The organism is Nisaea sp. (assembly GCF_034670185.1).
Taxonomy (GTDB): domain Bacteria; phylum Pseudomonadota; class Alphaproteobacteria; order Thalassobaculales; family Thalassobaculaceae; genus Nisaea.
Genome location: NZ_JAXMNY010000001.1, coordinates 1,822,173 through 1,879,843 on the forward strand (window position 1 = coordinate 1,822,173; position 57,671 = coordinate 1,879,843).

General features: G+C 59.9%; 49 protein-coding genes (2 of these 49 cut by a window edge). 26 read left to right on the forward strand and 23 right to left on the reverse strand.

Features of this window, described 5'->3' with window-relative positions:
* The 3 genes in view from VOI22_RS08665 to VOI22_RS08675 are tightly spaced (each overlapping or abutting the next) and all read left to right on the forward strand, a layout consistent with a single transcriptional unit that may run on beyond the window.
* Window positions 1-320 carry the 3' portion of a methyl-accepting chemotaxis protein gene (locus VOI22_RS08665; protein ID WP_323796107.1) on the forward strand. Its footprint begins 1,372 nt before the window's first position, so only the last 320 of its 1,692 coding nucleotides appear in the window; its start codon lies off the left edge, out of view; its stop codon occupies window positions 318-320.
* Complete coding sequence (locus VOI22_RS08670) at window positions 301-1,143, forward strand: protein-glutamate O-methyltransferase CheR (protein ID WP_323796108.1); 843 nt, start codon at window positions 301-303, stop codon at window positions 1,141-1,143. The genes VOI22_RS08665 and VOI22_RS08670 overlap by 20 nt, the downstream gene beginning before the upstream one ends.
* Window positions 1,140-2,225, forward strand: a complete 1,086-nt coding sequence (locus VOI22_RS08675) for a CheB methylesterase domain-containing protein (protein WP_323796109.1) — start codon at window positions 1,140-1,142, stop codon at window positions 2,223-2,225. The genes VOI22_RS08670 and VOI22_RS08675 overlap by 4 nt, the downstream gene beginning before the upstream one ends.
* 27 nt (window positions 2,226-2,252) lie before the next feature.
* Here the strand turns inward: VOI22_RS08675 and VOI22_RS08680 are convergent, their stop codons facing one another.
* From VOI22_RS08680 to VOI22_RS08690, 3 genes are read right to left on the reverse strand one after another with little or no spacing between them, the layout of a single operon-like run.
* Entirely contained in the window at window positions 2,253-5,468 is a 3,216-nt protein-coding gene (locus tag VOI22_RS08680; RefSeq protein ID WP_323796110.1) for a chemotaxis protein CheA, read from the reverse strand.
* 4 nt (window positions 5,469-5,472) lie between these two features.
* A complete protein-coding gene (locus tag VOI22_RS08685) occupies window positions 5,473-6,393 on the reverse strand; it encodes a chemotaxis protein CheW (RefSeq protein WP_028464473.1) in 921 nt (306 codons plus the stop codon).
* On the reverse strand, window positions 6,390-6,815 hold the full coding sequence (locus VOI22_RS08690) for a response regulator (RefSeq protein WP_036553042.1): 426 nt from the start codon (window positions 6,813-6,815) through the stop codon (window positions 6,390-6,392). The genes VOI22_RS08685 and VOI22_RS08690 overlap by 4 nt, the downstream gene beginning before the upstream one ends.
* A gap of 295 nt (window positions 6,816-7,110) precedes the next feature.
* Here VOI22_RS08690 and VOI22_RS08695 point away from each other — a divergent pair, with 295 nt between their 5' ends.
* A complete protein-coding gene (locus VOI22_RS08695) occupies window positions 7,111-7,815 on the forward strand; it encodes a hypothetical protein (RefSeq protein ID WP_323796111.1) in 705 nt (234 codons plus the stop codon).
* Between the two features lie 14 nt (window positions 7,816-7,829).
* Here the strand turns inward: VOI22_RS08695 and VOI22_RS08700 are convergent, their stop codons facing one another.
* The 9 genes from VOI22_RS08700 to VOI22_RS08740 form a co-directional block, all read right to left on the reverse strand.
* Window positions 7,830-9,500, reverse strand: a complete 1,671-nt coding sequence (locus VOI22_RS08700; protein WP_323796112.1) for a hypothetical protein — start codon at window positions 9,498-9,500, stop codon at window positions 7,830-7,832.
* Between the two features lie 341 nt (window positions 9,501-9,841).
* Window positions 9,842-10,828 carry an oligopeptide/dipeptide ABC transporter ATP-binding protein gene (locus VOI22_RS08705; protein WP_323796113.1) on the reverse strand — a complete coding sequence of 329 codons (987 nt, stop codon included), beginning with the start codon at window positions 10,826-10,828 and terminating at the stop codon, window positions 9,842-9,844.
* Window positions 10,825-11,835 (reverse strand): ABC transporter ATP-binding protein, encoded by a 1,011-nt coding sequence (locus VOI22_RS08710; RefSeq protein WP_323796114.1) that lies wholly within the window; start codon window positions 11,833-11,835, stop codon window positions 10,825-10,827. Before VOI22_RS08710 ends, VOI22_RS08705 begins: the two co-directional genes overlap by 4 nt.
* Window positions 11,832-13,028 (reverse strand): ABC transporter permease, encoded by a 1,197-nt coding sequence (locus VOI22_RS08715; protein ID WP_323796115.1) that lies wholly within the window; start codon window positions 13,026-13,028, stop codon window positions 11,832-11,834. Before VOI22_RS08715 ends, VOI22_RS08710 begins: the two co-directional genes overlap by 4 nt.
* A 4-nt stretch (window positions 13,029-13,032) precedes the next feature.
* Window positions 13,033-14,043 (reverse strand): ABC transporter permease, encoded by a 1,011-nt coding sequence (locus VOI22_RS08720; RefSeq protein WP_028464467.1) that lies wholly within the window; start codon window positions 14,041-14,043, stop codon window positions 13,033-13,035.
* 106 nt (window positions 14,044-14,149) lie between these two features.
* Window positions 14,150-16,198 carry an ABC transporter substrate-binding protein gene (locus tag VOI22_RS08725; RefSeq protein ID WP_323796116.1) on the reverse strand — a complete coding sequence of 683 codons (2,049 nt, stop codon included), beginning with the start codon at window positions 16,196-16,198 and terminating at the stop codon, window positions 14,150-14,152.
* Between the two features lie 332 nt (window positions 16,199-16,530).
* Window positions 16,531-19,122: a response regulator gene (locus tag VOI22_RS08730; RefSeq protein WP_323796117.1), complete on the reverse strand. Its 2,592-nt coding sequence runs from the start codon at window positions 19,120-19,122 to the stop codon at window positions 16,531-16,533.
* Window positions 19,123-19,294: 172 nt separating this feature from the next.
* The gene (locus VOI22_RS08735; protein WP_323796118.1) at window positions 19,295-19,780 is read right to left on the reverse strand and encodes a bacterioferritin; all 486 of its coding nucleotides are present in this window, start codon (window positions 19,778-19,780) and stop codon (window positions 19,295-19,297) included.
* Between the two features lie 123 nt (window positions 19,781-19,903).
* Window positions 19,904-20,521 (reverse strand): HD domain-containing protein, encoded by a 618-nt coding sequence (locus VOI22_RS08740; RefSeq protein WP_323796119.1) that lies wholly within the window; start codon window positions 20,519-20,521, stop codon window positions 19,904-19,906.
* 182 nt (window positions 20,522-20,703) lie between these two features.
* Between VOI22_RS08740 and VOI22_RS08745 the strand changes: the two genes are divergently transcribed.
* The 5 genes from VOI22_RS08745 (at window position 20,704) to VOI22_RS08765 (ending at window position 25,134) form a co-directional block, all read left to right on the forward strand.
* Window positions 20,704-21,570, forward strand: coding sequence for a 5'-nucleotidase, lipoprotein e(P4) family (locus VOI22_RS08745; protein ID WP_323796120.1), 867 nt, complete (start codon window positions 20,704-20,706; stop codon window positions 21,568-21,570).
* Window positions 21,571-21,735: 165 nt separating this feature from the next.
* The gene (locus VOI22_RS08750; protein WP_323796121.1) at window positions 21,736-22,407 is read left to right on the forward strand and encodes a haloacid dehalogenase type II; all 672 of its coding nucleotides are present in this window, start codon (window positions 21,736-21,738) and stop codon (window positions 22,405-22,407) included.
* Window positions 22,408-22,419: 12 nt separating this feature from the next.
* Window positions 22,420-23,091: a GntR family transcriptional regulator gene (locus VOI22_RS08755; RefSeq protein WP_323796122.1), complete on the forward strand. Its 672-nt coding sequence runs from the start codon at window positions 22,420-22,422 to the stop codon at window positions 23,089-23,091.
* 24 nt (window positions 23,092-23,115) lie between these two features.
* Window positions 23,116-23,943: a GNAT family N-acetyltransferase gene (locus VOI22_RS08760; protein ID WP_323796123.1), complete on the forward strand. Its 828-nt coding sequence runs from the start codon at window positions 23,116-23,118 to the stop codon at window positions 23,941-23,943.
* 12 nt (window positions 23,944-23,955) lie between these two features.
* Window positions 23,956-25,134 carry an FAD-dependent oxidoreductase gene (locus VOI22_RS08765; RefSeq protein ID WP_323796124.1) on the forward strand — a complete coding sequence of 393 codons (1,179 nt, stop codon included), beginning with the start codon at window positions 23,956-23,958 and terminating at the stop codon, window positions 25,132-25,134.
* A gap of 45 nt (window positions 25,135-25,179) precedes the next feature.
* Here VOI22_RS08765 and VOI22_RS08770 read toward each other — a convergent pair whose 3' ends face one another.
* Window positions 25,180-25,839: a PAS domain-containing protein gene (locus VOI22_RS08770; protein WP_323796125.1), complete on the reverse strand. Its 660-nt coding sequence runs from the start codon at window positions 25,837-25,839 to the stop codon at window positions 25,180-25,182.
* Window positions 25,840-26,036: 197 nt separating this feature from the next.
* Here VOI22_RS08770 and VOI22_RS08775 point away from each other — a divergent pair, with 197 nt between their 5' ends.
* From VOI22_RS08775 to VOI22_RS08790, 4 genes are all read left to right on the forward strand, one after another.
* Complete coding sequence (locus VOI22_RS08775) at window positions 26,037-26,645, forward strand: TetR/AcrR family transcriptional regulator (RefSeq protein ID WP_323796126.1); 609 nt, start codon at window positions 26,037-26,039, stop codon at window positions 26,643-26,645.
* 92 nt (window positions 26,646-26,737) lie between these two features.
* On the forward strand, window positions 26,738-27,916 hold the full coding sequence (locus VOI22_RS08780; RefSeq protein WP_323796127.1) for an efflux RND transporter periplasmic adaptor subunit: 1,179 nt from the start codon (window positions 26,738-26,740) through the stop codon (window positions 27,914-27,916).
* 12 nt (window positions 27,917-27,928) lie between these two features.
* The gene (locus VOI22_RS08785; protein ID WP_323796128.1) at window positions 27,929-31,054 is read left to right on the forward strand and encodes an efflux RND transporter permease subunit; all 3,126 of its coding nucleotides are present in this window, start codon (window positions 27,929-27,931) and stop codon (window positions 31,052-31,054) included.
* A gap of 130 nt (window positions 31,055-31,184) precedes the next feature.
* Window positions 31,185-31,781 carry a hypothetical protein gene (locus VOI22_RS08790; RefSeq protein ID WP_323796129.1) on the forward strand — a complete coding sequence of 199 codons (597 nt, stop codon included), beginning with the start codon at window positions 31,185-31,187 and terminating at the stop codon, window positions 31,779-31,781.
* Window positions 31,782-31,805: 24 nt separating this feature from the next.
* On the opposite strand, the gene VOI22_RS08795 is transcribed toward VOI22_RS08790, so the two are convergent.
* Window positions 31,806-32,207, reverse strand: coding sequence for a GFA family protein (locus tag VOI22_RS08795; RefSeq protein ID WP_323796130.1), 402 nt, complete (start codon window positions 32,205-32,207; stop codon window positions 31,806-31,808).
* A 154-nt stretch (window positions 32,208-32,361) separates the two neighbouring features.
* Here VOI22_RS08795 and VOI22_RS08800 point away from each other — a divergent pair, with 154 nt between their 5' ends.
* The 4 genes from VOI22_RS08800 to VOI22_RS08815 all read left to right on the forward strand — a co-directional run bounded on the left by VOI22_RS08800 (window position 32,362) and on the right by VOI22_RS08815 (window position 37,079).
* On the forward strand, window positions 32,362-33,387 hold the full coding sequence (locus tag VOI22_RS08800; RefSeq protein ID WP_323796131.1) for a DUF2817 domain-containing protein: 1,026 nt from the start codon (window positions 32,362-32,364) through the stop codon (window positions 33,385-33,387).
* Window positions 33,388-33,439: 52 nt separating this feature from the next.
* Window positions 33,440-34,087 carry a polysaccharide deacetylase family protein gene (locus VOI22_RS08805; protein WP_323796132.1) on the forward strand — a complete coding sequence of 216 codons (648 nt, stop codon included), beginning with the start codon at window positions 33,440-33,442 and terminating at the stop codon, window positions 34,085-34,087.
* A gap of 313 nt (window positions 34,088-34,400) precedes the next feature.
* Window positions 34,401-36,074 (forward strand): formate--tetrahydrofolate ligase, encoded by a 1,674-nt coding sequence (locus VOI22_RS08810; RefSeq protein ID WP_323796133.1) that lies wholly within the window; start codon window positions 34,401-34,403, stop codon window positions 36,072-36,074.
* 87 nt (window positions 36,075-36,161) lie between these two features.
* Window positions 36,162-37,079: a methionyl-tRNA formyltransferase gene (locus VOI22_RS08815; RefSeq protein ID WP_323796134.1), complete on the forward strand. Its 918-nt coding sequence runs from the start codon at window positions 36,162-36,164 to the stop codon at window positions 37,077-37,079.
* A 96-nt stretch (window positions 37,080-37,175) separates the two neighbouring features.
* Here VOI22_RS08815 and ggt read toward each other — a convergent pair whose 3' ends face one another.
* Complete coding sequence (ggt, locus tag VOI22_RS08820; protein WP_323796135.1) at window positions 37,176-38,885, reverse strand: gamma-glutamyltransferase; 1,710 nt, start codon at window positions 38,883-38,885, stop codon at window positions 37,176-37,178.
* A gap of 207 nt (window positions 38,886-39,092) precedes the next feature.
* Between ggt and pncA the strand changes: the two genes are divergently transcribed.
* From pncA to VOI22_RS08845, 5 genes are all read left to right on the forward strand, one after another.
* Window positions 39,093-39,716, forward strand: a complete 624-nt coding sequence (gene pncA / locus VOI22_RS08825; protein ID WP_323796136.1) for a bifunctional nicotinamidase/pyrazinamidase — start codon at window positions 39,093-39,095, stop codon at window positions 39,714-39,716.
* Entirely contained in the window at window positions 39,706-40,446 is a 741-nt protein-coding gene (locus VOI22_RS08830) for a type 1 glutamine amidotransferase (protein ID WP_323796137.1), read from the forward strand. Before pncA ends, VOI22_RS08830 begins: the two co-directional genes overlap by 11 nt.
* Before the next feature lie 79 nt (window positions 40,447-40,525).
* A complete protein-coding gene (locus VOI22_RS08835; protein WP_323796138.1) occupies window positions 40,526-41,266 on the forward strand; it encodes an SDR family oxidoreductase in 741 nt (246 codons plus the stop codon).
* 89 nt (window positions 41,267-41,355) lie between these two features.
* Complete coding sequence (locus VOI22_RS08840) at window positions 41,356-42,294, forward strand: SPFH domain-containing protein (protein ID WP_323796139.1); 939 nt, start codon at window positions 41,356-41,358, stop codon at window positions 42,292-42,294.
* The gene (locus VOI22_RS08845; RefSeq protein ID WP_323796140.1) at window positions 42,291-42,602 is read left to right on the forward strand and encodes a hypothetical protein; all 312 of its coding nucleotides are present in this window, start codon (window positions 42,291-42,293) and stop codon (window positions 42,600-42,602) included. The genes VOI22_RS08840 and VOI22_RS08845 overlap by 4 nt, the downstream gene beginning before the upstream one ends.
* A gap of 78 nt (window positions 42,603-42,680) precedes the next feature.
* On the opposite strand, the gene VOI22_RS08850 is transcribed toward VOI22_RS08845, so the two are convergent.
* Window positions 42,681-44,294 (reverse strand): BCCT family transporter, encoded by a 1,614-nt coding sequence (locus VOI22_RS08850; RefSeq protein WP_323796141.1) that lies wholly within the window; start codon window positions 44,292-44,294, stop codon window positions 42,681-42,683.
* A 231-nt stretch (window positions 44,295-44,525) separates the two neighbouring features.
* Window positions 44,526-45,467, reverse strand: a complete 942-nt coding sequence (gcvA, locus tag VOI22_RS08855; protein WP_323796142.1) for a transcriptional regulator GcvA — start codon at window positions 45,465-45,467, stop codon at window positions 44,526-44,528.
* Between the two features lie 132 nt (window positions 45,468-45,599).
* On the opposite strand from gcvA, the gene VOI22_RS08860 reads away from it, so the two are divergent.
* On the forward strand, window positions 45,600-45,863 hold the full coding sequence (locus VOI22_RS08860; RefSeq protein WP_323796143.1) for a hypothetical protein: 264 nt from the start codon (window positions 45,600-45,602) through the stop codon (window positions 45,861-45,863).
* Between the two features lie 71 nt (window positions 45,864-45,934).
* On the opposite strand, the gene VOI22_RS08865 is transcribed toward VOI22_RS08860, so the two are convergent.
* The 6 genes from VOI22_RS08865 to VOI22_RS08890 form a co-directional block, all read right to left on the reverse strand.
* Entirely contained in the window at window positions 45,935-46,873 is a 939-nt protein-coding gene (locus VOI22_RS08865; protein WP_323796144.1) for a DUF2806 domain-containing protein, read from the reverse strand.
* 32 nt (window positions 46,874-46,905) lie between these two features.
* On the reverse strand, window positions 46,906-47,643 hold the full coding sequence (locus VOI22_RS08870) for a TlyA family RNA methyltransferase (RefSeq protein ID WP_323796145.1): 738 nt from the start codon (window positions 47,641-47,643) through the stop codon (window positions 46,906-46,908).
* Window positions 47,644-47,649: 6 nt separating this feature from the next.
* On the reverse strand, window positions 47,650-49,569 hold the full coding sequence (gene dxs, locus VOI22_RS08875; RefSeq protein WP_323796146.1) for a 1-deoxy-D-xylulose-5-phosphate synthase: 1,920 nt from the start codon (window positions 49,567-49,569) through the stop codon (window positions 47,650-47,652).
* A 22-nt stretch (window positions 49,570-49,591) separates the two neighbouring features.
* Window positions 49,592-50,479, reverse strand: coding sequence for a farnesyl diphosphate synthase (locus tag VOI22_RS08880; RefSeq protein WP_323796147.1), 888 nt, complete (start codon window positions 50,477-50,479; stop codon window positions 49,592-49,594).
* Between the two features lie 40 nt (window positions 50,480-50,519).
* A complete protein-coding gene (locus VOI22_RS08885) occupies window positions 50,520-50,768 on the reverse strand; it encodes an exodeoxyribonuclease VII small subunit (protein WP_028464445.1) in 249 nt (82 codons plus the stop codon).
* 79 nt (window positions 50,769-50,847) lie between these two features.
* On the reverse strand, window positions 50,848-51,777 hold the full coding sequence (locus tag VOI22_RS08890; RefSeq protein ID WP_323796148.1) for a histone deacetylase family protein: 930 nt from the start codon (window positions 51,775-51,777) through the stop codon (window positions 50,848-50,850).
* Window positions 51,778-52,025: 248 nt separating this feature from the next.
* On the opposite strand from VOI22_RS08890, the gene VOI22_RS08895 reads away from it, so the two are divergent.
* The 3 genes from VOI22_RS08895 to VOI22_RS08905 all read left to right on the forward strand — a co-directional run.
* Window positions 52,026-53,153 carry an efflux RND transporter periplasmic adaptor subunit gene (locus VOI22_RS08895; RefSeq protein ID WP_323796149.1) on the forward strand — a complete coding sequence of 376 codons (1,128 nt, stop codon included), beginning with the start codon at window positions 52,026-52,028 and terminating at the stop codon, window positions 53,151-53,153.
* 4 nt (window positions 53,154-53,157) lie between these two features.
* Window positions 53,158-56,367 carry an efflux RND transporter permease subunit gene (locus tag VOI22_RS08900; protein WP_323796150.1) on the forward strand — a complete coding sequence of 1,070 codons (3,210 nt, stop codon included), beginning with the start codon at window positions 53,158-53,160 and terminating at the stop codon, window positions 56,365-56,367.
* Between the two features lie 252 nt (window positions 56,368-56,619).
* A protein-coding gene (locus VOI22_RS08905) for a pentapeptide repeat-containing protein (protein WP_323796151.1) crosses the window boundary here: on the forward strand, window positions 56,620-57,671 show its 5' portion. The gene runs 205 nt beyond the window's last position; the window shows 1,052 of its 1,257 coding nt (coding positions 1-1,052); it begins with the start codon at window positions 56,620-56,622; its stop codon lies off the right edge, out of view.

Consider the following 57,671-nt stretch of genomic DNA (forward strand, 5'->3'; position numbering starts at 1 on the left):
TGGTTCAGGGCATCACCGCTGCCAGTGAGGAGCAGTCTGTCGGAGCGGACGAGATCAATGTTGCCATCCATCGCCTGAACACTGTGATCCAGCAGAACGCGGCGGCAGCACAACAGATGGCAGCGACCTCCGGCGCCCTCGCCGGCCGGGGCCGTGAGCTGCAGGAATCCGTCTCCCGCTTCAAGCTGAACGAAGGTGACGCGCCGGCCAAGAAGAAGCCGGCCGGCAACGCTTCAGCCCAATCCGAAGAGAACACTGACGAAGAGCGCGGCCCCGCGCAGGAAGACAAGATTACGTCCGGTGACTTTGGAAAGTACTAATCCGGTCACGGCGGAGTTCGACGAACTCCGCCGTCTGGCGCATCACAAATTCGGGATTATCGTTCCAGCGAATGCGGAAAGTTTCCTGGACTCGCGCCTGCGCGCCTTCATGAGCCAGACCGGTCATGAATCCATTCCGGAACTCTTGCGCGAAGCACGGAGCGACGGGCGCGAGGACATGCTGATCAATCTGGTCGAGCATCTTTCGACCAATCACAGCTACTTCTACCGGGAGCCGGCGCACTTCGAATTCATGGCGTCGACCTTGCTGCCGGAGCTCGAAGAACGGCTGCGCCGGGACCGCACAAAGGATATCCGGATCTGGAGCTCGGCCGCGGCGGCGGGCGAGGAAGCCTATTCCGTCATCATGGCAATGCGGGAGTATTTCGGAGCGCATTATCAGGATCTGGATGCCGGTGTCCTGGCGACGGACATTGCCAAAGCGACCCTGCGCCGGGGAGCCATCGGCGAGTACAGAGCCGAGGCATTTCGCCACATGCCAATGGCCTGGCAGCAGAAATATCTGGAATATCTCGGCGATAACACCTATCGCGTGGTAAAGCAGGTACGCGACGACGTGATGTTTCGGTGGCTTAACCTGACCGAACCACTCGAAATGTTGCGTGGCCGCTTCCATTTGATCTTGTGCCGAAACGTGATGATCTATTTCGATGACACGACCCGAGAGAACCTCGTCCGTAACCTGAGCACGATGCTCGCGCCGGGTGGATATCTCTTCATCGGCCACACCGACAATCCGGACCACGCACGGATTTATCTGGATCAGATCCGTCCCGCGATCTTTAGAAAGAAGGCCTCTTGAACGGACAAGACGGTATTCTCGTTGTCGCTTCAGACCCGCTGCTCCGCAAGGTCGTGACGGAAACGATAACGCCCCTTATCGGTGATACGGAAGTCATCGCGGTATCACAGACACGCGCCACCCCTGACCGCCTCACCGGCGCCGAGGTCGTGGTGCTTGCGGCCCGCGACAATGACTTCACCAGCCTCAAGAATGTGTTCGAGCTGACCAAGACCTGCGGCCGCCCGATTCTCCTGATCACCGCCGGAGAGAGTACCGAAGGCCGGACAGTCGCCGCACAGCTGAAAATACCCTCAGGGCAACTGATTTCCATTCCCGAGCTCGATATCCGCTCGGAACTGAAAGCTGCATCTTCCCGTATTGAATCCGCCCTGCGGCAGGCACGCGTGGATCGCCCGCGGTCCGCATCGGCGCCAGCCGCACCGCGCCCGGCTCCTGTGCGAACGCAGACTTCCGTCGAAACAGCGAAACCACGGCCACCGGAAGACCTCGGCGCGCCTTATCTCGGCACCGTGATCTGCATTGGCGCCTCTACCGGTGGCACGGATGCCCTGATGACGGTGCTTTCAGGTCTCGACAAGAATTGCCCGCCGGTTGTCATCGTTCAGCACATGCCGAAAGACTATGTCGAGGATTTCGCCAAACGACTGGATCAGTCCTGCGCGATTGACGTAATGCTGGCCTATGACAGCCAGCCCCTTCGCCCCGGCCTCGCTGTGGTGGCGCCGGGCGACCAGCAATTCCGGTTGCGCAAGGGAAACAAGGGAATCTGGACCGCTCTTGGCGAAAATGAGCGCATTGGCGGTCATTGTCCGGCGGTCGATGTGATGATGAAATCGGCAGCGCAGGAGTTGGGCAAGAGATCCGTCGGTGTGATCCTCACCGGTATGGGCCGGGACGGTGCTGCAGGCTTGCTCGAAATGCGCCGTGTTGGTGCACGCACCCTTGCCCAGGACGAAGCCAGTTCCGTCGTTTACGGCATGCCGAAAGTTGCCTTCGAAGAGAAGGCGGCGGACACCGTCCTGCCGCTGCAGAAGATCGCCGGATGGATTTCCGGCGTCACACTCAACATGCCTAAATAGATTGGCCTGAATAAAGTCAGGCTGCGTCTAGGCCCCCGCTATCGCAATCAGGGTTTCCGGATCGAGCACCAGCAACGGCTGGCCCTCGCCCATAACCGTGGCGCCTGCCAGAACATCCACCGCGTTCAAAGCCGGATGCAATTCCTTCATGAAGACTTCCTGACGCCGCTTGACCCGGGCAACCGCGACACCGACACGGCGCTGCGGCGTACCAATGATCACCACCGGGAATGCGGTCTGGTTTGCCGCAGCTTCAGGCGTGTCCCAGCCCAGCATGGTTTCGATCGCGCGCACCGGCAGGAAACCATCGCGGTGCTGAATGCCGGCAAACTCGCCAACCTCCTGGATCTGGCTGCGGGCGACCTCGATGACTTCGACGATCGAGCGCTCTGGCAAACCGAGATCCCGCTCGCCATCGGTCACCACAACAATCCGCTGCAGAGCGGCCGAGACCGGGAAGCTCAGATAGAATTTGGTGCCCTCACCCTCGACGCTGTCGATATCGATTGAACCACCAAGCCGCCGGATCGTGGTCAGCACCACATCCATGCCAACCCCGCGGCCGGATGTTTCGGTGATGGCCGACGCTGTCGAGAAACCGGGCGCGAAGATCAGGCGCTGGATTTCCCGCTCGGACATCCGTGCGGCATCCTGATCCGAAAGCAGATTACGCTCCATGGCCTTTGACTTGATCCGGGACGTGTTCAAACCGCGTCCGTCATCGGCAATCATGATCTGCGCGACATTGCCGTTCTGTGTCGCCCGCAGCGTCAGGATCGCTTTCGCGGGCTTTCCGAGGTTCTGCCGTTCTTCCGGAGTCTCGATCCCGTGATCCATGGCATTGCGGATCATGTGGACCAGCGGCTCCATCAGCGCATCCACCATCGACTTGTCGATCTGGATGTCACCATCCTCGATATCGAGGTCGACTTGTTTTCCGAGGCTGCGCGCAAGATCCCGCACCAGACGCGGCATGCGTCCGAGCACGATGCTTATCGGCACCACACGCAGCTGCAGCGTCACAGAATGCAGCATCCGGAGCGTAGTTTCCGCCTTTGCGATCTGGCTGGCGAGAATTTTACCCGCGTCATCGATATGACTGGCCGCGAAGCGCAACCGCTCCGCCTTGCGTGCGCCGGTCTGTTTTGCCAGAGACCGCAGCTCCGCAATCGTGCTCGCGAACCCGGCTTCCGATGCTCCCTGCTCGATCCGGGAAATGCAGAGCCGCAGCTCGGCGACAGTATCGAGATAATTGTCCACCAGTTCAGACGACACCCGGAGCGAACTTCCACCCCCTCCGCCGCGATTGGGCGCAGCGGCTTCCGACCGCTCTGCCGGAACTTTCGTGTCGGACGCAACCGGCTCCAGGGCCGAGGATGACGGTGGCGGCGGAACCGGTGCCGCCTGCGGCGGCGTCATCGGTGCCGCAGGCCGGGGCGGCGCTGCTTGCTGTACGGCCGCAGGTTTCGGCGCACTGTCGCCGTCAACCGTCCAGTCATCGCCGATATGCATGACGCCTGATTGTGCGTCGGCAGACGGAGCAGAAGGAGCAGGTCGTGCCTGCGCGGGTTGGGCCGGAGCCGGCTGTTGGGGCGTTGCCACTGCGCTCTGCACTTCATTGCTTGCCAGAATTTGCCATGACTGCAGTGCGGCGCGCGCGCCGTCGATCGCCTGCACGGCGGCCATCATCGGATCGGCAGGCCCGATAACGCCGACAAGGAATTGGTAGAGGTCCGGATGGGTATCAACCAGGACCCGGTTCGACATCACCTTTTCCTGATAAATCCGGCCCATGATCTGCTGTGTGGAGGCCGGACCGTCTGGCAGCATGGCCTGGATCTCGACCAGGTTGGCATTCGGCTGCTTCAGGAAGTCCGCAATCTGCTGACGCGCATCCGGCGACAGGCTGTTGAATATCTCGTCACCAAGAGACGTCCGCAGCTCCGCCACTGCCGCTTCGGCATTGGTCAGCAACAGGGCCATCTGGTCCCGGAGCCGGTCATAGGTGCCGCGCAACATGTCGAGAGAGGCAACATTCAGCCCCTCGATCCCGATCACCTGGCTCTCGCGGCGGATCTCCTCGACCACGGCCAGAGCGCCTGAACGGTCGCGCCAATCCGGCTCCGCGGTCAACTCGCTGGACAGTCGGGCCAAGGCCGAAATCCGCTGCACGCCGAGAGCGCGGGCAAGAATGCCGACCAGCTCCCAATCCTTCGTGGTGCCACCGCCCGCTGAAAGCCGGTCGACCACCTCACGCGCCTCACGGGAGATATGAGGCGACATTGAATCGTCCACATCCTCCATCGAGAGACCGGAGTTGGCGAGTTCCGACAACAGCCGCAACCGATGCACAAAGATACAAAGCCCACGGGTCAGCTCCGTCTTGTCGAGCGGATCTGAATCCCGGAGCAAGTCGACGATATCGCTCAGCACATCCGAAATGCCGAGATAGCCGACTTCGTTCGCCACTTCACGGATCGCGAGCACCGAGCCGGATATGGCCTGTGTGTCGAGCGCTTCCAGAGTCGGATTTTCCAACGCCTCGGCAAGCTGTCCGAGTTCGCTTCGCACCACCTCGTCAAACGGCCCTACCGTTTCCGGCTGGAATTCAGGCTCGGAGGGATCTGCCGGTGCCTGAGAGACCTGCATCGACATCTGCCGCGCGGCACCCGTGTCGTTAGTCTCGGCTGGCGCCTGCTGAACCGGAGGAGGAGGCGGTGGTGGCGCAGGGGCAGCCTGAGGCGAAGGCGCAGGCGCGGTTGGGACGACTGGAGCCGGTGCCGGCGCCGGTTGTTGCGGAGCGGCCTGCGGCGCAGGCGCGGCAACCGCGCCGCCACTTTTCAGCTGCGCTTTTGCTGCGGTCAATTGCGCGACCAGTTGCATGTCGGCCGGCGCATCGCTGGTGTTCGCGATACTCTGTTCACGCAAGGCAACGAGTGTATCGGCGGTCTGCAACAGAAGCTCGCGCGTCGCCTCGTCCGGCCGGGCTTCCCCGTTCCGGAACATGTCGAGCAGATCCTCGGCGTGATGTGCGACAAGCTCGATGCCGGTAAGGCCGAGCGAAGCGGAAACACCTTTGAGGGAGTGCATGGCGCGGAACAGCGCGCTCATGGTCTCCCCGTTCTCGAGATCGGCCGCACTGCCGGACAGGATATCCTCGATCTGACCGAGATAGTCCTCACTCTCCTGTTCGAAGAGTTCCCACATCGCGCCGCCGGCGCCGTCGTCGTCAAAACCGCTCATGCGCCTATCCTCTGCCGTCGCCGGAGCGGACAAAATCCGGCACCATCGAGGCAATCAGTGCCGGCACGTCTATTACCTCGTGGAACGCGCCCTTGTGGGATATGACCCGTGCCTGAGTGTCGTCATCGGACGGCCGCACAGGGCTTTCGTCAACAACGATGCCCAGCACCGTCTCCGTAGCGATTGACCATTTTTGACCGTAATAATTCACGATAATATGGATGGTCTGCTCTTCGAACCCGCCGCGAGACAGACGTAGAACAGGCATCACCGTGCCACTGACCTCAATGACGGAATCGAGCTTCACACCGGGCCGTTTGGGCAGCGGCGTTGTTTCCACCTCGTCAAGCGCCCTCTCAACCAGACTGGAATCGACGGCATAGAGATGGTCACGAATGGTCAGCGCCATGTAACGCTGGCGCGGACGTTCGACGACCTTTTCCTGCTCGTCGGCAAGCTTCATGGCGCGCTGATCAGAGATCAGCGGCAGGGCACTTTGCGCGTTGAACCAGCGGTCAGGGTCGACGGCCTGGACAAGATTACCGTCATCGTCGAGATAGGCATGCTGCGGCTGGTCGCTCGCCACCAGCCCCTTGGTCGGATGGGCCGGATCGAAATTCCGGATCCCGATGATCTTCTGCACCGCGAGGCCGATCACTGCATGGCCGCGCTGCAGGACAATACACATCGGCAGCTCGGTCTCGGGCTCCTTCGAGCCGGCACGAACCACCACCAACGGTATCGGCTCCTTCCGGAGCACCATGACGCCGATATACTCGTCCGGCTCGCCCTCGATCGGTTCCATATTCTCGATCTCGACGACTTCACGGACACCCGAGAGCCTTACGCCATAGCGGCGGCCGTCAGACTGAAACAGCAGAACAGGGATCTTGTGGGTCTCGAGGACACTTTCCACGGCGCTCATGCCAACGCCTCCCCGGCCGCAGCGTCAGGAAGCATCAGCCGGTTGATCGTATCGATCAGCAGGCTTCCCCCGCTCGCGTCAACGTCCCGGCTGACCGAGCCGGAGGGCTTGCCGATAACCGCGTCGGCACCGACCAGTCTGGCCTCCACAGCTTTGGGCGATGCCGGGTGGGTAAGCGATGACAGGACAATGACTTTTGCAGGAGAAAGAATCCGCAGGCGACGCAGGCATTCGATCCCGTTCATCACCGGCATTTCGATATCAAGGGTGACCACGTCCGGGTTCAGCTCCCTGGCGAGGTCGACGCCCTCCCGGCCGTTTTCGGCTTCCCCGACGACTTCGAATCCCTCTGCCCGATCAAGAATGGTCTTGATCGTCAGGCGGACCAGACGTGAGTCATCGACAATCAGTACCTTAGGCATGCTGAAACCATTTGCCAGGGGTGGAAACCATCTTCGAATCAAGGGGTTCATGGTTCCATATCAGCATGGCTTTGCCTACCGGCAAATTACCGGAAAACCAACTGCGAGGACGAATATTTCGCATCCCGCGACGGCTGGACATATTGGGTCGGCGGCGCCGTTCCATTCCCTTGACTCCCATAATGCGCGAGCACTTTGGATTTGTTGAAAGCAACGCGCCATCAAGCGCTTGCCCTGCGCCGAAGGCTATAGGACGATAGGGCCGAACCATGACACGCATCGCGATGGACATGACATGACGGAACAGAATGTTACCCCGAGCGGAACCCAGAACGGTTCCGGTGAACTGCTGGCCTGGCACTTCGTGGACGAAGCGCTGCGCGACGGTCGCCCCGTGCCGGCGGACGGTGAGAAACTCGCGCACGATGCGGCCCCCTCTCTTTGCGTTTCCGGCCTGCACGCGTCGGAACGCATCCTTGATGCCCTGAAATACGCTCCCGGAAACACGATCTGCCGGGTCGAGTGCGAGGATCTCGCGACGCGGCAGGACGACAAGCTGGTCTGCGCGACGCGCACCGTGCTGTGGCGCGTCGACGGAGAGGACCTGCTCAGGGAATTCGCCCGCAAGGTCGCACTCGACGTTGCCGATCTCTGGGATATCCCGAACGGTGTCCGCAAATATCTTGAAACCGGGAACGAAAACTTCCGTGTCGCCGCCAGGGCCGAAGCCCGGGACCTGTCCCGCGCCTATGCCCGGGATGACAATGTTCCCGCCGCAGCTGCGGCCGAAGCCGCGCGTGCTGCTGCTGCCCGCACGCATGCCGCCCGGGCGACCGGACTTGCCGCGGCCTGGGCCGCGAACCGGGCGCGCGGTGATGCCGAAACCTGGGAGCGCTACAATGCCCTTCTGGAAAGCCTCGTCGAGACGGCTCGAACTGCCGAGGATAGCGACGACGAGTGGGGCGACTTCGCCGACGAACTCGAAATGGATATGGGCTGACACGCGGTGATCACTCACCCGAAGAAGCCGCATCGATGCAGTTGCTCGTGGAACTTCCGCAGAGTGTTCGCCTGATCCTTGGGATCGGGAATTTGCGCGACCAGATCCGCCTCGAAATTCGGCCGCTTCAGATGATTGACGATGATTTCCCGCGCAAGATTTGACGCCTTTCCCTTCGGCAGCATTTCCGGCTGCACCATGCTCACCAGCATGAAAGCGCGGACATGGAGCGGCCGGTCAGACTTGTCGATCTTGTCGAGAATTTTGCCGTCCACGATATAGGTCGCGAGCAATTCGTCGATACGCGAGGTGAGCTGCTCTTTTCGATTTTCCGGCAAAGCGGACTTGTTGATCTGATTAAAGATCGACGTGATCTTTGCCATTTTCTTGTTCGGCGGCAGTTTTTCCCGCACCAGATGATTGACCGAAGGCGAACCAACAAGCAGTGCATCGAGATGATTATCAATCTCCGCACCGAGCACTTCCGCCCCCAGCTTGCTTTCCAGCAACGACAACAGATACCCGGCTTTGCGCCCCGGATCGGCCAGAGTCGGCAAGACGGAGGCCGCCGCCTCTTTCATGCCTTTCTGACCACCCTTGTTGATGATCGTCGACTGGCGGGCGGTTACCGCCTCCGCCATGTCAGGGCCGCCGACGATGTTGATGTCAGGAATCAGCTTGTCCAGCAAACCGTGGAACACCTCGCGTTCCTCTTCCCGGTCCCCCTTGGAGAGAGGGCTCAACCCCTCGAGCTGGCGCCGGACACGGTCCACCAGAACAGCCTTGCTCTCGGGAAGCTTGCCCGAGCCGATCAGCCTGTTCAGCTGGATGTTCGTGTATGCCGGATGCTCGATCGTCAGCTCTTCCGGCTCTTCGCCGATCGGCTCGCCATTCGCGAAACAGATCATCGTGATCAGCGCGCTGGCAAGATCGCGCTGATGCCCCAGCATGTCGCGCAACACATCGGCATTGTGAAGGATATCGGAAATGTAGATATCCAGCGCCGCTATCGTCGCCGGATCCTCGGCGATCACAGCCCAATCGACAGCCTGCCCCAGCTTGCCGACAAAACTGCGGTTCTCGACGAGCTCCGTCGCCAGCGCCGACCTGATCAGGTAGTCGAGTTCTTCCGGCGCGGCAGAGGCGTTCAGCTCGGCAACGCCCTCATTGAGCCCCACATCCCGGATGCGCGGCATCGGACGTTGCAGGGTCTTCTGTGCCAGATGATTTATCTGGTCGACAAAGGCAAACAAGGTATCGCGGCGTTCGTTCGCGTTCGTGTCTTCCAGCTTCGCAGCCTGGAACGTCGCGACTTTCGCCACGGCCGAGAAAAGCAGCGTGCCATCATCCAGCAGGCGCTTCATCTCACGCGCCGAATGCATGGCTTCGGTTGCCGTCAGATTATGTTTGTCGAGATATGCCCGGAACAAGCGGTTGATCGTCGTCCGGCCGTCCGTCGCATAGAAGTCCTCAAGCGTGTAGCAGACCGGCGCATCGTCGATATTCTGGATGAAGACCTTTTCATCCCCCTTCGGCTTGATTCTCTCGAAGAGGATGTCTTCAGGGTTCAGACTGTTGACAGGTTTGCCAGTATCGGAAACGACACGAACGCCCTCAATCCCGGCCTGGGAGAGGATCTTCATCGCTTCGGCCTGAGCACCATCCTTGGATGTCTCGGTGGCCATAATCGACCACGATCCATCACGGAGCGTCAGTATCTCGAATACTTTATTTGAACTGCCAAACACGTGTGTACCCGCACTTACTTTCTGTCTTCAGCCGGCCATTGAAGCGATTTTCTTTCGCAAGATTGGCCGATATTAGCGCGAATTTATTGCTAATAGAATTTTAACAGTCTTGTGCTTCAACTCAAGTGCGAAAGCGACCGAACTGAAGTAACGGAATAAAATGCAATTCCTGTGCCTGTTCGCACAACATTCAAAATTTCGATAAATCTCAGTCGATAGCGGCCGTACTCAGCCTTTTTGCCTCATACCCTCGTATTCTTGAGAGCCTGACGGCGGGGCTATTCCGCGAAGTGACAGGCAACTTTATGCCCGGTCGAAAGTTCACGCCAAGCCGGTATCTCAGCCGCACAACGCTCCACGGCGACCGGGCACCGCGTGTGGAAACGGCATCCGGAGGGCTTGTTCAGCGGGGAAGGAATTTCCCCCTCCAGCTTCTGCGCCGTGCCCCGGTCGTCCGGGTCGAGCGACGGGATCGCAGAGAGCAGGGCTTTCGTATAGGGATGCTTCGGCACGGTGAACAGCTCACGGCTCGGCGCCATCTCGACAATCGCCCCCAGATACATCACCGCCACATAGTCGCAAGTGTGGGCCACAACACTGAGATCGTGGCTGATGAAGAGAAAGGTGATGTCCATATCCTTCTGCAGCGACTTCAGAAGGTTCAGGATGTCCGCCTGAATGGACACGTCGAGGGCCGCAACACTCTCGTCGGCAACGAGGAACTTCGGCTCACAGACGAGCGCCCGTGCGATCGAAATCCGCTGACGCTGACCGCCCGAGAAGGCATGCGGGAAACGCCGCAAATGCTCCAGGTTCAGTCTGCATTTCGCGGCGATTTCGCGGACACGCTCATCCGTTTCCGCCCGTGACTTGGTAAGCTTCATCACCTCAAGCGGCTCAGCGATGATATCGCGCACCGTCATGCGCGGGCTAAGCGCCGCATAGGGATCCTGGAAAATGAGCTGGGCGCGCCGTCGGTATTCCTTCAGTTCGGTCTTGCTCATCGCCCCGATGTCGAAATCGACATCGTCGTCGCGATAGCGCACCTCTCCGCCCGATATCGGCGCCGCCTTCAGGATCGCCCGTCCAAGCGTGGTCTTGCCCGAGCCGCTTTCGCCAACCAGGCCGAAGAAAGAGCCGCGGGGTATCTCTAGCGATACCTCGTCCACAGCCTTCAGCACACTGCCGCCACCAAGCAGACCTTTTCCAACCCCGAAATGAACGGAGAGATGATTCACCCAGACATGGCTGTCCTGACCACTCACGATACGGCCTCCAAGACGGGCTCTACAGCGACGCAGGCAGCCCGGTGGCTCGCCGATACACTCACCTCCCCGGGCCGGGCCGTATCGCAGGTCCCCGGGATGAATTTCGGGCATCTAGTATGAAACACACAGCCGTCCGGACGCTCGAGCGGACTAGGAATATCGCCGGGCACAGGTGTCAGCGGCTCATCCAGATGATCGAGCTTGGGCAACGCGTTGAGCAGGCCCTGTGTATAGGGGTGGGCCGGCGTGCGGATCACTTCCCGCACGCTGCCGGTTTCCATCACCCGGCCGAGATACATCACCGCCACCCGGTCCGCCGTTTGCGCGATCACACCCAGATCATGGGTGATGAAGAGAATTGCCATGCCGAACTCCCCGATCAGGTCCTTCATCAGATCGATGACCTGGGCCTGGATGGTCACATCCAGCGCCGTAGTCGGCTCGTCCGCGATCAGCAGCTTCGGTTTGGTCGAGAGCGCCATGGCGATCATCGCCCGCTGCCGCATGCCGCCGGAAAACTCGAACGCGTATTGATCGATCCGCTTGGAGGCATCGGAAATTCCGACCCGGTCCAGCATTTCGATCGAAAGCTCCCGCGCTTCCTTCTTGTTCATCGAACTGTGCAGCAACAGTTGCTCGACCATCTGATCGCCGATCGAAATGGCCGGCGCAAAGCTCGCCATCGGCTCCTGGAAGATCATGGAGATCGCCCCGCCGCGCACAATCTTCAGATCCTTTGCCTTCTGCAGAGACAGGATATCGATCGGGCCGTCATCCAGGTTGAGCGTGATGCTGCTCTCCGGGCCATAGACCGTGTTGCCGGCATTCAGCTTCATCAGCGCCTTCGCGGTCACGGACTTGCCGGAGCCGCTCTCGCCAACCAGGCCAAGGACTTCACCGGCGGCAATATCGAAGGAGACATTGTCGACCGTGGTGATCAGACCTTCATCGGTCTTGAACTGCACCGTCAGATTGCGGACAGAAAGAAGGGGGGCCGCCATCATTTATGATCCGAATAAGGGTCGGCCGCATCGCGCAGTCCATCGCCGACAAAGACGAAGGCCAGCACCATGCCGACGAAGAAAATAACTGGGATGAAGTACCACTGGTAATTCAGCAGCACATCCGCGCTGGTAACGCTCTGCAGCAGCACGCCGAGTGAATTGACCGGCTCCTTCAGGCCGAGCCCGATGAAGCTGAGCGCTGTCTCGGACAGCACCATGTAGGGGAACGAAATCACCAGATCCACGATGATGTAGCTGGTGAAGCTGGGCAGGAGATGGCGCCGGATAACATGGTTGGCGGAGGCGCCGCACATCTTCGCGGCCAGCACATATTCCTGGTTCCGCTCGGTCAGCAGATGCGTGCGCACACGCCGTGCCAGCGTCGGCCAGCCGATGAAACCGAGAATGATGGAGATGAAGAAGAACCGCGCTTCCGAACTCCATTCGTCCGGAACGAACGCGGCCAATGCCATGAAAAGCGGGATGGCCGGTACGGTCCGGATCGCGTCCGTGAACATCTGCAGCACGCCGTCGACCCAGCCGCCGAAATAACCGGACGCTCCACCGATCACCAACGCCAGCACGAAACTGATGAAGACGCCGATGGTACCAACGGCAAGCGAGGTATAGATCGCGTGCAGGGTGCGGGAAAAGATGTCCTTGCCTGCATGGTCCGTACCGAAGAGATGGATGCCGCCCTTGTCCACACCGAACAGGTGCGTGGTCATCCGGAACCCAGGGATCGCGATATCCAGCGCCTCGCCCGGCAGGTTCAGCTCGAAGCTGAACAGCCGGTATTCCCAGCCGGTCGGGAACAGCTCGACATAGCGACGTTGTTCCGTGTTGATCTCCGTCACCCAGCGGAAGTTCGTCTTGATCGACCGGGTCCGCTCCAGCGTGTGCAGGAAGGGCCGCAAGGAGCAGCCATTGTGATCGCAGAACATCGGGATCTGCGGCGCGCCGTTCTGATATTCCTTGTCCCTTCCCGCGATGGTCGGGTCATAGGGGGACAGGAACGGCGCGAAGAAGCCCATGAGGATTATGGCGATAAGCACCATGCCGGCGACCATGGCCGCCTTGTTCTTCCTGAAGCGCGCCCAGACGAGTTGCATCTGGCTGGCCGTGAAATAGGCTTCCTTGGATTTCTGGTCCGCGCTTTTGACGGGCGCATCCATGGCTGTTTGATCGACCATCGCCCTAGCCTCCCATCACGCTTTTACGGACCCGCGGATCAATCAGCGAGAGCAGGATATCGGTCATGAAATTAAGCGACACGATGGCGGCGGTCAGCATGAAGATGATCGCTCCCGCGAGCTGCTGATCGTTCGACCGGGCCAACCCCTCAAGCAGCAGGGAGCCCGCCTCCGACAGGGTCAGGATCACCGCCACGATCGGCAGCTCATTGAAGACGCGGTTCAAATCGAAACCGAGAGAATTAATGATCGGACCCAAGGCATGGCGGGCCGGATAGCGCCAGAGAAGCTTGCCGCCGGTGACCCCGCGCGCCCGCGCCGCCGTGACATAGAGCTTGCCATATTCGTCCGACATCAGCGCCCGTACCGTCTGCAGGGCGAAGGCCGTGGCGGACCAGCCGAGAATGAAGATCGGCAACCAGGCGTGCGACAGAAAATCAATCACCCGGTCATAGGACCAGGGCGCGTCCCGGAATTCCTTTGAGAACATCCCTGTCAGGGTGTCGCCGAAGACCATGGTGGAAAACAGCATGATCATCAGCGCCAGCAGGAAATTCGGCAGCGCGAGTCCAAGATAGGAGACCAGACGCAAGCTGTTGTTCAGCCCCGGGCTCGACACCGTTGCCGATATGATACCGACGGGCAATGCGATCAGGTAGGCGACCAGAAGAGCTGTGAAACAGATCCCGAGAGAAATCCAGATCTTATCGCCCAGAAGCTGGTTGATATTGACGCGCAGAATGCAGCTGTCACCGAAGTCACCGCGCAGGAACACATTGCCGACCCAACCGGCCCAACGCTGAATATAGGGCTTGTCGAGGCCGAGACGCTGCTCTTCAGCCCGGATATTCTCGATGCTGATCTGCTCGCCCTGGGTGTTCTTGAAAGCGAGATACCGTTCCGCACAGTTCCCCGGCACCATCTCCATCAGTGTGAAGACAATAAAAGAAACCAGCAGCAGCGTGAACACGGCCATGGCCGCGCGCGTGCAGGCAAATTGTATGAATCGCAGCATATCCCGCCCCCGTCGGTCTTAGATCGACCGATCTATTCAGGTCATCGATCTAAAACCGACGCGGCGGGACCAGAGCAAATGCCCAGGCCCCGCCGCGCGGAGATCATCAGCCTTCGTCAGCAAGGAACCATTGCTGCGGACGATAGGGATAGGTCCGGTAATACTCGTAGGACCAAGTCTTGAACTCCGGGAAGTTCTTCAGCGCATTCCGATGATAAATCGGGTTCGGCGCCTGCACCGTGCCGAGGAAGAGCAGGTTCTCGGTCATGTTCTTCACAAGACGCTGTCCGATCTCGGCTGATTCCTTCGTGCCCACCGGAGCGGACTGGAAGGCATCGATGTCAGCCAGCATCTGATCGACATATGCCGGCGGCTTGACACCCTTGGTGCCCTTGCTGTCGACATATTCGGCCCAGAGCATACCGGTGCGGCCTCCGAAATAGTTCTCGAACGGCGGCTGGAACAGTTCGGAATTGCCGAGCACGATGGCAAGCGGCTGGCCTTTCTGCCACATCAGCACATCAAGCTGGTTGGAAGACTGAGCTGAACGATATTCGTCCGGGGTCACTTCCTTCACCGTCGCCTTGACGCCGACATTGGTCCACTGCTGTGCGACCAGCTCGGCGACCTGAGCAGGCATACCTTGTGTTGCGAACTGCAAGTTCAGCACCAGCGGAGCGCCATTTGGCAGATCGCGGGTACCGTCACCGTCCTTGTCCACTACGCCGATCTCATCCAGCAGCTTGTTGGCCAGAGCGGGATCAAACTGCGCGTAATGCTTTTCCCATTTCGGATCGACGAAATCCGGGGTCGGCGAGAAGGCGATATACTGCTTCGGCTGACCGAGATCGAAGAAGGCGACCTCGTTGATCTCTGCCCGGTTCATCGCTACCGACATGGCCTGGCGGAATTTCAAATCACCGAAGACCTTGCGCTTTTCCTCATCCGCCGACGTGACGTTGAAGGAGAAGGTCGGCATGGCAATGGTCGGCTTCAGGTCGACCGTGTAGCCGCCCTTTTCCTGATTCTCCAGCATGAGCGGCGCCGACGGAAGCTGCATGGACTGCGACTTGTAGTCGATCTCGCCGTTCACGGCCTTCAGGATGCGCACTTCGTTCTCGTTGATGTGCACTTCGTCGATTTCGTTGATGTAGGGGAGCTGGTTGCCCGCCGTGTCGACCATATGGAAATACGGGTTCGCCACCAGGTGACGGCCCTCGGTCGTTTCAGCCACGACGATGTGGGATTCCAGCGTCGGGTAAACGCCCTTCGGCATTTTCGGCGCTTTCGCCGGGTCCGACAGCATGATCGACGGCGTGTCGGTCCAGTCGGAGTTGCCGTAATAGGCGGAAATCACCGCGTAGCCATTCTCGAAGCCCAATTCCTTCGCCTTCTTGTCCGCATCCGGATTGTATTTCGGATGGAACATGCCGAAGAAATGCTTCGGCATGAAGGGCTGGGAATAGTGCGTCGCGAAGTGGGCAAGCAGGCCCGGCTTCGGCGCCGGCAGGTTGAACACCACGGTCTGCGGGTCCGGTGTTTCCACCGTCATCCGCTCACCGGCGACCAAAACGTAATCCTTCGGCTTTTTGATGATGTTCTCGTCGAACACCATGTCGTCGTACCAGAACTTGACGTCCTCGGACGTAAACGGCGCACCGTCGGACCATTTGTGACCCTTGCGCAGTGTCATGGTCAGCTTCGTGAAGTCGCTGTTCCATGCCCAGCTCTTGGCCACATTCGGCACGATCGTCGCAAGATCGTCACTGTAGCGCACGAGGCTGACGTGGCGGACGGAAAGCAGATCGGACGTACCTGCTTCCGGCGCGTTCGACAGGCCGTCGAGAACGCCGCCATATGTACCGATCTCGGCGTAGGGCACGACCACCAGCGGCTCTGCCGGGAGGCGTTCCGCGAGTGGCGGCAATGCACCGTTGCCCTGGATCTTGCCGTTCAGGTCCGCCGATTTCGGGTTTCCTGTAAAGGCCAGCGTGCAGCCAGCCGCAGCCTGAAATTCAGCCAGTTCATACTGTTGCGGAAAGGCTCCCGCCTTAACGCCTTTCATGTCGGCCATGGTCATCGGCGGGCAATCGGCCAGTGCCGACCCCGCGAAGGCACAGGCTGCCACGCCAGCTAGAAGAAGTGTTTTACGCATGAAGTCCCCCAATGATTTTGCATGCCGGGTTTCTCCACCCATCACCCGGACTGAGCGACGCTATTCCGCGTCTATTAATATTGCAATGCAGTACGATGACGCTTTTATGACAGTCGCGCCAGCATGAATTGTTGTCAATCTGAGTGCGTCGCACGCTCATAGGTAATTCTTTGACGCGATTTGGCTGATTTTCAGTGTGCAGCGCAACATTCACTTTCAAGCGAGAAACAGCCGCAGAAGCGAATGCGAAAGTGCGAGAGAACGCCTGTCCGCACTGGATCACCAGAGAGAGGCGCCGGTTGTCTCAGTATCGAATTTGGGCTGGCTGTTTTTCAGGAGCGGACTTTTGACGCGGCGGCCGCGAAACGATTGATCGTTGAAATCAACTCCGCCGCCTCGAACGGTTTGCCTATATGGGCGTTCATTCCGGCATCAAGGCAGCGCTCTCGCTCCTCGGCCAGCGCGTGGGCGGTCATGGCAATGACGGGCAGATCCGCAAATCCCAGTTCCTCGCGGATCTTACGGGTGGCCGTCAGACCGTCCATTTCCGGCATCTCGATATCCATGAGCACAGCCGTGTAGCGATCTGCACCCTCCCGCGTCAGGATCTCGAGAACCTGCACACCGTTCTCGGCCACATCCACCGTCATGCCGGCATTCTCCAGCACACCGACTGCAACCATCCGGTTCAGCTCGACATCTTCGGCCAGCAGCAAATGAATGTTCTCAGCAGCAGCCGTCGGATCCTGATTTGCGGCCCGACGGCGAGGAGCTATCGAGCGATGACCGGAACCGGCCTCGAAGAAGGCCATCATCGTATCGATCAAAAAGGAAGTGTTGATCGGCTTGCCCACACAATGCTCGATCCCGAGTGCCCGGAGTTCACCGGTAATCCCCTGCATATCTTCGGCGGATACCATGATGATGACCGGTATCGACGTCTCGCCGCTCTCCGCCTGAATTTGTCTGATGGTTGCGAGCCCGTCCGTGTCCGGCATCCGCCAATCCATTAGGACAACCGCGTAAGGTGACCGAGTCCGGGCCTTGTGATAGAGCGCGGCCGCTTCGTGCCCGGACGCCGCCACATCGACCTTGAAACGGAGACTGGTAAGCGCCTCGCTCAAAGTCTCGCGGACGGTCTCGTTGTCATCGACGACAAGAACCCGGGCCGCTCGCGGATCGATCCCATCGAAGGTCCGTCGCGGCGAGGCACCAGCGACGGGTTCATAGGGCACTCGGAAATGGAAACGGCTGCCTTCTCCAGGCGTACTTTCCAAACCGATACTTCCCCCCATGGCATGGACCAGCTGGTGCGAGATGGTCAGACCGAGACCCGTTCCGCCGTGGGTCCGGGTGGTCGATTGATCCGCCTGGGTAAATGGTTTGAAAAGACGTTCCATCTGATCTTCATTCATGCCGATCCCGGTATCGCGCACTGAGAAGACCAGCCATTCCTGGCCGTCTTCGGTCACGCGTGCGGCATCCACGACAATCTCGCCATTCTCGGTGAATTTGGCTGCATTTCCAGCAAGATTGATCAGGACCTGTCCAAGCCGCAACGGGTCTCCGCGCAGCGCGGACGGGATATTACGGTCGACTGTTATAATGAGTTCGTTAGCGTTTTCCTCGATCTTGGTGCTCACAACCGTCACCAGATTTTCAAGCACGTCATCGATGTCGAACTCTATGGATTCGATTTGCAGCTTTCCTGCCTCAATCTTGGAGAAATCCAAGACATCGTTGATGAGACTGAGCAAGGAACGTCCGGCCGTAGCAATCCGAGAAAGATGGCCGCGTTGATGCTCTGACAGATCGGTTTTGAGCACGAGGTCCGTCAGACCGATGACGGCATTCAACGGCGTACGGATCTCATGACTCATCGAGGCAAGGAATTGGGCTTTCGTCTTCTCACCGGCCTCGGCCGCCGCGCGAAGGGCCGTCTGCTCCTCGGCGAGATCGGCCAGCTCTGCATTGGAGTCCCTCAGACGGGCAAGGACCCACGCCTGTTCGCGATCAAGGGCGAGAATCTTCCATAGGCTCAGTGCGCCAGCGATCAGGACAAAAAGCACGACAAAACCGGCACTCCACCAGTTCTCCCTGTTCTCTGCATCCACCAAACCGGGCTCGACATATCCAACCAGCCGCCAAACCGATCCCGGAATATCGACGCTGGCCCGTATTTCGTTGATCTCGGCCGCGCTCAACGTGATCTCGCGGTGCCCCGCGAGCTCGTCCCTCGCCCCGTCCGCGTTGATTTCAATCAGATTGTCCCGCTCGCGATGCACAAGCGCCAGATAGTGACCGGGGCTTTGGTACGACCGGATCAGGGACTGCAGGACATTGGGATAGAAGCTGACAAAGAAAACGCCGTTCAAACGCTCGCCGCTACGCCACGGCGCCATGATGTCGAAATGGTAATTGTTGGCCTGGGGATGGATGACCGCTTCGTAACCCGCCTTGTGCGCATCGTCGGCAAGCGAGGCAACATATGACTGGATGTTTTCCTGACACTGCCGACCGACAAACCCTTCCAGATCATCGATCAGATCGACGCCGTCACTATCTGCAAGCGTAAACGTGAAATAGCTTGGGAACCAGCGCTGCAGGCTATCGTCGATCCGGGTCCGCAACTGCTCGTCAGCAACATCCTTCGCATATGCGGCCAGCAACGCCTGATTATCGAAAGCGTAGGCCTCTACAAGACGTTGACGCCCTGTGATGAACTGCTCAACGGCATTCGAAGCTTCCCGGACTTCGGATGTTATGATCTCGGTATGTCGATTTTCGTTCTCTGCATTCTGTAGGATGGCGAAATATATCGACGCACCAGCGACAAGCAGTACCGCCCCCACGACAAGAGCAATCGTCGCCCGCGTTCCGTTTCTCGCACCAGTGGCAAACGACTCGTTCTGATTGTCAGCCATTGAATGCGGTTCCAGCCCCAGAGTTTGATCATCCGCAAGAGCACGGCTGCTGAGCAAGGCGTTGACGACGGGTCAAACGCTCTACTCAGCAGAGCCGTATACAAGCGTAGAACTGTTAGGAACTCTAGGAAATTACTGCTAACCGATTGTTAACGACCGGCAAGACAGGTGGTTAGTCTTGCTCACCACCCGGCACTGACATGTGCTTGGCGATATAGGCCGGCTCGCCCATGCGAGCGATGAGATTAAGTTGCAGGTCGAGCCATGACATGTGGCCTTCTTCGTCCAGAGCTATTTTCTCAAACAGCACGCGGGAGCCGATATCGCCCTCTTCCGCCGCTTCACGAGCCGCTTCTGTGTAGAACTTGATCGCGCCCTTTTCATCATCCAGATCGGCCTGGAACATGTCGTTCAGGGACTGGGCCCTTGACGGCGCCTTCTCGAACTTCAGTTCCGGATTGCCGTTCAGGAACAAAATCCGTTCGATAAACGCGTCCGAATGCCCGAGTTCCTCCTGCATTTCCTCACGCATCTGGGCGGCAAGCCGGTCGATGCCCCAATCTTCGAGGACATGCGCGTGAAGCTGGTACTGGTGCGCAGCCGTGAGTTCCATGCCGAGCGCGGTTTGCAGGTTTTTCAGGGTTTTCTTGCTTGCCATGACGGCATATCCCTCCGGTTATGGGTGTGTTTCTAAAGGATGAATGCGCTGCCTTTGGAATAGTTCCATCAGCACCTCACTGCGCCCAGTTCAAATGGAGTGCGGCTGACATATTGCCATAGGTCAGATTGTCGCTGGCAGCCCGATGACCTCACCCGACCGCGTGACAGCCGGATCGTATGCCTTGCGCGCAAATACCGTCCTGACGTCGTCGGCAAAGGACTCGAGTGGATCGCTCTCATAGTCAGGGTCGAAACTCACCTGGTCCCAACGCTCACAGAAATCCGCGCATGACTGGAAACAGGGATTGTCTGCGAAACGGTCTCGCGCATTGCGGTCCCAGCCATAATGATGACCGAAATAATAACTCTGGAAGATGCCGTGATGCTCGACCACCCAGGACACCTCCTCGCGCACGAAGGGACGTAGAATTTCGGCCGCCATCCGGTCATGGTTCTGCGGCGCCAGCCGGTCTCCGATATCGTGCAACAGGGCGGCAACCACCCAGTCTATATCGGCACCGTCGCGACGGGCACGGGTGGCGGATTGCAGGCCATGTTCGAGCCGGGTGATCTTGTAGCCGGACAGCGTGTCATCCGCCTGGGCCGCAAGTTCAGCCAGCAAACGGTCGGCGGTCCCGGCCCGGTAGGGCTCCTCCAGTCGTTCCAGAAGCACATAATCTTCTTTCGTGCCGTCCTTCATCTGGCTGAAGGAAACCGTGGCTCCATCCGTCATGGTCATCACCTCTCATGCCCTACCTATTACGAGTCTCTCGCCAATGCCGCGCATTGGCAACCCAATCCGCGCGGCCAAAACAGCCGCTCAAACGCACTAGCAAACTGTTCCAAATTCGTGACAGCATATGCGCCATGCCGGGCTGGACCTACCCTTGCTCCGGCCACGGATAGCGAAAGGGTCAAACCATGCAACGCATTCTCAGAACCACCGCACTCGCCGGCTTCACCGCCGCCGCCCTCTCTTTCGGCGCAGCCGGCGCCGCGAACGCGGAAGACATCAAGGGCCATGACGGTCTGAACGCCACCTACTGGGTGCAGAATTCCGTCGAATACAAAGCCAATGCCTACGCGCTTTATCAGCTCGCCATGCTGCGCCTCGATCAGGCGCTTGCCGACAAGAGCTGGACCGCTGCTCTGGAGCAGACGGGCGATTACCAGTCCAAGCCTCCTGCCGTCATTCTCGATATTGACGAGACCGTGCTCGACAATTCGCCATATCAGGCCTGGATCGTCGAGAAAGACAAATATTACAGCTCCAAAACCTGGGCGCCGTTCGTCGAGAGCCAGACATCCCGTATCATTCCTGGGTCCTTGGAGTTCACCAAATACGCCAAGTCAAGAGGCGTGAAGGTAATCTACGTTTCCAACCGCAAGGCGCCGGGCGAGGACGCCACCCGCGCGAATCTCAAGAAGTTCGGCTATCCGGTCGACGAGGACACGGATGTGGTTCTGCTGCGCGGCGAGAAGGATGAGTGGAAATCCTCCAACAAGACCCCGCGCCGGGAGCATGTGGCCGCCAGCTACCGCGTGCTTCTGCAGCTCGGCGACAATCTCGGCGACTTCACGGATGAGAATGTAAAGGGCTCGCCGTCCGAACGTCTGGGTACCTATGAGAAACACCAGGCGATGTGGGGCAAGCAGTGGATCATGTTCGCCAACCCGACCTACGGCTCCTGGGAAGGCGCAGCAATCAACAACAACTGGAAAGCCTCCAGCTCCGAAAAGCGCGCCATGAAGCACGCCATCATGGATGAGTGGGAAGGCCCGAAGTAATCCATTCGATCACCGTCGAACAGCACATCAGCAGCCCGGCTTTGCCCGGGCTGCTTTTGTTTTGAGCCTCCAACATCATACAAAAACACCGGATCATCGGATTGTTGACAATCCTATAAGAGGACGCGACTATCCTGCCCGACTCCCTACACAGCTGGACCAATCATGCGTTCTTCCCAGATCCGATTTGTTTCCTTTGACTGCTACGGAACCCTCACCAACTTTGGTGTCGGCGAGCTGACGAAAAGCCGGCTGGCCGATCTTGTTCCGTCCGACTCCATGCCCGGTTTCCTGGAAGACTTCACGGCCTACCGGTTCGACGAGGTACTCGGGGAGTGGAAGCCTTACGCGGACGTTCTGCACCGGGCGCTGGAGCGCACCTGTCTCCGTTGGAACATCGCCTTCAGACAGGAAGATGCAAACGCCATCGTCGAGGCGGTCCCGACCTGGGGGCCGCATGCCGACGTGCCGGCGCCGCTTGCCCGCGTCGCAAAGGAGATCCCGCTGGTGATCCTGTCGAACGCCGCCGACAGCCAGATCCAGTCCAATGTCGACCTGCTCGGCGCACCCTTTCACGCGGTCCTGACCGCCGAGCAGGCCCAGGCCTACAAGCCGCGCCTGCGCGCGTTCGAATACATGTTCGACACACTCGGCTGCGGGCCGGAGCACATGATGCATGTCTCTTCCAGCCTACGATATGACCTGATGTCCGCCAGCGATCTGCGGATTGGTCAAAGGGTCTTCGTCGAACGCGGCCACGGGCCAGGCAATCCGGCATATGGCTATCAGGCGATCCCGGATATCGGCGGCCTGCCCGGCCTCCTCGGCATCGCATAAGGACGTCCGCAGATGGCCACTCCGAACCCCATAGAAAGGGTCACTCTTCCCGTCCAGATCGCCAACCGGCTGCGCACCGATATTCTGGCGGGCCTCTATCCGGGTGGCACCCAACTGCTGGAGGCCGAACTCGCCCTCACCTTCGGCGTAAGCCGAGGGCCGCTGCGGGAAGCAATGCAGCGGCTTGTGCAGGAAGGCTTGCTCCGCAGTGCCCCACACCGCGGGGTGTTCGTCACAGAAGTCGACGAAAAGGACCTGCTCGATGTGTATTTCGTTCGGGAGGCTCTGGAGACAGCGGCGATCCGAAAAATCTGTTCGGAAGGCCGGCAAGCTGCGGTTGCCGATGCCCTGGCGGCAATAGCGGAACGCATGGATAAAGCCCTCAAGAATGGAGACACGACGGCCGGAGGCGATCTCGATTTCGAGTTCCACCGCACCCTGGTCGACGCGGCGAAAAGCGAACGCCTGTCCCGCACATACGCCACCGTTCAGGCGGAAACCCGGCTTTGCCTCCACCGGCTGATGGGTGGCTATCGCAGCAGCAAGGACCTCGCCGAAGAACATTTCCGGCTGGCGGAGACAATCCGTTCCAAAAACATCAACACGATCCTGTCAGAGCTGAGACAACATTTCGGTGATCCCGCCAGCCATCTCCGCAAAGCGAGCGGAACCGCACTCACTTAAAGCCCCCCGAAGAAACGAAACGACATGTCCCTGATCTTCTCGCCCGTCTCTTCAGACGACCTCGGAACCATTGCCGGTCTGGTTCAGGCCGTCTCATGGCCACACCGTCCGGAAGACATAGATCTGATGATCCGGCTCGGAGGCGGGCGTCTGGTGCGGGACGCTAATGAGGGACACGCGCTTGGTGTCGGTCTCTGCTGGACCTTCGGGGACGCCCTGGCGCGGATCGGGCTGATCATCATCGCGCCGGAAAGCCAGGGGCGCGGCATCGGCCGGAAGCTTGTCACACGGCTGCTTGAAGACATCTCCCCGCACCCGGTCGTCCTGCTTGCGACGGATGCCGGGCGCCCGCTCTACGAATCCCTTGGCTTCACGGCCTTCGATACATCCCGGCAGTATCAGGGGGTCTATCAGGGCGCGCCGACCGAAGACCCGCGCCTCCGACAGGGCACAAATAGCGACCTTTCAAACATAGTCGATCTCGACAAGTCGGCCTTCGGCGCCAAGCGCGGGCATGCCCTCAAAAACCTCGCCACGGCGGGCGAGATTGCCGTGCTGGACGAAGGTGGAGCGCTGACCGGATATGCGATTGCCCGGCCCTTCGGGCGAGGAACCACCATCGGCCCGATCGTGGCCGAAAACGAGGCCGATGCCATCACTCTGTTCCGCTCTCTCGCCCGCCCCGGATTTGTCCGTGTCGACTGCCCTGGCGATGCCGCAGCGCTGATCGCGGACATGACCGGCTGCGGGCTTTCGGATGTCGGCGCATCCCCGGTCATGGCCCGCGGCGACTGGACAGCGCCGACGGGACCGCACCGGATCTTCGGCCTCGCCAGCCACGCGCTCGGTTAAGCGGGAGGAGAAATGATGGACCGTATCATCATCGTTGGCCGGGGCATGATCGGCAGTGCCGCAGCCAGGCATCTCGCGGGTCTGACCGATGGCATCGTCCTGATCGGCCCAGACGAGCCAGCAGACTTTGCCGCCCATGACGGCGTTTTCGCCAGTCATTATGACGAAGGCAGGATGACCCGCATCTCGGACCCCGATCCGGACTGGGCCGTGACCTCGAAAAGATCCATCGAGCGCTATGCGGAAATCGAATCAGAAAGTGGCATCCCATTCTTCACCAACTCCCGTTATCTCGGCATTGGCGGCACCGATACCAGCTACCTCGACCGCGCGGAAGCGGCCGGCCGTGCTCTCGGCGCCGATCTGACGCGACTGGACGCACGGGGTATCAGGGCGCTCTACCCGTTTCTCGCCGTGCCAGACGATGTGGACGGATTGCATGAAGACCGGAATGCCGGGCACCTCAATCCGCGCGCGATGGTGAAAGCCCAGACAGAGGCCGCCCGAAAGCGCGGCGCCACAATTGTCAATGATCGTGTAACGGCGATCCGCCCCGTCCCCGGCGGCGCTGAGGTCGAGCTGGCGGGCGACACCGTCCGGCAAGCTGGGAAAGTGCTGATTGCGACCGGCGGCTTCACCGACGCCTGCGCACTGTCGCCAGTGGACTTGAAACTGCGCGTCTTCGGACGGACTGTTCTGCTTTGCCGGATAGAAGGATCTGTTGCTCAAGAACTCTCAAACATGCCGACCCTCGGGCACGCGGAGACCGGCGCCTATATCCTGCCGCCCATCCGCTACCCGGACGGTCACGACTACCTGAAGATCGGCATCGGCACGACAGAGGACCCGGAGTTCAATTCTTTGGAGGAGCTGACCCGCTGGTTCAAGCAACCGGGATCGAACACCAACCAGAGACGGTTCCGGGCATTTCTTGAAAACCTGATCCCGGTGCTGAACGAGTGCCGCCACTGGCACACGGCCACCTGTGCAGTCACCTGGACCGCGACCGGCCTTCCCTATATCGACCATGTGCTGGACGACCGGATTGCAGTCGCCGTCGGCGGTAACGGAAAAGGCGCCAAATCATGCGACGATTGGGGCTGGATCGCGGCGCATCTGATTGCAGGGGTCGAATGGAAGCATCCAGTCGATCGCACCCGGCTTCGGATACCGGGACACATCGCCTCCTGACCAGTCTTCGAGCCCTCACTCTCCCGCAAGCGCCCGCAGAAACGATCAACGGTTCCGGTAAATCAGTGAACTGGCCGCATCCTTCGGACTGATATCTTTTGTCCGAGGCTCCACCGGAATGTTTCCCACCATGAAGCCGACACAAGCTCCCTGCTCATCTGCATAGGGAAGGATCATGCGCCGCCATGCTTTGGGTGCGAGCCAGCTCGGCGACATGGATTCCGTATAAATTGGCCGTCCCGCGCGATAGACCGCGAGATAGCAGGCCCGATACAGCAGAGCGAGCGGCGTCCTTGTTTCCCGGCACATTTCCGAGAGCGTTTTCCCGGTCCAGTCATGCCCGGCATATTCAGCGACACCGGTACCGTAGACCCGGTATCGCGCGTCGAATCCCTCGTCCAGAACATCCAACATCATGATGTTCCCGATCGCCTGCCGAAGCTCGAGAACGTCGATGTCCTTGCGTATCGGCAAGCGGCCCTCCGCCTCCCGGATCGCAGCCCAATACTTGAACAGGAACGCGAGTTTGGATTCCGGCACGACCGTTTCGGGGCAGACAAACGCGATCTCGGCACTGATATGATGGAATTCCGGAGTTCGCTCGCCATTGATAATACGATCAGCCGATGCCTCGATGGCTTGCGGCATCGGCTCCGACCAATCTGACTCACTATCGGGACCAGTATTGCCGCTGATCGCACTCACCCTCGAAACTCCCTATGTCTCCCGTGAACGCATCCTAACCGTGCGGCGGCCCCACCCCTACAAAAAACACCCGCAAAAAGCCTTCCCCAAAGGCTTCTCGCTTGTGCAGCATTTTTTACCATGCACCGCACAATTTTATAGCTCTGAAATCTTGACATCGGTCAAACCGTGATTATTTTCCGACCAGATGGAAATAAATGAGAATCCGTATAAACATGGTTGGACGCCCCAGATCAATAGACCGTGACGCCGTACTGGATGCGGCGCAAGCCGTTGTAGCCCGCGACGGCGCCGGACAATTGACGCTGGATGCCGTTGCGCTTGAAGCCGGCATCAGCAAGGCCAGCGTGCTTTATGACTACAAAACGAAACAGGCCCTGATCAAAGCCCTGGTCGAGCGGCGTATCGCTTCGGAAAACGCAAAGATCCAGGAAATTGAAACACGGCTCGGCCCGGTACCGAATATCGCGATCCGCGCACAATTGAGCTCAGAACTGCAGGAGCGCTCGGACGAGGATCGCGCCGTCATGCTCGGTCTCTGCGCCGTCGTCGCACAGGACGCAGACCTTCGGCATCCGGTGCAAGACATGATCGCGCAGCGCATCGCGCATGTGTCAGAAACCTCGGAAACACCGCGCGGCCCGCTGCTTGCGTTTCTGGCCCTGGAAGGCCTGAAAGCACTGGAGTGGCTGGGCCTTCATCAATGGCCGGTCGAAGAACGAAAACGGCTGCTTTCCGAAATTCGCTGGCTCGTCGATCAGACCCCCAAAGAATGCCCGTGCGACAAGGTGACGGATTCATCTTGAGTCAGCCTTCTTTTGTAAATCATCCATTTGCCCATAACGATCCGCAGCAAGCCTCCAGAATCTGAAGCCGGGTCACCCCACAGGAGTTCATTATGCCCTTTCACAAGATTTTCCGGGCCCTGGCTTTGACTATTGCGGTCCTGCCGGTCCTGGCCGCCTGTGATATTGATCCGACAGGGGACAAACCGGCGGCAACGGCTCCGGCGCGGCCGCCAGTCGCGGTCAGCATCATTACCGCCGCCGCCGAAGATATTCCAATTGTGAATGAGCTCCCCGGGCGTATTGCACCGACAAATATCGCCGAGGTCCGACCTCGTATTTCAGGATTGCTTGTTAAACGGGTTTTCGAGCAGGGTACCGTCGTCAATCAAGGCGACGTTCTCTACAAAATCGATCCGGCGCCGTTCGAACTTCAGGTCCAGAGTGCGCGCGCAACCCTGAAACGCGCCCTGGCAACACAAGAACAAGCCAAGCGAACCGCAGACCGGCAGGAGGAGCTACAATCACGCAAGGTTGCCAGCGCCCAGACACGCGACGATGCCGTCGCCGCCCTCGCCCAGGCTGATGCGGATGTCGCGCTTGCCCGTGCCGGTCTTGCCGCGGCTGAACTCGATCTCCACTACACAGACGTCAAGGCACCGATCTCCGGCCGGATAGGGCGCGCCCTGATCACAGAGGGCGCCCTTGTCGCCAGCACCAGCACCGAGAGCCTCGCCGTGATCCGGCAACTCGATCCAGTCTATGCCGACTTCACCCAATCGGCCAAGCAACTCCGGGAACTCCGCAAGGCCATGAAGGGCGGCGAAATATCGGTTTCGGCCGATGGTGCTGCAACAGTTCACCTGTTCTACGATGACGGCGTTGCATATCCGGAGAGCGGGCGCCTGCTCCTTCAGGAAAGCACGGTCAATTCGAACACCGGTCAGATCACCCTGCGCGGCGAGTTCCCGAACCCGGACAGCGCCCTCCTCCCCGGGATGTATGTGCGGGTCCGCATCGAGCAGGGCATCCGGCACAACGCGATCGCCGTGCCCCAGCAGGCTGTCCAGCGCGATACAGCGGGCAAGGCCCGGCTCTATGTCGTGAAGCAGGACGGAACGCTGGAACTTCGGCAGGTCGCACTTGGCGAGGCTACAGGCAACCGATGGGTCGTGGAAAGCGGCCTCGCTGTCGGCGAACAGGTTGTCGTTGAAGGCTTCCAGAAGGTCCGGCCCGGTTCGAAGGTGACACCACAGCCGTGGCAGCAGGCCGCAAATTCAAGCGCCCAGTAAGGCAGAGCAGACATGGCAAGCTTCTTTATTGATCGTCCCATCTTCGCGTGGGTCGTCGCCATCTTCATTATGCTGGCCGGCGCCCTTGCGATCCCGTTCCTTCCCGTCGCGCAATATCCAAATGTCGCGCCGCCGCAAATCACGGTCGGCACCAACTACCCGGGCGCGACCCCGGAAGATATGTATGAAAGCGTCACACGTCCGATCGAGAACGAACTGAACGGCGTTCCCGGCCTGCTCTATTTCGAATCGACATCAGACGCTTCCGGACAGATCAGCATCACCGTCACGTTCGAGCCCGGCACGGACGTCGCCGATGCCCAGGTTGAGGTCCAGAACCGGATCAGCCGGGTCGAAGCGCGCCTGCCGGAAACCGTCTCCCGTCAGGGTATGCGGATCGAGCGGGCTGGAACCGGCTTCCTGCTTGTCGTCACCCTCACATCGACGGACGGGACGCTCGACGCTATCGGGCTGGGAGACTATCTCAGCCGTAATGTCGACGGCGAGATCCGGCGGATCGGTGGCGTAGGCAACACGCGGCTGTTTTCCACCGAACAATCCATGCGCGTCTGGCTCGATCCGGACAAAATGCTCGGTCTGAACCTCACGTCGGAAGATGTGGTCAACGCAATCCAGGCCCAGAATGCCCAGGTCGCCGCCGGCCGTATCGGCGCAAAGCCGGTTACAAAAGATCAGCAGATTGCCGCCAGTGTACTGGTGAAAGGACAACTCAAGACCCCCGAGGAGTTCGGTGCGATTGTTCTTCGTGCCGAGATCGACGGCTCGACCGTAAGGCTGCGTGATGTCGCCCGCGTCGAGATCGGCGGCGAGTCCTACACCTCCGCCGCACGGCTGAACGGACAGCCCACAGCCGCCCTTGGCGTACAGCTTTCGCCGACGGGGAACGCACTCGAAACTGCCAATGCCATTGAAGCCAAGATGGAAGAGCTTGCCCGCTTCTTCCCGGATGGCGTGGAATACAAGATCCCCTACAACACCGCGCCATTCGTGGAGGTGTCCATCGAGAAGGTTCTCCACACGCTTATTGAAGCGGTTGGGCTGGTCTTCATCGTGATGCTCATCTTCCTGCAGAGCTTCCGCTACACGATTATCCCAACACTGGTTGTTCCGGTGGCTCTTCTTGGCACCTGTGCGGTGATGATGGTGTCCGGCTTCTCGATCAACGTGCTGACAATGTTCGCCATGGTGCTGGCGATCGGCATCCTGGTCGACGACGCCATTGTCGTGGTTGAGAACGTCGAACGCATCATGAGCGAGGAAGGCCTTTCCCCGCGCGAAGCAACCCGCAAGGCCATGAAGCAGATTACCGGGGCAATCGTTGGCATCACACTGGTGCTGATGGCGGTGTTCGTCCCGATGGCCTTCTTCCCGGGTGCGGTCGGCGTCATCTACCAACAGTTCAGCCTGACCATGGTTGTGTCGATCCTGTTCTCCGGCTTCCTTGCGCTGTCCCTGACCCCGGCCCTGTGCGCCAGCTTCCTGAAACCGGTCGAGGCCGGTCACTCAATGGCGAAACGTGGCGTCTTTGGCTGGTTCAACCGCGGTTTCGACAAGACCGCACGCGGGTACAGCAGCGTCGTCGGCCGCATGATCCATCGGACCGGACGGTACATGATCATCTATCTGGCCCTGCTTGCCGGGCTTGGGTATCTCTGGATGCAGCTCCCGACCGCGTTCATTCCGAATGAGGATCAGGGCTATCTTCTGGTCGACATGCAGGCTCCGGCGGAAGCCAGTGCCAATCGCACCCTGCAGGTGATCGAGCAGGTTGAGTCCACCTTCATCGGCAAGGAAGGCATCGCCGAGATCGTGACCGTGGCGGGGTTCAGCTTCTCCGGAACGGGTGACAATGCCGCTATCGCTTTCGTGCCGCTCAAGGACTGGAGTGAACGTGGACCAGAGAATTCCGCCACGGCCATCGCCGGACGGGCAAACGGCCAGCTGTTCCAGATCAAGGACGGCCGGACCTTCGCGCTGTCGCCACCACCAATTCGCGGTCTCGGCAATTCCAGCGGGTTCGATTTCCGGCTGCAGGATCGCGGTGGCCTGGGCCACGAGGCGCTAGTCGAAGGCACGAACCGGCTATTGTCGGAAGGCGCTCAGAGCCCGATCCTCCAGGGCTTGCGTATTTCCGGTCTACCAGATGCCGTGCAGGTCAATCTGGTCGTTGACCGGGAAAAGGCCAACACCTTCGGCGTTACCTTTGCCGACATCAACGAGACGATCTCAACCCAGCTCGGCTCGACCTATGTGAACGACTTCCCGAATGTCGGCCGCATGCAGCGGGTGACCGTGCAGGCCGATCATGACCAGCGGATGTCCACAGACGACATTCTCAAGATGACGGTCCGCAACACCCATGGCGGGATGGTCCCGTTGTCCAACTTCGTGACCGTGGAATGGGTCACCGGTGCGGCTCAGGTTGTCGGCTATAACGGCTATCCGACAATCCGTATCAGCGGTCAGGCGGCTTCCGGCTATTCATCGGGCGATGCCATCGGGGAGATGGAGCGCATCGCCAATGGCCTCGGCGCCGGGTTCGGCTATGAGTGGACAGGTCAGTCGCTGCAGGAGATCCAGTCCGGTGCCCAGGCACCGTTGCTGATCGCACTCAGCATCGTCTTCGTGTTCCTGCTGCTGGCAGCACTCTACGAGAGCTGGTCGATCCCGATCTCGGTCATGCTGGTGGTGCCGCTGGGCGCCATCGGCTCCGTCCTTGCCGTCATGTCACGGGACATGCCGAACGACGTCTACTTCCTGGTCGGCCTGATCGCCATCATCGGTCTGTCGGCGAAGAACGCGATCCTGATCGTGGAATTCGCCAAGGATTTGCGGGCAGAGGGGCAATCCCTGTTCAACGCGACGGTCGAAGCCGCGCGGCTCCGGTTCCGGCCGATTTTGATGACCTCGTTCGCCTTCTCCTTTGGCGTGCTTCCGCTCGCCATCGCGACAGGCGCCAGCGCGGCCAGCCAGAATGCCATCGGCACAGGTGTGCTTGGCGGCATGATTTCCGCAACCGTGCTCGCGGTCTTCTTCGTCCCGGTCTTCTTCGTCTTCGTGATGACGCTGTTCGGGCGGAAGACGAAAGTCGAAGAGACTTCCGAAGCGGCGGAATAGACCCACCAAGGAGATACTCCCGGGCGGCCGCGCGTCGCCCGGGTCACCCGCCTCGACCCGGCGGCACCGGAAGCTATTCCCTTATTCCTTGATTTGCCGAACCGTTCAGGCTGCCATGGTAAACATGGAGATGAGCCATCATAGACGTACGCAAAAAGCGGCGTTCTCAGGTCCAAGCCCAGTAAAACGTACTCCCGTGGGCGCCGATACTGACAAGCAAGCCACTTTTGTGCGTATCAACCGCCTGTTCAGAATCTGGAACGCTCTTCCAGGCAGCAAAAAACGCAAGGACCTCGATCCGGTAGCGATTGGTGCAGAACTGCTCCCGCATCTCTGTCTCGGTCACTATCTCGGGAACGGCGCAGACTTTCGGTATGACCTTATCGGCTCCGAGATCGTCAAACTGGCACCCCGCCTCTCACCCGGGTCGCTGGCGAGTGACACGATGCGGATACAGAATACCAATCAGGATCACATTTTGACGCTGTTCCTTGAAGCGGGTGTCGAACAGCGGCCAAAAATCCATGAAATTCGCTACAATTCTATCGACGACGTTCCTCTGAGAATATTCGCCGCGTTGCTGCCGCTGGGTCTTCACCAGAAAAAGAGTTGTGCGGAGGATCTGCTAGTGGCCGTCTGGCGAACCGCAGTGACGGGCGTGATAGAGAAAGACAATTCAACCGACTTGACCGGAGAATTTTTGCAATTCTCCGGCAGCACCGTCTGACAGTCCCATCACCGTTCCAATAGATTAGTTATCCGATGCCGGAAACTGCGGCAGGCCATCCTTGATGCCGTAATAATCGCCCTTGTCCGCAACATAGATGTGGCCGCGAACAGTCAAATCGGACGGGCCATCGAGTGCGCCAAGTGAGACGGAAATTTTTGAGCTGTCGGTATCCACGAAAAACAGCGCAGAGCCGCATTCCGCGCAGAATCCCCGGCGCGCCTTATCGCTCGAACGATACCATTTAAGGCCCCGATCTTCGGATATCCTGAGATCGTCCTTGTTCAGGGTCGAGGAAACCCAAGCCTGACTGGCCTGCTTTCGGCACATGGCGCAATGGCAGGCTACGGGCTGCTTCATCTGCCCGGAAATCTCGAAACGAACCGCGCCGCAAAGACATCCGCCTGCCCGAACCTTTTCTCCCACTTGCCTGCTCCCTTGTCGCAATGATGAGTATCTCGCGGGAATGTTCCTTTTTTGTTCCATAATGTCAACAAACGCCCGCAAAAGAAGGTCATTGGACAGCGGCGCCCGCAGCGCCTAATCATCGACACGCTCTTCACTCTCGCGGCCCAAGATCATGCATCCATCCCATAGCCTCTTTTCCGACACCTACTTCACGGCCCGGCAACGCTTCCTGCGAGCTGTCGAAGACAAGGGATACGCACTGGAAACCGCGCGTCATCCGTTGAGCTCACGATTTCCGGCCGAAATCGCGACCGATACGGTCAGGATCGGGCCGGATCGCGCACGCCGGGTGCTGTTCATCAGCTCCGGCCTGCACGGCACTGAACTGTCGGCCGGGTCCGGCATTCAGCTCGGTTTGCTGGATGAGATTGAGGCGTGGCTGCCGGCGGACACAGCCGCGGTTTTTATTCACGGCGTCAATCCGTACGGCTCCGCCGCAATGACGCGAACGGACGAGAACAATATCGATCCGAACCGGAACAACCTGGTTTCCTTCGATAGCCTGCCGCAAAACCCGGATTACGATGCACTGCATGACGCGCTCTGCCCGGCGGTCTGGTCGGGTCCGGAGCGGGACAAGGCCGAGGCCCGGATCGCGGCTTACATCGCGGAAAACGGCTTCGAGAAGTTCAGCCGGAAAGTTCTGGCCGGTCAGTATACCCATCCGGACGGCCTCTTCTTCGGCGGCACGTCGCGGAGTTGGACGATCGCGAACCTCGCAGGAGTCGTCGCCCGGCACGGTGCTGGAGCGGACCGACTGGCAATTGCTGATCTGCATACGGGGCTTGGGGAATACGGTGCTCTGGAAGCGATACGCCGAGACAAAGAGCCGAGGAAGGACGCAGCAAGCAGCCAGATCCGTCATGTCGCCTGCGACGTGCTGGACGATGTCGTCTGCCCTAAGCCCGCCATCAAGGTCATCCTGGAATTCGGCACCCGCCCGATAGACCATATCGTCACAATGCACAGGGCAGACACATGGCTTAAATTCCATGGCGATCTGCACACACCGCTCGGTCGCCGGATAAAGGCGGAGCTACGGGACGCGCTCTTCTGCGACGATCCGGCATGGCTGGAAGCCATCTACACACAGGGCGTATCCGGATGTCGCGCGATCCTCGAAGAACTCACGACTTGATCAGGTAGCGGTCCACGTTGACAGCGCGCGATCCCGATGCCGGAATGCCCCCATGTCAAAAGTTACGCTCACCTTCGATAACGGCCCGGAGCCGGAGATCACGCCCCAAGTCCTGGACATACTCGCCCGGCGCGGCCTCAAGACGACATTCTTCGTCGTCGGGCAGAAATTGCTGGACCCGGAACGGATGGAACTTGCCATTCGGGCCCGCGAAGAAGGCCACAGGATCGGCAACCACACCTTCACCCACACCACACCGCTCGGACAGATGGAAGATCCGTTGGCGGCGGTTGACGAGCTGGAGCGCACCGACACGCTGGTTGCCAAAACCGGCGAGACCGAAAAGCTGTTCCGCCCGTTCGGCGGCGGCGGCAAACTCGGCCCGCATCTGTTGAATCCGCAGGTGGTCGAGTTTCTCCACCGCAAGGCCTATAGCTGCGTCCTGTGGAATGCGATTCCGAGAGACTGGGCCGATCCTGAAGGGTGGGTCGAACGCGCGCTTGGGCAGATAGCGGCGCAGGAACACACCTTAATGGTGCTGCACGATATGCCGACCGGCGCCATGGAACATCTGGACGCGTTCCTTGACCGGGCCGAGGCCTCTGGCGCCGAGTTTCACAACGACTTTCCGAAAGAATGCGTCCCGATGGTTCGCGGCAAGGACGTGGTGTCCCTCGATCCCTACGTCGCGGCAGCGTAACCCTCAATATCCCCTAAAGTTTTCCTCTCCCGGTTGCCCTGTCGCCTGCCGGAAGAACCTCCGGCCTCGCGCTATCGGCGCGTGCTCTTATCCAGCCGGATGACAATCACGGTTCAGAACAGGTCGGAAATTTTATAGCGCCGAAAAACCCGGCACGACCAAATGACAACGCAACATTGCAACCCATTTCCGAGGACCGAAAACTTTCGTTTACGCCATCAGGTACTTGGTATACCAATATACCAAGAACAAAGGTGACAGGCCCGTTTCGGGGCCTCGGAAGCCGCACCACGCCAGGGGAGGTCAAAAGACCATGGTCATGTCCGATATTGAAATCGCCCGCGAAGCGAAAATGAAACCGATCATGGAGATCGGCGACAAATTGGGGATCCCATCCGAATCGCTTCAGCCTTTCGGCCACACAAAGGCCAAGATCGACCTCGACTACATCAAGTCCCTTCAGAGCCGCCCCGACGGCAAGCTGGTGCTGGTTACGGGTATCAACCCGACCGCAGCCGGCGAAGGCAAGACCACGACGTCTGTCGGCCTCGGTGACGCGTTGAACCGGATCGGCAAGAAAGCCATCATCTGCCTGCGCGAGCCGAGCCTCGGCCCGTGCTTCGGCATGAAGGGCGGGGCCGCCGGCGGCGGATACGCCCAGGTCGTGCCGATGGAAGACATCAACCTGCACTTCACCGGTGATTTCCACGCCATTGCCGCTGCGAACAACCTGCTCGCCGCGATGATCGACAATCACATCTACTGGGGTAACAAGCTCCAGATCGACCAGCGCCGGGTGACCTGGAAGCGCTGCATGGACATGAACGACCGGGCGCTCCGGCAGATCACCAATTCTCTCGGCGGTGTTGCCAACGGCTTCCCGCGCGAGGACGGCTTCGACATCGTCGTCGCCTCCGAGGTGATGGCAATCTTCTGCCTGTCGACCGATCTTGAGGACATGAAGCGCCGCCTCGGCAACATCATCGTTGCCTATACCCGCGACCGGAAGCCGGTCTTCGCCCGCGACGTCGATGCCAACGGCGCCATGACCGTGCTGCTGCGCGATGCCTTGGCCCCGAACCTGGTACAGACGCTGGAAAACAACCCGGCCTTTATCCATGGCGGCCCGTTCGCGAACATCGCCCATGGCTGTAACTCGGTGATGGCCACCAAGACCGCCCTCAAGCTCGGCGACTACGTGGTGACTGAAGCCGGTTTCGGTGCCGATCTCGGCGCCGAGAAATTCTTCGACATCAAATGCCGCAAGGCAGGCCTGAAGCCGTCCGCTGCGGTTGTTGTCGGCACTGTCCGGGCGCTGAAGATGCATGGCGGGGTCGCCAAGGAAGATCTCGGCACGGAAAACATCGACGCCGTGGTCAAGGGCACCTCGAACATCAAGCGCCATGTGGTGAACACGAAGAAGTTCGGTGTGCCGGTCGTGGTCGCACTGAACCGCTTCATCACCGACACGGATGCGGAAATCAACGCCGTCCGTGACGAGCTGGCCTCCGTCGGCGTCGACGCCATCATCTGCACCCACTGGTCCGATGGCAGCGCCGGCACCGAGGATCTGGCCAAGAAGGTGGTTGAACTGGTCGAAGGCGGCAGCGCCAACTTCAAGCCGCTCTATGATGAAAATCTTGGCCTGCTGCAGAAGATCGAAGCCATCGCCAAGAACATCTACGATGCGGACGGTGTGGTTGCGGACCAGAAGGTGCTGAACCAGATCAAGGATTTCGAAGCGCTCGGCGCCGACAAATTCCCGGTCTGCATCGCCAAGACGCAGTACAGCTTCTCGATCGACCCGAACGCGAAGGGCGCCCCCAGCGGCCATACGCTTCCGATCCGGGAAGTCCGTCTGTCGAACGGTGCTGAGTTCATTGTTGCGGTCTGTGGCGATATCATGACCATGCCGGGCCTGCCGCGTGTCCCGGCCGCCGAGAAGATCACGCTGAACGATCAGGACCAGATCGAAGGCCTGTTCTAATCAGATACGGCGCGGGGGCATTCCGCTCCCGCGCCTTTCAATCAGCATGTCCGCCCGGGGCGCGCCGGGCGGTAGGGAGGGAGCACAATGCGCATTATCCTGAACGGACAGCAGGCCTTCGGTAAGGCCGCGCTGGAAGCCATTCTGGAAAAGGGCGAAGACGAAATCGTTGCCGTCTACACGGCGCCGGACAAGGAAGGCCGACCGGTCGACCCGGTCAAGGAAGCCGCCCTTGAGCACGGCCTGACCGTGTGTCAGCCCGCCGATTATTCCCTTCCCGAAGTGATCGAGGAACTGAAGAGCTGGAACGCCGATCTGATGATGATGGCCTATGTCATCATCTTCATACCGGAAGAAGCCCGGAACGTGCCGAAGCATGGCTCGCTCTGCTTCCACCCGTCCCTGCTGCCGCTGCATCGTGGCCCCTCCTCCATCAACTGGCCGATCATCTGGGGAGCGGACAAGACCGGTTTGACGATCTTCTATCCGGACGACGGCCTCGACGAAGGCGACATCTGCGTCCAGAAGGAAGTCGAGATCACCCCGGACGACACGCTCGGCTCGGTCTATTTCGACAAGGTCTTCCCGCTCGGCATCGAAGCGGTGCTCGAATCCATCGACCTGATCCGCGCCGGCAACCCGCCGCACACGCCGCAGGACGAGTCCAAAGCCACCTACGAAGGCTGGTGCCGCAAGGCGGATGGCGAGATCAACTGGAACCGCAGCCAGAGCGAAGTCTACAACCAGATCCGCGGCTGCAACCCACAGCCCGGCGCCTGGACGACGCTGAATGGCAAGGAGCTGCAAATCTTCGACAGCCAGAAAGCTGACGGCTCCGGACGGACAGGTCGGATCTGCGCCATTACCGATGATGGCTTCGTCATCAATGCGGGACGCGGCGGCATTCTCGTCCAGCGCGTGCGCTATGACGGCGGCAAGAAAATCTCCGCCAAGGATTTCATCGCCGAACAAGGCCTCGAAGTCGGAGCCCGCTTCGGCACCTGAACACGCATAACTCCCTGAAAGAACTGCTACCCAATGCACTCTCGGCCCCGCCACAAGCGGGGCCGTCTTTCTATAAGCGCCGTCGCACGGACCAGCTCAGAGCACCAGCGCCAACCCGTCTCGGCGCGGATCGGATGCAGCGAGGTAGCTGCCGAACGCGCTTACCTGAATGGCTCCAGCGCTGGCTCCACCAGCCCAGCCCCCCACTTTCTTCAACGGATGGCCACGTCCGGTCAGATCCCCGAACACCGCATCTCCGAGGCGGGATTCGCCGATCATGCCGTCCACGCTCGTGTGTGGAAACTGCGAGGTCATCCCGGTCTGGATATGCGTCCATCTCGGCGCGTGTATCGCCTCCGCCACGGTGAGACCGTGATCATAGATCGACGAGATAAGCTGCATGTTCACCTGAACCTGCACGTCCGCACCGGGCGTGCCGCAGCAAAGGTTGAGGGCGCCTCCCTCCTCGACCGCCCCATCGAAGACCATGACCGGGTTCATCGTATGACGGACCCGCTTGCCGGGTTGCAGCCGGTTCGCGTGCCCTTCATCCAGGTGCCAGTAATTCATCCGGTTGTTCAGCAACATACCGGTCGACGGACAGACGATCTGCGAGCCGAAATGCCCGGACAGGCTCTGCAGTCCGTCTACCGCGTTGCCCCAACGATCAATGACGCAATAATGCGTGGTATCCGATTGCGTCTCTCGGAGCCCTGCTCCCGGGCGCGCGCCGTCCGGGTCACCCGCCTGATACTCCCAAGGGTCGCCATGCATTACCTTTTCGGCCGCACGCTGGATATCGATCAGCCGCACGCGCTCGGCCGCATAATCCTTGGCAAGCAGTCCTTCGATGGGGACATTGACGAAATCCGGGTCCCCCAGAAACGCCTCCCTGTCCGCGAATGCCAGCTTCTTCGCTTCCACCATCACATGGATTGCGTCGGCCGAATTGAGACCGAGCCTCGCCATGTCGAAATGCTCGATCAGGTTCAGTTCCTGCAGCAGCACATGGCCGGAGGAGTTCGGCGGCGCCTCGTAAACGCTGCGGCCGCGGTAGGTCGTCGAAATCGGCTCCTGCCATCCCATCCGGTAGTTGGCGAAATCCTCCTTGGTCAGGATGCCACCGGTCTGCTCGGAGAACGCAACGATGGCGTCGGCGAGAGGGCCTTTGTAGAACGCGTCCCGCCCATGCTCAGCTATCAACTTGTAGGTTTTGGCGAGATCCGGATTGCGCCTGATCTGTCCCGGCTGTAACGGCACGCCGTCCGGCGCGAAGATCGCCGCCGATGCGGGAAAGCTGTGCAGAAGGTGCTGGCTCTCCGCCAGCTTGTACTGGAAATAAGTCTGCGGAACGCCTTCCAGACAAAGCTCGATAGCGGGTTGAATACAGTCCGCCAGCGGCAACCGCCCATGACGTGCGTGCGCGGCGAGGAGCGCGTCGCAGATACCGGGCACCGAGACGGAAAGAATGCCGCTGGTCTCGATCCCGCCTGCGAACCGTTCTGGCGTCGCCGCGAGGGGCGCGGTGCCGGTGCCATTCGCGATGGAGATGGACCGGTCTTCCTTCATGTGGATCATCATGAAACCGTCGGCCGCAATGCCGGAGCCCTGCGGCTCGGCGACGCCCAGCGCAAAACCGATTGCGACTGCCGCATCGACCGCATTGCCGCCCCCCGCCAGGATGCGTATGCCCGCCATCGAAGACAGGGGATGGTTCGTCACCACGGCTCCCTGCGCCCCCATCCGAACAGGTGCCCAGGCCTCGGTTTTAATCCCCGCCGGGGTTTCCATCTCGATACCCTCCATATGCTAACAGCGTCCCACCTCTTCTATACCCTTGAAAACAAGCCGCTAATCGAGCTGATTACGAACGAATGCCTGCCCTGTTTCCAGCCGGTGGGCACAAACACCATCGCGACAGCCCAACAGCAGGTTTCCTCCGGCGCAAGGAAGCCTCATAAATATGCTTGTGAGTTCACGCCCAATCTCGAATTTCAATAACGGAGAAGTGCAATGAAGACCGGCCCGGATGTCGCGCTGATCGTGATCGACGTGCAGAACGATTTCTGCCCCGGTGGAGCCCTTGCCGTCGCTGACGGAGATGCCGTTGTACCGGTTGCGAATCGGCTGATGCAGCGTTTCGATCACGTGGTCCTGACACAGGACTGGCACCCGGCCGATCACAGCTCCTTCGCCGCCAACAACCCGGGCCACGATCCCTTCAGCCTGATCGACATGCCATATGGCCCTCAGGTCCTCTGGCCGGTCCATTGCGTGCAGGGTTCCAAAGGCGCCGCCTTTCACAACGACCTCGAGACCGATCGCGCCAACCTGATCATCCGCAAAGGCTACCGGAGCGAGATCGATTCCTACTCCGCCTTCTTCGAGAACGATCACACCACAACCACCGGACTTGCAGGCTACCTCCGGGAGCGTGCAGTTGAGCACCTGATCATGGTCGGGCTCGCCACCGATTTCTGTGTCCGTTTCTCCGCCGTCGACGCTGCGAAACTCGGCTTCAGGGTCACCTTGCTGGAAGACGGATGCCGGGCCATCGATCTCGACGGCTCTCTTGCTGCCGCCAGAGCTGAACTGGCAGAGCACGGCATTACAGTGACAACATCCGATGCCATCTGAAACGATGCAGATTCTCGTCATAGAAAACTATAACGGCACCGATGTCGGCGAGATGGCAACCACCTTCGCTGAACGTGGCATCACGCTCGATGTCGTGCAGGCCTTCAACGGGACGCCCCTGCCCGCTGGTCCGGACAATCATGACGGCATGATCGTGCTTGGCGGCGACCAGAATGCGCTGGACGACACAGGCTCTCCCTACTTCCCATCGTTGTTGGAGCTGATGCGTGCCTTCGATGCGGCACGCCGCCCCGTACTCGGGATCTGCCTGGGCGCACAATTGCTCGCCCGCGCCCACGGTGGCGGCAATGTCGTCGGGCAACCGCTGGAATTCGGTTTTGTACCAATCACGCCGACAGCCGCTGGCCGGACAGATTCCCTGACCGGTACTATCGATCCGGATGTTCCTATTTTCGAATGGCACAGCGATACCTTCACCCTGCCGCCGGGAGCCGTTCATCTCGCAACAAGCGCGGCATATGAGAACCAGGCCTATTCAGTCGGCACCGTCAGCTATGGCACACAATTCCATTTCGAGGTTGGGCGCACCCTGGCGGAACGCTGGAGCACCGCACATTCCGGCTATCTCGATGCGAAGCGCCCCGGGTGGCGCCCGCAAATCGCAAAGGAACTGGAACAGTACGAAGCCGGAGCCCGAGCTTTCTGTGCCGCTTTTACCAGTCGATGGATCGATCTTGTAGCCAATGCCCGCATCATGCGGAATGCATGAGGGATCGCGCTTGACCGGCCGGAAAGCGGCGGCGAAGGTGACCCGAGAATTGTGATGAAAAGTGGAACACGGGCGTCCGATGGGCAAATTCGAGCTGAGAGACAAGATCGTGCTGGTTGCCGGAGCCAGCTCAGGCATCGGCGCCGCAACCGTGGAGCAGCTTCTCGGGGAAGGTGCGCGCGTTATTGCAGCCGCCCGCCGGATGGAGCGCCTGCAATCTCTTGCGAAAGATCGCCCCGGCCATTGCCTTCCGCTGCAACTGGACGTCGCGGATCCGGCTTCCGCCGCCTCGATGGTCGAGCGCATGCCAGAGGGCTGGCGCAACATCCATGGCGTCGTCGTCTGTGCCGGTCACGATGTCGGCGGCCGTGCCCGCTTCGATCAGGCCGATGCGGATACCTGGACGGATATTATCGACACCAACGTAAACGGAACCATACGTGTCTGCCGGGCGTTGATCGACCAGATGGCGGCGCGTGGGACCGGTCACATCGTCACCCTCGGCTCCACTGCCGGCCTCCGTGTCTATCCGGGGGGCAGCATCTACAATGCCTCGAAATTCGCCGTCCGCGCCTTCACCGACGGTCTCAGAATGGATTTCGCCCAGACCGATATCAGGGTGACAGAAATCCTGCCGGGCCTGACCCGCACCGAATTCGCGGAAAGCCGTTGGGGCGACGGCGGCAGGGCACGGAATTTCTATGACAATGCGCCGGGGACACTCGCACCGGAAGACATCGCGAATGCCATCGTCTATGCGATGACGGCTCCCGCCAACGTCAACGTCTCTCAGCTTCTGGTCGAACCGACACGGGCTTGAGCTCTACCGGTGCGCCCATAGTTCGCTTTGGGCGAACTGAGTTTGACTGTTAATTTGTCTCTTCCTTTTATGCAGAATCGGCCAAGCATATGAACGAACAAGCTGTCATTGAGATTATTCTCTCGAACCTGATTGCGTTTCTTCTCGTTATCGGAGCCGTGATCGTCATCTGGAAGGGCGTGAAAATCGTCCCGCAGAGCGAGATATTCGTGCTTGAGCGCTTTGGAAAATTCACGCGCGCGCTAAAGCCGGGGCTTAACTTCATCGTACCGTTTCTCGACGCAGTGGCACACCGTGTCTCCGTTCTGGAGAGACAGCTTGAAGCCTGGGACATCAGTGTCATCACGAAAGACAATGTCGAAGTAGAGCTTGAGACAACAGTCTTTTATCGGGTGCTGGACGCTTCTCGTTCTGTTTACCGCATCAGAAATGTCGACCGAGCAATTCACACGGCAGCGACCTCCATCGTACGATCTGCGGCTGGAAAGCTCGAACTGGACGAGCTTCAGTCATCCCGGGAGTCAATGAACTCGGAGATTGAAAAGAATCTGCAGAATGCTGCGGAAGTCTGGGGCATTGAGATTACTCGAACAGAAATCATCGATATAAAAGTCGATGGACAGACCCGTGAGGCCCAGCGGCACCAGTTAAGCGCCGAACGGGAGCGGCGCGCTTCTATAGCCCGGGCTGAAGGTGAAAAGCGGTCTGTCGAACTTGCCGCCGAAGCCAGACTCTTCGAGGCACAACGTGAGGCAGAGGCTCGAATAACACTGGCGGACGCCGATGCCTATACGGTCAAAGTTGCTGCCGAAGCCGAAGCCAACCAAATCCGCGCGGTCGCAGCGGCCCTTCAGGAGAACGGAATGCCGGCCGCCAATTACGAAATCCTGAAACGCCAGATCGGCGCACTCGGCGAGGTCGCGTCCTCTGATAATGCCAAGACAGTCATCATGCCGACCGAGATCTCAGGCGTGATCGGGTCTCTTACGGCACTTCTGGAATCCCTGCCGCGGGGCCAAACCCGATGACCTCCCATATGACGATCCACTATTGGGTCTTCCTCCCAGAAGCATGGGTCATCTTCGGCATTCTGTTAATAGCCGCAGAGTTGTTTGATGGAAATATGATTGCCCTGCCGCTCGGCATTGCGGCACTGGCCATCGCCCTTCTCGTTTATGGACAATCAGCGCTCTGGTTTAACGACACCGTATTATTCGAGACTTGGCGGCAGGTATTGATGATATATGCAGGGATCGCCGTGATTATGGTGGCGATCATCCGGTTCGTCTTCCAACGGCGGCGCAAAGCGGAAGAGGAAGATGTGAACGACTATTAGGCAGTTGTCGTTCTGCAAGGACATCCTTCAATAGAACCGCCGGACCTGCGCAGACAGGTCCGGCGGTAAAAGTGGTTATCAACCGCGCGGCTCGCTCATAAGTCCTTTCACGAGGGAGACGCAGCCCAGCAAGAGGACTACTGCGAAGGGCAGGCCGGTCGAGACCGACGCCGCCTGAAGGGCGCCGAGACCGCCGCCGAGCAGCAGTGCCACTGCGACCATGCCTTCGAAGGTTGCCCAGAACACCCGCTGTGGCACGGGTGCGTCGACCTTGCCGCCAGCCGTGATGGTATCGATCACCAGCGAGCCTGAGTCGGATGAGGTAACGAAGAACACGATCACCAGCACGATGCCGATAAATGACGTGATGCTGTGCAGCGGCAGCTGTCCCAGCATGGTGAACAGCTTCAGTTCAAGCCCCGCATCTGCGATCTCCTGATGACCCGCCTGCAAGAGGGACAGTGCCGTTCCGCCGAATGCCGTCATCCAGAGCACGGAGACGACTGACGGGATGATCAGCACGCAGATCAGGAACTCGCGCACGGTCCGGCCCCGGCTGACCCGGGCGATGAACATGCCGACGAACGGTGACCAGGAAATCCACCAGGCCCAGTAGAACGAGGTCCAGCCCTGGGAGAAGTTCGCGTCTGAGCGACCGAACGGGTTTGACAGCGCCGGCAGGTATTCGACATAGGCCAGCAGGTTCGCGAAGAATCCTGTGGCGATCGCCAGGGTCGGCCCGACGATGATGACGAACCCAAGGAGTAGAATCGCCAGCACCATATTGATCTCGGACAGCCGTTTCACGCCGGCTTCGAGGCCAGCAACGACCGATACCAGTGCGAGGACGGTAATGCCGGAGATCAACACGACCTTGGACGTATCGCTGACCGGTATATCGAACAGGAAGTTGAGACCGGCAATTGCCTGCTCCGCGCCAATACCGAGCGATGTCGCAAGCCCGAACAGGGTCGCGAAAACCGCCAGCGTATCGATGGCGTGTCCTGTCCATCCCCAGACCCGCTCTCCGAAAATCGGATAGAAGATCGACCGGATGCTGAGCGGCAGGCCCTTATTGTAAGAGAACAATGCCAGGGACAACGCCACAACGGCGTAAATCGCCCACGGATGCAGCCCCCAATGGAAGATCGTCGCTGCCATGCCGAGCCTGTGGGCTTCGGCCGGGTCGCCTGCCGCACCGGCAAGCGGTGCCCAGCTATCGGGCGAGCCCGCGCCATCAGCGACGGACGAGGAAAAGTGCGAGATCGGCTCCGACACACCATAGAACATCAGGCCAATACCCATGCCCGCGGCGAACAGCATCGAGAACCATCCGGTGTAGGAATAGTCGGGCTTTGCCTCGGTCCCCCCGAGCCTGATTTTACCAAGCGGCGAGACAATCAACGCCAGTGTCAGAATGACGAAGATGTTCCCCGCCACCAGGAAAAACCAGTCGAAGTTGGAGGTCAGGGTTGGCCTCAGCCAGCCGAAAAACGCACCAGCCTGTTCCGGCAGGGCCAGCGTGTAGAAGACCAGCAGGATAATACCGCCGGCCGAGATGGCGAACACCGGATTATGGATGTCCATCCCGAACCGGCCGATCTGCGGTTGGATATTATGCTGGCCGATTTCGTATTCTGTATCGATCACGTTCGCATCCCCGTCAGGGGTGCGGTCAGCTACTTCGCTCATAATGCCTCCCTTGGCTCCCACCGTCGTAGCGGCAGGTCGGATTCATTGAAGTCAAAGTCTTGTCCGCAAAGGATTCCCGGACAGGCACGTCGTTTTTTCACGCGCTCTCTTTGCTATCTATTGTTGTCACACAGGATGAGTGAGAGCAAATCGGCCCAATGTCCGGTTTGCGACATTAACTCGATCTGGGGCGCCCAAAATGTACGCTAACGGTGATTGATATGGGTCAGATTATGGCGCGAGCGCCTTGTCGGAATAAGACGCCCGCCCGCCCGGCTGGGCGAGTTCGGTCATTACCCAGGCCTCGAACGACCGGATCAGAGGGTCGGTCGCCTTCGAGTGCGGATAGACCAGATAATATCCGGCATCTTCCTCGATTTTCACATCCGACAGAGCAACCAGCATTCCGCTGCTGAGCTCCGACTCGGCCAGTGCAGGCCGCGCCAGGACCACCCCCTGCCCTGCAACGGCGACGTTCAGGATAGAGGCCGCGTCATGGAACACCGCGCCGCTTCGAAACCGGAGCCCGGGCGCCCCCGCTGTCTCGAACCAGGTTCGCCAGTATTCCGTCGAATCCTCGTGATGCAGAGGCAAGTCGGCAATCTGCTCCGGCGTCAGCGGCAAGTCGGCAAGCGCGTGACCGGCGCTCTGGAGCAAGGACGGGCTGGCGAAAGGCTGTGCAAAACCCTCCATGATCCGCTTCGAAACTGTGCCCGGCCAGTTCCCCCGGCCGAAACGCACCGCCACATCGACCCCGTCCGAAACGAAATTGGACAATGTCACGGAGTGATGCAGATGTACCTCGACATCCGGTTCCGTCGCCGCGAAAGAGCCGAGACGCGGCACCAGAAGCTTGTATGCAACCGATGGCGCAGCGGAGACGGTCAGGACCTTTAGGTTTGCATCCTCACAGACCAGAGCAACGGCACTCGCGATACCGTCGAAAGCCGCCGAGACCGGCGAGAGCAGCTTGGCTCCGGCCTCCGTCAGGCGGATTTGCCGGCCCGCCCGGTCGAAGAGCGACAGCCCGAACCAATCCTCAAGCGCGCGGATCTGGTGGCTGACCGCCGCATGAGTGACGTGCAGCTCATCCGCCGCCTTCGAGACGCCGCCCAGACGCGCCGCGGCCTCGAAGGCCCGAAGTGCCGTCAGAGGGGGTAATTGCCTGCTCATTAAATGTAAATATATCTAACATAATAGGTGAGAATCAATCATTTGTCCTCGCAGCGTCAAGAGACGACATTCCATTCCAACAAGGCATTTCGATCATCAACTGACAAGTGAGGAAAAGTTATGGAACACGCGATGTTTCTTCTTCTGCAGGGTGCAGGCGGTCTGACCCACGATGTCGCCATTTGGGAAGACTATGCCCGGCACCGGAGCCAGACCCGAAACCATGCGGGAGTACCCGAAGAGGTTCCGGCGAAGAAAACCGGGCTCAAGGATGCGGCCGATCAGCTCCGCCGTCTTTCCCGCCAGGCGAAACTCAGCGCACAGGAAGCAACACTGCTCTGCAAAGCGTTGACCATTGTCGAAACAGAAGCCAGTGCCCGCGGCCAGACGTCTTAGAGCCTCTTGGGGTCTGGCTGCATTTGCGGGCGGGGCCAAGGCACCGCCCGTCTTTTTACCGTTCCATGAAATCAGCGTTTAAGCGTGCGCAGTTCGCAGAATGGCGAATGCTTGGCTACGACCGTTTCAGAGGCCCGCGACAGGATATCGGCCTGTGCCACCGTATAGCCCTCGGCCTCGACCAGCTTGACGATTTCCAGCAGATAATCGAGATCCGCCTCCACATGGGAGAGCCGGCCCGCAGCCCGGACCAGGGCTGTACCGGCTTCGCTCAGGCGGTAGCACGGCAATGTCAGATCCGCCGCAGGGTCATCGTGGCTCACCCGGACAACCTTGTCCGCATAGAGCAGGTTGGTCGAGAAACTGTCGGTCTTCTGCGATGAAAAGACCTTGCTGAGGTCGCGATTGGTCCGCAGCAGACCATATTCCTCAAGCAGCAGAATGCAGTCGCCCGTCAGCTCGCGCTCACCGAAGAACTCGTCAGAGAGCCTCACCAGGAAATTGTTGATCCGGAATTTCGCCAGGATGGCGACCCAGCGGATCATTTTGCGATTGAGCGTGCTCATGACCCGGAAGGTGACCTGCGGTACCGTTCCGCTTTCCTCGGCTTCCAAAGTGAGCAGCGCCGCCCACATTTCCTGACCGGCCTTGTCACCGCAATCGGACGCCGCCTCGATAAAGCGCACGCACCAATCCGGATCCACATGCCCGTCCTGTGGTGTGTCGCTCTTGAGCATGGTCAGGGCGAGAGAGAAAATAGTCTCGATATTGCGCTGGCGCAGAATATCACGTTCTTCGACCCGGGACCGGGCGCGTTCCGCAAGCCCGGCATCCTCGTGGTCATCGCCCTTGCGCACGGCGTCCAACCAGGAACGGCCGCTTGATCCGAGTCCATAAGCAAGCATCTCGCTAAAGCGGAGGCAGGCCGGATCATAGGCCTCTACATCCGCGTTCTTCGAGCGGTGCGACCTTGATTTCTCGTCAGAATTCTCGCGGTTTTCTTCTGTCATGACACCGCCTCTTATTCACAAAAACGAGCCTATCACGGTTTTTCCGCGGCAATTAAAAATTCCTGATTTCCATCATTTCCGAATATCGGCGACTCCGCCTGCCCCAAAAGCGTCCATCCGGCATCGTTCTCGAGCCAGCTCACGACATCCCGAAGGGCATCGGCCCGCGCCGTCTCATCCCGGACAATACCGCCCTTGCCGATGCGAGCCGCCCCGACCTCGAATTGCGGTTTCACCAGCGCTACCAGCCGGGCGCCCGGTGCAGCGCAGGCGAGCGCCATAGGTAGCGCCAGCCTGAGAGAGATGAAGCTGACGTCGGAAACAACCAGTCCTACCGGCTCCCCAATCATCTCGGGCTGAAGATGTCGCGCGTTCAGACGTTCGTAAACATGAACCCGTTCATCCTCGACCAGACGCGGAATCAGCTGACCGTGGCCGACATCGACGGCATGCACCCGGAGCGCCCCCCGGTCTAACAACACATCGGTGAAACCGCCGGTCGATGCCCCGATATCGAGGCAGACCAGTCCGGCCGGGGCGATGTTGAAAATATCGAGCGCATGTTCAAGTTTCAGCCCGGCGCGCGACGCCCATTTGAGCGCCCCGTCATCGAGCTTGATAATGTGGGCTTCGGTTGTTTTCGCCGCGGGCTTGATCACGGTGACACCGTCGACCGTCACCTGTCCCGCCTCGATCAGATGCCGGGCCCGGCTTCGGCTTTCGGCAAGCCCCCGCTCAACCAGGGCAAGGTCGAGACGTTCCGATGCCATGGCCGGTCAGGCGCGGACCGGCGCCGAAGCCTGGTCAACACCGAGTGCACCGAGGACCGTTGTCACGATGGCAGCGGCATCGAGCCCCGCCTCGTGATATTGCTTCTCCGGAGTGTCATGATCGAGGAAACGGTCCGGCAGCACCATCGGGCGCACCTTCAATCCGGATTCGAGCAAGCCGTCTTCGGCCAGCGCATGCAGAACCTGGCTGGCAAAGCCGCCGATGCTGCCTTCCTCGATACAGACCAGCACCTCATGCTCGGCCGCAAGGCGGCGCAACAGGTCCCGGTCGATTGGTTTGGCGAACCGGGCATCGGCCACGGTGGCAGACAGGCCACGCATGGAAAGCTCGTCGGCTGCCGTGAGGCATTCCTGGAGCCTGCACCCGAGAGACAGCAGCGCGACATTAGAGCCTTCGCGGACAATCCGGCCTTTGCCGATTTCCAGCACATCGCCGCGCGCAGGAAGCTCGACACCGACACCCTCCCCGCGCGGGAAGCGGAAGGCACTCGGCCGATCGTCGATTGCAGCGGATGTTGCCACCATGTGCGTCAACTCGGCCTCGTCAGACGGCGCCATCAGGACGAAGTCCGGCAGGCAACCCAGATAGGCGAGATCGAATGCCCCGGCGTGGGTCGCGCCATCGGCGCCGACCAACCCGGCCCGGTCAATGGCAAAGCGCACCGGCAGTTTCTGGATCGCCACGTCATGAACGACCTGGTCATAGCCGCGCTGCAGGAAGGTCGAATAGATCGCCACGAACGGCTTCATGCCCTCACAAGCCATACCGGCAGCGAAGGTGACAGCGTGCTGTTCGGCGATGCCAACGTCGAAGCTGCGCTCCGGGAAGGCCTTGGAGAACTTGTCGATACCGGTTCCCGACGGCATCGCTGCCGTCACCGCGACGATACGATCATCCGCCTCGGCTTCCTTGATCAGCGAGTCAGCGAAAACCGATGTGTAATTCGGCGCGTTCGAGACCGGCTTCTTCACTTCGCCTGTCACCACGTCGAATTTCGGCACGGCGTGATACTTATCCGCCGCCTGCACACCGAACGGATGGCCTCGGCCCTTCTCCGTCACCACGTGGAGCAGCACCGGACGGTCCCGCTTCATGTCCCGCACATTACGCAGCACGGGCAGCAGGTGGTCCAGATTATGTCCGTCCACCGGGCCGACATAGTAGAAGCCGAGTTCCTCGAACAGCGTGCCGCCGGTGACCATGCCCCGAGCAAACTCTTCGGCTTTACGGGCGGTTTCTTCCATCGGCTTCGGCAGGTGCTGGGCGATCTGCTTCGCCAGCTCCCGCATGCTGCTATAGGGCTTGGAGGAAATGAGTTTTGAGAGATGAGCGCTGAGCGCGCCGACCGGCGGCGCGATCGACATATCATTGTCGTTCAGCACCACGATCATCCGGCTCTTCTGCGATCCGGCATTGTTCATCGCCTCGTAGGCCATGCCCGCGCTCATTGCGCCGTCACCGATCACCGCGACGACGTTGAAGTCGTCCCCCTTCAGGTCCCGCGCCACGGCCATGCCGAGACCGGCAGAGATCGAGGTTGAGCTGTGCGCGGCACCGAACGGATCGTATTCACTCTCCGAGCGTCTGGTGAAACCCGAAAGCCCACCAGCCTGACGCAGCGTGCGGATACGGTCCCGGCGGCCGGTCAGGATCTTATGCGGATAAGCTTGGTGGCCGACATCCCAGATCACCTTGTCGCGCGGTGTCTCGAATACGTTATGGATTGCAACCGTCAGTTCGACCACACCAAGTCCGGCCCCGAGATGACCGCCGGTGACTGAAACAGCGTCAATGGTCTCCCGGCGCAGATCGTCGGCGAGTTGCTTGAGCTGCGCATCAGTCAGCGTGCGAGAGTCAGCTGGTAGTGTGACTCTGTCCAGAATCGGGGTTCTGCGTTCAGTCATAGGTCCAATTCAGCCCTGGGGCTCAGTGCGTGCGGTCGACCACGTAAGCGGCTACCTGTTTCAGAAGGTCTGCCCGCTCACCGAATAAATCAAGGGTGCGCGCCGCTTGTTCAGCCAGCAGCCGGGCCTGCGACCGGGCTCGTTCGACACCGAGAATGGAAACGAAGGTCGCTTTTCCGGCGGCGCCATCCTGGCCGACTGGCTTGCCTGTCGTGTTGGAATCTCCAGTTTCGTCAAGCAGATCGTCTGCAATCTGGAAGGCGAGCCCCAGTTCTTGGGCGAACGAATGCAGGGCATGGATATGACGCTCGGACGCATGCCCCATGATCGCGCCGGCTGTGGCGGCAAAGGCGAAAATCGCGCCGGTCTTCATCCGCTGCATGCGGGTGATCGCGCCGATATCCAACTCATGGTCTTCCGCCAGCAGATCGATCATCTGGCCGCCGACCATACCTTCTCCGCCAGCCGCTTTCGCAAGCCCGGCGACCAGTTCTGAACGTACGAAAGCATCGGAGCTGGTTTCTTCCGCCGCCAAGACCTCGAATGCCAGCGCCTGTAATCCATCTCCAGCCAGAATGGCAGTCGCCTCATCGAATTTCTTGTGGCAGCTCGGCCGTCCACGGCGCAGGGCGCTGTCGTCCATCGCCGGCAGATCGTCATGGATCAGGGAGTAGCAATGCAGGAATTCGACAGCCGCGCCGACCCGAAGAGCGCACCGTTCATCGACGGCGAACATCTTGGCGGATTGGGTAACGATGAACGGCCGCAACCGCTTGCCGCCACCAAGGCTGGAATAACGCATGGCCTGAAACACCCGCGCCTCGGCGTCATCCGCTTTCGGCAGCAGGAAATCCATTACGCGCTCAACTTCGCGCGCGGTCGTTGCCATCGCGTCTTTAAGCTGGGTCATAAGTGGCGGTGATCCTGATCAGTGTCGGAAAATTTGAAGCTCACGCTTCGAAAGGTTCGGCAGACACGGCGCCGTCAGCATCCGATTTCCGGATCTTTTCGACCTTCATGCGCGCTTCGTCCAGCTTCTTCTGGCAATGGGATTTCAGCTCCGCCCCACGCGCATAGGCGTTGATGGCGTCGTCCAAAGTCCCGTTCCCGGATTCAAGCTTGCCGACGATCTCTTCAAGCTGCGTCAGAGCCTCTTCGAAGCTGAGGCCTTTGATTTCGGGGGATGGTGTCTCGCTCACGTCGGTCTCCTTCGGGCCAGTGCCCGACAATAGGCGCGGGACGCCCCCGATACAAGGGAGCCCCGCCCGCTTTTCGATGTCAGGCGGCACTCATCAAAGTGCGCACATGAGCCGCCGCCGATTCTGCCAATGCCTCAAGGTCATAACCGCCCTCAAGCGTGGAGACGATCTTGCCGTCGCAGACAAGATCAGCCACCCGCATGAGCTCCTCGGTCACCCAGGAAAAGTCCTCTTCCGTCAGGCAGAGCGAGGCCAGAGGATCATCTATATGGGCATCAAACCCAGCAGAGATCATCAACAGTTCCGGCTGGAATTCGATCAGGGCCGGGGAAATGATTTCAGTGATGGCCGCCCGGAATTGCTCGCTACCGGACATCGGTGGCAACGGCACATTCACGATATTGCCGACACCGCGCTCGCTCTGATGGCCTGTGCCGGGAAACAGCGGCGACTGATGCGTCGATGCATAGAACACACCGCCATCCGCTTCGAAGATCGCCTGTGTCCCGTTGCCGTGATGCACATCGAAATCGACAATCGCAACGCGTCGGAGTCCGTGCGCCGCGCGGGCATGCTCTGCACCGACGGCGATCTGGTTGAAGAAGCAAAAGCCCATCGGCGTGCGCGGCTCGGCATGATGTCCGGGCGGACGCATGGCGCAGAATGCATTCCGCGCTTCACCGCCAAGCACGGCGTCAACCGCCGCGCAAACCGCCCCGGAGCTGCGCAGGATGGCATCGCCGGTGCCGGGTGACATCACCGTGTCACCGTCAATCGACCGCTCGCCAGTCTCGGGCACGGCCTCCAGGATCGCTTCCACATAGTCGAGAGGATGTGCCCTGGCGATCTGTTCAACGGAGGCTTTGGGTGCCTCCCGACGCTCCAGCCCGTTGAACTCCTCGGCGGACAACGCAGTCAGCACGGCTTTCAGGCGCGCCGGATGTTCCGGATGCATGCGTCCCGGGTCATGTCCAAAACTATCCGCATGGGTATACAGAATTGTCCCCACGTCGTTTCTCCCCCAACTTTTTCCGGTCACCAGCGACGGATTTTATCTCGTCCTTCGTTCTTACCAAGAAGGTCGGAGTTCCATCCAGCATCAACTTGTCGAGATGCGCACCGATCGCTCGTTGATTTATTTGCGATTGGTATAGATACCCGGCAAAATAGGCATATCTTCGCTACCTCCAGAGCAACCAGTCTTGATTTCACCGACGCGGATCTCGTGACTTCTTGGCATCAGAAGGCGTGCGCTAAATGCCAGCAATGTTGATAAACCTGCCTCGAGTCCTTCTCTGCGCGGTGCTCGCGGCCACGCTGACCATCGGCATGTCAGACCTTGCCCGCGGGCAAGGAAAGGCCAGCCCCGTAGAGGTCGACAAGGTCCGCGAAGAGGCCCTTACCCAGACAGCTCCATTTACGGCACAGTTCGTCGCCATCCAGCTCGGCCCCGTCGCGACCCGGATTTCTGAGCGGGTCGCCGACGTTACGGTCCGAGCGGGCGAGCGGGTCGAGAAAGGCGCCATACTGGCCCGGCTTTCCGACAACAGGCTGCGTGCGGAACGGCAGCTGCGGGCATCGGAGCTGAAGAAAGCGGAAGCCCAGCGCGAGCGAGCAACGGCGAACCGGGCCAAAGCGCAACAGGCACTGGCTCGGACAGAGCAATTGCGCGGCTCCAATGCTTTTCGCAAAAACGCCCTGGAAGACGCACAACGCGACCTGGAAGCCGCGATCGCCAGCTCCACGGAGGCCGAAGCGGAAACCGAACGGGCGCGGGCTGACTTGAACCTGGCTGAAATAGCCCTCGCCGACGCCTCGATCCGCGCGCCCTATCACGGCGTGGTTTTGGCACGGCACGTCGTCGCGGGCGGCTATGTCCAGGCAGGCGATGCCATCGTCACCCTGATGAATGACAAGGACCTGGAGATTGAGGCCGATGTCCCTGCACAGAGGCTCTCCGGCCTGCATCCCGGGGCTCCGGTTAAAGCCGTGCTGCAAAACGGGCAGACGCTGACTGTCGAGGTAAGAGCGGTCATTCCCGAGGAAAACCCGCGCACCCGCAGCAGGGCCGTCCGGTTCTCGGCGAGCTTGCCAGAAGGCGCCTCGCAAATTGCCGAAAACCAGAGCGTCACCGTTCACATCCCCATCGGCCTGGTGCGTCAGGTGATCAGCGTTCACAAGGATGCCCTGCTGCTGGATGGCCGTCAGCCCCGGGTCTATGTGGTGATCGACGGCAAGGTCGAAATGCGGCCGGTCACCATCGGCGAATCTCTCGGCAACCGGTTTGAAGTGTTGGACGGCCTGTCTGTTGGCGAGACCGTGGTGATCAAGGGCAACGAACGCCTGCGCCCCGGCGAGCCGGTGGCCGTCCAGGCCAAGGGCTGAGCAGATGGACACGCTGATCCGGCACTCGATCCAGCGACCCGTCGCAGTTCTGGCCATCGTCATGATGGTCGTGATGTTCGGTGTCGTTGCCCTGCAAAGCATCCCGATCCAGCTTGCTCCGGATGTGAACAGGCCGGTTATTACAATCACGACCAACTGGGGCGGAGCGGCCCCCGCCGAGATTGAACGCGAAGTCGTCAACCGTCAGGAAGACGAGCTGCGCGGTATCGAAGCGCTGGAATCGATGATTTCCAGCTCCGAGGACGGACGCGGCCGTATCACGCTGGAATTCTCCCCCGGCACCGATATGGACAAGTCGCTGCTGCTCGTCTCCAACCGACTGGACCGGGTCGGCAATTATCCGGATGAAGTGGACGAGCCGACCTTCCAGACGGCTGGCTCTGAAGACAACGCCATCGCTTGGGCCGTGATCCTGCGCAAGGACGGAAACGACACACCGATCCACACATATGGCGATTTCGCCGAAGATTACGTCAAAGCCCGGATCGAGCGGATTTCAGGGATCGGCGAGGCCCGCATCTATGGCGGTGCAGAGCGTGAAATGCGGGTGGAAATCGACCCGCAGTTGCTCGCCCAGTATCAACTGACCATCCCGGATGTGCTCGCCTCCCTGCGCTCAGCCAATGCGTCGATCTCGGCCGGTGCTGTCGATGAGGGCAAGCGCCGCTATGTGGTCCGCACGGAAGGCGATTTCGAGAGCATGGAGAATGTGCGCGGCGTCGTGCTGCGCTCCATCGAGGATTCAATCTCCGGACGGGTCGCCCGCGTCACCGTCTCGGACGTCGCCACTGTAAGCATGGGCCACAAGGACCCGGTTGCACGTATCCGGCAATTCGGGACACCTGCGCTCGCGGTACCGATGTACCGGGAGACCGGTGCGAACGTGATCGAAGTCATGGCTGAGGTTCGCCGGGCGATCGGCGAGCTAAACGACGGATACCTTGCCGCGCGGGATCTGAAGATGATCCAGGTCTATGACGAGACGACCTATATAGACTCGTCAATTGACCTGGTGCGCCAGAATATCTGGGTCGGCGGCATCCTGGCCGCACTGGTGCTTTACCTGTTCCTGCGCAGCGGCAATGCCACGCTGGTGATTAGTCTGGCTATCCCGGTTTCCGTCATCGGGTCGTTCGTTGCCATGGCGGCACTCGGCCGTTCCATCAATGTCATCTCGCTGGCCGGCATTGCCTTCGCTGTCGGCATGGTGGTCGACGCCGCAATCGTCGTGCTGGAAAACATTTTCCGCCTGCGGCAGCTCGGCCACGAGCCAAATGAGGCTTCCTACCGTGGCGCCCAGCAGGTTTGGGGTGCTGTGCTGGTTTCCTCGCTGACCACAGTCATGGTGTTCATCCCGATTTTGGTGATGGAACTGGAAGTCGGGCAGCTGTTCCGGGATATCGCTGTTGCCATTTCCGTCGCGGTCTGCCTGTCGCTGGTGGTTTCCGCGACGGTCGTTCCTGCCCTTGCGAGCCGCCTCCTGAAAAACGAGATCGGCGATCTGAGCGCAACCCGGCGCATTCCGGTGATCGACTCTTTTGCCCATGGCTTCCTGACCCTTGTCATGAAGCAGACCCGTGCCGTGGTGAAAAACCGCATCCTCGCCCTCACCGTCATTATCGGCATGACAGTCGGCAGCATCGTGGCTACCTGGGCCATGCTTCCCGAACTCGACTATCTGCCGGAAGGCAACCGGAATCTGGTTATCGGCTTCGTGAAGCCCCCGCCCGGCTACAATCTGGACACCATGTCCGAGATTGCCACCAAGCTTGAAAACGCGACCAAGCCGATATGGGATTTCTCGGAAACGAAGAAAGTCATGGAGGATGGCACCCCGACCATGTCGAGGTTCTTCTTCGTCGCTTTCCGGGCCAATGTCATCGTCGGTGCCGCGGCGGCCGACCCGACCCGGGCAAAAGACCTGATACCGGTGCTCCGGCGCTCGTTATTCACGGAACCCGGAACATTCGGATTCTTCCGCCAGAGTTCTCTCTTCGGACGCGGCGTAGGGGGAACCAGCTCGATCGATCTCGATATTTCCGGCGGTGAGCTGGAAGGGCTGACGGAAATCGCCCAGAAGACCTTCTTCAGGGTCGGCAAGGCTTTCCCAAGGGATGAAGGCACGCAGATACGCCCCTTGCCATCCCTGTCGCTCGGCGCACCGGAAGTGCGTGTTGTGCCTGACCGCACTCTTCTTGCGGACAATGGTGTCACCGCACGCGATCTCGGCTTTACGGTTGACGCCTATAACGATGGTATCCGGGTGGCAGAAATCACTGTGCAGGGCGAGCGTATCGACCTAACGCTGACCGGCCCCGAGAACCATATTCTTGAGACCCAAGGCATCGCCGACCTGCCGGTTGTCACGCGGGAAGGCAAGATCGTCCCCGCAGGTTCCCTCGCCAGCGTGGTGGTGACCACCGGCCCGACCGAGATCCGTCATGTCGGACGGGAGCGGACCATTACCCTTGTCGTCTCTCCTCCTTCCGGCATGCCGCTGGAAGCAGCACTTAACAAGATGCGGGACGAGGTTATCAGGCCGATGGAAGAAGCAGGCCTGCCACCGGGCGTCAGCATCCGCATGTCTGGCACGGCGGATAAACTGGCGCAAACCTGGAACGAGATGGTGCTCGACCTGGTGATGGCACTGGTCATCGTCTATCTGGTCATGGCCGTGCTGTTCGAAAGTTTCTTCTATCCTCTGGTGATCATTTTCTCGGTACCGCTGGCCACAGCCGGCGGCGTGGTCGGACTGGCTACCCTCAATCTTTTCATCCGCCAAAATCTCGACATGCTGACTCTGCTCGGCTTCGTCATCCTGATCGGGATTGTGGTGAACAATGCGATCCTGCTGGTGCATCAGACCCTGCATCATATCCGCGAGGACGGCATGGACTCCGGCGCCGCGATTGTCGAGGCGACCCGAAATCGTATCCGGCCAATCTTCATGTCGACACTGACAAGCGTCCTCGGGATGCTCCCGCTTGTGGTGTTCCCCGGCGCCGGCTCGGAACTCTATCGCGGCCTCGGCTCCGTGGTGATCGGTGGCCTTTCCCTTTCAGCCGTGCTGACGCTCGCCATCATCCCACCCTTGCTGTCGCTCTGCCTCAGCCTCGTGGAACCCGGAAAACAGACGCCGGATGAGTCCTCCAAACGCCAACCAGACGGCTCCGCCAGTCAAGCAGCCGAGTAAGGCCGTACCGACAAGCCTACAAATCCAAGGGGAAGCTCAAAAACATCTGGAATTTTTGAGTAAATTTTACCTACATTAATATCGGGTACTAAATGCACTGTTCCATTTGGGAATGCGAAGTTGCCCTTGGTTACAGATTACCTCTTGGCGCTTCCACATATGCTCCCTGACGGCTATTGTTCTGTGTGGAATCAACACAGTTTTACAAACACTCAAGAAAGAGCGTCTTGATCATGGGCATGGTTCACTGAAATGACGCCTCAGGAAATCGCGAATATCCTGGACGAGCATGAAAAATGGCTGAGTCGCGCCCATAGCGGGTCTCGGGCCAATCTGGCGCGCGCCAATCTGGCCGGCTTCACGCTCGAAAAAGTGAATCTGAAATCTGCGAAAATGTCCGGCGCCAATCTGCAAAAAACCATCCTGGCAGGCAGCAATCTCAGCCATACGGACCTGTTCTGCGCTGTTTTGGACGGCGCCGATTTGCGGGATGCTGACCTTCAGAACGCGGATCTCCGTGGTGCGTCCATCCGCAACGTTGCCTTCAAGGGCGCCAATCTTGTCGGCGCCGACTTCCGCGGCGGCACGCTGATGTTCGGCACCGATGATGACGAGGGCCAGCGGGACGGCCCTACTTCGAACCAACAAGGCGCCGATCTCAGCTATTCGGCCATGCCGAATGCCAGCCTGGCGGGCGCACAACTGGCCGGCGCGAACCTCTCCGGCGTAAACCTGCGCAAGGCAGACCTCAAAGGAGCCAATCTGTCCGGCTGCGTTCTGGTCGAGGCGGATCTTTCCGGTGCTGACTTGCAGGATGCCAATCTGTCTGGCGCCCTGCTCGACAATACAATCCTGAAACATGCCAATCTGTCGGGAGCCAATCTGGACGGTTGCGACCTGTCCGGAGCGGACGTGACCGGCGCCAATATGGTCCGTAACGAGGACTCGCTGCCTTTCGAAGTCCGCGAAGTCCTCAACATGCATTATGTCTGGATCCGGGAAGACGGACGTCTGGGTGACCGCGCGATCCTCAAGAATGCCGACCTCAGCTTCATCGACCTTGCGGCAGTCAACCTGTCCGGCGCGGACTTACACGGGGCCAATATCAGCGGCGCAAATCTCTCGAACGTGCTGCTGGTGATGTCCGATTTGTCCAACACCAATCTGAAAGGGACCAACCTTAGCGGAGCAACCCTGGAAGGGATTAATCTCGCGCATGCGGACCTGACCGATGCAGATCTTTCGCATGCCGTGATCGCGCCGGTCGATCTGAAAGATCAGAAAGGCCAGCTTACAGGGCGGAA

Excerpts from the sequence above, each read along its gene's own strand:
- VOI22_RS08760 (WP_323796123.1), top strand. The coding sequence starts at position 23,116 with ATGTCCCTGATCTTCTCGCCCGTCTCTTCAGACGACCTCGGAACCATT.
- VOI22_RS08750 (WP_323796121.1), top strand. The coding sequence starts at position 21,736 with ATGCGTTCTTCCCAGATCCGATTTGTTTCCTTTGACTGCTACGGAACC.
- VOI22_RS08730 (WP_323796117.1), bottom strand. The coding sequence starts at position 19,122 with ATGGCTGACAATCAGAACGAGTCGTTTGCCACTGGTGCGAGAAACGGA.
- VOI22_RS08880 (WP_323796147.1), bottom strand. The coding sequence starts at position 50,479 with ATGACCCAGCTTAAAGACGCGATGGCAACGACCGCGCGCGAAGTTGAG.
- ggt (WP_323796135.1), bottom strand. The coding sequence starts at position 38,885 with ATGGAGGGTATCGAGATGGAAACCCCGGCGGGGATTAAAACCGAGGCC.
- VOI22_RS08680 (WP_323796110.1), bottom strand. The coding sequence starts at position 5,468 with ATGAGCGGTTTTGACGACGACGGCGCCGGCGGCGCGATGTGGGAACTC.
- VOI22_RS08735 (WP_323796118.1), bottom strand. The coding sequence starts at position 19,780 with ATGGCAAGCAAGAAAACCCTGAAAAACCTGCAAACCGCGCTCGGCATG.
- VOI22_RS08815 (WP_323796134.1), top strand. The coding sequence starts at position 36,162 with ATGCGCATTATCCTGAACGGACAGCAGGCCTTCGGTAAGGCCGCGCTG.
- VOI22_RS08850 (WP_323796141.1), bottom strand. The coding sequence starts at position 44,294 with ATGAGCGAAGTAGCTGACCGCACCCCTGACGGGGATGCGAACGTGATC.
- VOI22_RS08765 (WP_323796124.1), top strand. The coding sequence starts at position 23,956 with ATGATGGACCGTATCATCATCGTTGGCCGGGGCATGATCGGCAGTGCC.
- VOI22_RS08835 (WP_323796138.1), top strand. The coding sequence starts at position 40,526 with ATGGGCAAATTCGAGCTGAGAGACAAGATCGTGCTGGTTGCCGGAGCC.
- VOI22_RS08775 (WP_323796126.1), top strand. The coding sequence starts at position 26,037 with ATGAGAATCCGTATAAACATGGTTGGACGCCCCAGATCAATAGACCGT.
- VOI22_RS08780 (WP_323796127.1), top strand. The coding sequence starts at position 26,738 with ATGCCCTTTCACAAGATTTTCCGGGCCCTGGCTTTGACTATTGCGGTC.
- gcvA (WP_323796142.1), bottom strand. The coding sequence starts at position 45,467 with ATGAGCAGGCAATTACCCCCTCTGACGGCACTTCGGGCCTTCGAGGCC.
- VOI22_RS08745 (WP_323796120.1), top strand. The coding sequence starts at position 20,704 with ATGCAACGCATTCTCAGAACCACCGCACTCGCCGGCTTCACCGCCGCC.
- VOI22_RS08725 (WP_323796116.1), bottom strand. The coding sequence starts at position 16,198 with ATGCGTAAAACACTTCTTCTAGCTGGCGTGGCAGCCTGTGCCTTCGCG.
- VOI22_RS08700 (WP_323796112.1), bottom strand. The coding sequence starts at position 9,500 with ATGGCCACCGAGACATCCAAGGATGGTGCTCAGGCCGAAGCGATGAAG.
- pncA (WP_323796136.1), top strand. The coding sequence starts at position 39,093 with ATGAAGACCGGCCCGGATGTCGCGCTGATCGTGATCGACGTGCAGAAC.
- VOI22_RS08695 (WP_323796111.1), top strand. The coding sequence starts at position 7,111 with ATGACGGAACAGAATGTTACCCCGAGCGGAACCCAGAACGGTTCCGGT.
- VOI22_RS08720 (WP_028464467.1), bottom strand. The coding sequence starts at position 14,043 with ATGCTGCGATTCATACAATTTGCCTGCACGCGCGCGGCCATGGCCGTG.
- VOI22_RS08810 (WP_323796133.1), top strand. The coding sequence starts at position 34,401 with ATGGTCATGTCCGATATTGAAATCGCCCGCGAAGCGAAAATGAAACCG.
- VOI22_RS08860 (WP_323796143.1), top strand. The coding sequence starts at position 45,600 with ATGTTTCTTCTTCTGCAGGGTGCAGGCGGTCTGACCCACGATGTCGCC.
- VOI22_RS08830 (WP_323796137.1), top strand. The coding sequence starts at position 39,706 with ATGCCATCTGAAACGATGCAGATTCTCGTCATAGAAAACTATAACGGC.
- dxs (WP_323796146.1), bottom strand. The coding sequence starts at position 49,569 with ATGACTGAACGCAGAACCCCGATTCTGGACAGAGTCACACTACCAGCT.
- VOI22_RS08845 (WP_323796140.1), top strand. The coding sequence starts at position 42,291 with ATGACCTCCCATATGACGATCCACTATTGGGTCTTCCTCCCAGAAGCA.
- VOI22_RS08755 (WP_323796122.1), top strand. The coding sequence starts at position 22,420 with ATGGCCACTCCGAACCCCATAGAAAGGGTCACTCTTCCCGTCCAGATC.
- VOI22_RS08685 (WP_028464473.1), bottom strand. The coding sequence starts at position 6,393 with ATGAGCGCCGTGGAAAGTGTCCTCGAGACCCACAAGATCCCTGTTCTG.
- VOI22_RS08840 (WP_323796139.1), top strand. The coding sequence starts at position 41,356 with ATGAACGAACAAGCTGTCATTGAGATTATTCTCTCGAACCTGATTGCG.
- VOI22_RS08690 (WP_036553042.1), bottom strand. The coding sequence starts at position 6,815 with ATGCCTAAGGTACTGATTGTCGATGACTCACGTCTGGTCCGCCTGACG.
- VOI22_RS08805 (WP_323796132.1), top strand. The coding sequence starts at position 33,440 with ATGTCAAAAGTTACGCTCACCTTCGATAACGGCCCGGAGCCGGAGATC.
- VOI22_RS08785 (WP_323796128.1), top strand. The coding sequence starts at position 27,929 with ATGGCAAGCTTCTTTATTGATCGTCCCATCTTCGCGTGGGTCGTCGCC.
- VOI22_RS08800 (WP_323796131.1), top strand. The coding sequence starts at position 32,362 with ATGCATCCATCCCATAGCCTCTTTTCCGACACCTACTTCACGGCCCGG.
- VOI22_RS08790 (WP_323796129.1), top strand. The coding sequence starts at position 31,185 with ATGAGCCATCATAGACGTACGCAAAAAGCGGCGTTCTCAGGTCCAAGC.
- VOI22_RS08870 (WP_323796145.1), bottom strand. The coding sequence starts at position 47,643 with ATGGCATCGGAACGTCTCGACCTTGCCCTGGTTGAGCGGGGGCTTGCC.
- VOI22_RS08710 (WP_323796114.1), bottom strand. The coding sequence starts at position 11,835 with ATGATGGCGGCCCCCCTTCTTTCTGTCCGCAATCTGACGGTGCAGTTC.
- VOI22_RS08865 (WP_323796144.1), bottom strand. The coding sequence starts at position 46,873 with ATGACAGAAGAAAACCGCGAGAATTCTGACGAGAAATCAAGGTCGCAC.
- VOI22_RS08900 (WP_323796150.1), top strand. The coding sequence starts at position 53,158 with ATGGACACGCTGATCCGGCACTCGATCCAGCGACCCGTCGCAGTTCTG.
- VOI22_RS08740 (WP_323796119.1), bottom strand. The coding sequence starts at position 20,521 with ATGACCATGACGGATGGAGCCACGGTTTCCTTCAGCCAGATGAAGGAC.
- VOI22_RS08895 (WP_323796149.1), top strand. The coding sequence starts at position 52,026 with ATGCCAGCAATGTTGATAAACCTGCCTCGAGTCCTTCTCTGCGCGGTG.
- VOI22_RS08715 (WP_323796115.1), bottom strand. The coding sequence starts at position 13,028 with ATGGTCGATCAAACAGCCATGGATGCGCCCGTCAAAAGCGCGGACCAG.